The following is a 50,741-nucleotide window of genomic DNA, read 5'->3' on the forward strand; positions in this document are numbered from 1 at the left end:
TATACATAGGCATCTGCAGTCGAACTGTCCTTAAGAATAATATTCCCGGAGCCGTCCGTGCTCATGTTGGAAATGGAGTTAAATCCAGCCCCCGGACGCGAGGGGATGATCCGGTACGAACCCGCCAGGGGACTGATAACGAAAGGCGCACCGGACGCATTATTGTGGCCCAGATAGGTAATGGGTGAATTGACACCGTCATTCGTGGTGTTGGTGCCGACCTTGGATGCAATCTCGGTGGCGAAAGTGCTGTTCTGGTTTGCCTGGCTGGTCTGGAACGATGTCAGGTTGGCCTGAACGGTTGTCACGTCCGTATAGGTGGCAAGGTATTCATCCCCGCCCGTATAGAAAAAATGCGGTCGTCCGCTGCCAGTGGACTGATACAGTTTAAGGCCCTGCGCATCCCCGGATGCCGCGATGCCCGACACGCAGTTGCTTATGTCCGTGGACAGCGTGGCAGACAGCGCGGTCACATCAGCGTAATAGGCCAGAGCGTTATAAACGTCGGTGGTGCCGTTGTTGTAGACGAAGGTAGGGCGCGCGCTTCCACCTGCCTGATACAATCCCTTGCCCTGCCTGTCCCCGGCTGACGTGGCCACCCCATAGACGCCCGATACGCATTGGCTGATGTCGGCAGACAGCGTGGCATTGGTATTGGTCTGGGTCGTCTGGAACGCGGAAAGATTTGACTGCAATGTCTGGACATCGCTGTTCATCGCAAGGTCGATGATCTTCGGCAGGCCGGTGGCGTCCTGATATGTAAATGCCGGTCTTTTGGACGCAGCCTGAAACCACAGCCCCATGCCCGGCAGGTCGCCTGTCGTTCCCGTAATGGTGGCCAGATACGTGCCAGACAGAAGCGTGCCGTGATCAGCGCCATCAATCGAAAGGCGCAGAAGGCCCTCATATGTTGAATCCTGCCCCAGATTGATCTTGTCGGTGGTCTGGTTCGGCCCGCCGCCCTGCTGGACCGGCATGAAATCCAGCGTCCCGCCAGTCCCGACCAGCGCAGCCCTGATCATGGCTTCAACCGCTGCCCAGACCTGACTGTCATCATCAGGGTTGGGTACGATCTGGACCGCCTGGATCAGATACATCAGCGCGTTCAGGACAGCATTTCGGTCTTTGGCGACCAGTGACGTGCCCTTGACCCCATTCAGCAGGTCACGGTCCTGATACTGCCTGCGGCCCTGTGCATCAGTGACGTAACCGGGGGCGCTCGTGTAATCCATCAGGCAGCATCCGTGTAATTGAAGACCAGCGCCGTATCCGGCGGACAGAACCGCTGGATGGGGCATTCAAGGCCGGTGTTCTTGTTGGGCAGGTTGATGATCCAGATCAGGCGATCCGTGTCCTGGCTGCACACATCCACGCCGCAGACCGCCTCACCGCAGATCGCGGGTTCGGGGTAGTCGATGGCAATTGTCACATCGGCCGCCTGGGCAAGGTCGATGAAAAACTGCTCGGACTGGCCACCGCCGCCAACCCAGCGTGAATTCAGCAGCGCCTGCATCTCGGCCGTGGTCAGGTCCAGCAGGTCGCGGCCGCACGGGTCTGGTCCCAGCACTTCCGCGTAATCCGCCAGCAGCAGGGTCGATTTCGCCGGGCTGATCTCATTGCGCAGGGCGTCAATATCGGCCTCAAACTGCGACGCCATGATGGAGAACGGGGTCAGCAAGGCCGCCAGATTGCTTTGCGTGCTTTTCGACCATGCCCAGCCGGACGGCATGAGTTGCATCAGCAGTTCATCACGTATTTCGGCAGCCGTGCGGCTCATGATGACGCCTGCCATGTGATGGTGCCCAGTGTGGCGATCTGGTTATCAGCCAACTGCACATCCGCAGTGGGTGCCGACAGGATGTAACTGGTGACCGACGTGACCGACGCGATGGCCGCGTCAATCCGCGCTACCAGCAGCTTGGCCGCGATATCCGTGGTCGCATAATAGGCCGCAATCGCTGTCTGCACCTGATCGCGGTTCTGCTGGGTGTCCGGCGTGATCGAAAGGGTCAGGTTCTGCGGCGCGAGCTGCGCGGGCACGACATAGGCATTTGCGCGCGCGGGCCTTCGGGTCGGATCGTCAATATAGGACTGGATCGCCGCGACCTCGGCCGATGTCGGCACGCTGGGACCGGCCATCGCCACAATGATTCCCACGGTGCCCAGTCCGACCCATCCGCGCACGACATTGACGTACGCAGCCCCTGCATCCTCGGCCCAGCCTTCGTAATCGGTCACGCTGCCGCCTGCGGGCGGATTGCGGATTTTCTCAAGGATGCGCGCGCGCCAGCTTTCCTGCCCCTCAATGGCGGCACCACCGGCCAGCCCGTCACTGTCGGTCACAACGGATGTGACGCCCGCGATGGGCGATACCAGGGTCAGCGTGATGCCACCGCCCACATTGCCCGTGGTGCCGGTGGCCGTCGCCTGCACGGGAATGGACCCGGATGCGCCTGCGGCGATATTGCCTTCGGCCGTGGTCGCCCACTGGATGGACCCGTCCACCGTCAGCAGCGTGCCAATGGGAATGACCTCGGCCTGCGAACAGGTCACCACCACATTGCCGATGGCGGCCGTCGCCGGGTTGCGCGGCACGCCCCATTCCGTTCCATGGTCGGGCAGCAGGCCATCCACCGTGGCCGTGGTGACCATCAGTTCCAGCAGCCAGTCGCGCATGTAGCGATACTGTTCGGCACCTGCCAGCCCGGCCACGATGGACAGAACCTGTTCCAGGCTGCCCGGCGCATTGGCATCCAGAACCACCTGTGTCCCGTCGCTGGCGGTAAAGCTGATCGTGGCCAGACCGGACGCAAAACGCTGGGCAAGCTGTTCCGGTGTCGGGATCGCGGCGGGCATCAGCTACCCACCACGGTGGCGACGGACGTGGCACTTTCCTGCGCCGTGATCTGGATGGTGTCATCCGTCAGCCATGCGGCCCCGGTCGTGATGTCGGTGCCGTGGTAATCGGCAATCGGCTCCACGCTTTCCGCCGTGTATCCGGCCAGCCGCGCACGGGTTTCTTCCGTAACCTTGCCGCGTGCTTCCAGCCATGCCCGCGTGCCCAGCCGCTGGCCTTCAGGCAGGCAGATATCGCCCACCCAGCCACGCATCGCCAGCAGCCCGGCCGACTGCGCGGGCAGCCCCGTCACATCATCGGGCAGCGTGTCGTCAGGCTCCGCGCGCCGGTCGGTGCCCAGCGCGATCAGCAGCGCCGTGGCGGCCGTATCATCAATGGCGATGCGGCCACGCCCGTTTCCGGTGGGCTCGATCACCAGATCGCATGCCATGACACGGGGCGACCAGGCCATGGCCATCTGGAAAAAGGGAACGGATGCCGTCATGCGCGCAGTATCCGCGCGCAGGCGACATCCATTCAGGGGGAGGTTCTTCCCCTGTTATCAGATTTACTGGGGCCTGCCGGTCGTGCCCGGCGCATCCGTCACCGGATGGGTGTGACTGGCCAGGCTGATGCTGCCCGCCTTCACATCGCCCTGGGCTGCGATGTCGCCCGTGGCCGTGATCCCGCCCTTGACCGCCAGCGGCACATTCAGCGTGGCCTGCTTGGCCGTCAGGTCAAGGATCGGGCTGCCGCCTATTGTCACCAGCATTTCCGATGTGCAGTCAAGCCGCACGATCTTCCCGTTCTGGATATAGATGCGCTGGCCGCAGGCGTCATACAGCACGCTGTCGCCTTCACCCAACCTGCCAAACCGCGCCCTGGACGGATTGGCAGGCGGCAGCGCCATCAGGTCGGCATGATCGCCACCCACGGCCACGACGGGAGCCACGGCACCATCCAGTGGCGCATGGGACGCAAACCCGAACGGCTGATGGACCGGCACGCCCGATCGCACGCGCCCGTAATGCGGCTGGACCGTCAGCATCTGTTCGGCCCCGGTATCGTCAATGGAGCGCACCACGGCGCGGACAAACAGGGCGCGCACCGCCATGAACAGCCGGTCCAGCGCCATCAGCCCGCCATCCCGTCACGGGCCACGATGTGCCCGGCACGCCGCGCGCCATTATGGCCATGGTCCATGTCGCCCGTCAGGTCATAGGCATCGCGCTCCACCACGGATATGCGCGTCACCTCGCCATCCGGCGCGTCCACGTAGGTCACGGCCCCGATCAGCATGTCCCGGTCAATGCCCGCATACAGGTCATTCACATAGACCAGGGCGTTGGGCAGCCACATGTCTCCCGTCTCGCCCCGGTATCCCAGAACGGTATAGACCCGCGCCGTGGCCTGCGCCCTGGTCGAACGCATGCGCCAGTCCGCCTGATCCTGAATGGTCCACGGGCTGCCATCCGTGCGTGGCTTCGTGCGCTGCCGCTTTGGCCGCCGGTTGCCCGCATGGTACGCCGTGGGTGCTGGTCCGGGATCTTCGGTCAGACCGCTGGCAGCACTGTCCAGCGGCGGGTTCGTCGTGCCCTGTGCTGCGACCGATCCGCCGCTCTGGGTGGCTGACAGCCATACGCGCGGCCGATACCGGCCCACGCTGGGGTCAACACAATGCCCATACCGCACGATGGCGGCGGCTTCCGTGTCGGTGGCGCTGGGGGCGCTGGGGGCATCTTCCGGCGTTTCGGACAGCGGCTCCGCGTCCATGCTCAGGGTGGTACTGGCGGGCCGTAAGAGGCTTCTGAACTGCCCCTTGACCCACACATCCGAATACCGGCCGCGTGCCGACACCCGTGATTCCATGCGGTACACGTTGCCCGGCAATGTCAGCTTCCCCGGTGCGCGCGTGCTGCCCGCCTGCGTCAGGACAATCCCGCCCACGCCATCAGACGTGACCAGAACCCCGCGCTGGCGCGACAGCTTTTCGATGGTGGACATGGCGGGTTCGGCCGGATCGACCGCGACCAGGGTAAATGGATCACCCGTATCCACGTCGGCCGACACCGCCAGCCCGAACGGGCCGGTAAGGTTTCCGATGACATCCACAAGATGAACGGCACGATATTCTCCCGGTCCTGTCGGGTTGGCGGAACAGTCCACCAGATCGCCGGTCCTGTCCCGGCCGGAAATGGTGGCGCGGATTTCGCCATCCGCCATTTCAAGCTGGATGTCATCCACATGCCCCAGCAGGCGGGTTTCGCCATGGATGCGGATTTCCACCGGGTCGTTTTCCCGGATCATGGCCCATTCCGGCAAGGTTCCACCCAGCGCCTGATTGGCCCGCACTTCGTCCAGGTATTCGACATGGAACGCCCCGCAGATGTCGGCCAGATCACGCCCGCATTCCGCCATGGTGTAAGTCTTCAGCGTGCGGCCATTCACGATCACGGTCATGCCGCGCGCGGTGACCGTGGTGCTGGTGGTGCCGCTCATGACGATGTTTCCAGCACGTCCACGCTGCCGGGGCCTGCCAGCGCTGGATGGGTCAGGCCATTGCGGCTGACCAGATCATCCCATACGCCCGCCACGGCATAGGCGATGAGCCATGCGCTCATCTGACGCGGCACCGGCACCGCGACCACCCTGGGCAGCCGTCCCAGGCGTGATGAAATATCCGCCACGACAGCCGCGCGGGCATCGCGGATCGCGCCCGACATGGCCGCCGTCGGCACTTCCGCCCCGGCAAGGATCACATTGGTCAGGTCGCTGGCCAGCGCATCCAGCGCCGCCGTCATGGTATCGCGGGATGCAATGGCGTCCGACTGGCTGGCGTAGGTCATGGCCGACTGCGCCGCCATGGCCTGCGCCACGGTCCCGGCACGCGCCACCAGCCCGATCACCAGCACATCGGCCGGGGCCAGTGATTTCACGGACAGGGCCTGTGCCTGCGCGCCGATCTGCGCCGCGCCATCCAGCAGCAGCGTCGTCGCCTGCGCCGGGTCTACCGTGGTCTGGCTGCCATCGGCCACCTGTGTTGCCGGGGCAATGGCGGATGTCGTGCCGGTCGATACCGCGCCCGCGATGGCGGCCGGCACATTGACCAGCAGGTCCGTCACCCCGTCGGCATAGGTCGTGTCCGTGTTGCCTGCCGGGGCCACGATGCCGGTCTGCAACGCCGCCAGTGATGTCTGCGTGGCCGACTGGACGGGTTCCGGGGCCGATGCCGTGGCGGCACTCCACACATTGCCTGCCACCGTGACCGTGCTGCTGACGGCACTCGCCAGGGCAAGCGGGATCACGGCAGGCGACAGCAGCCCGCGCATGGCAAGAACGCCCTGATCCACCAGCGCATCACCACATTCCAGCACATTTGTCAGGGTGTCGGTGATGTTCGAGAACAGGCCACTGGACACCGATGCGGGCGGCTTGCGCACAAACGTGGCCTCAAACCGGGCCAGACGGATTTCATTGTCCGAAAACTCGATCTGCCCGGCCTGCAACAGGTAGCACCGCAGCGCGCCCCACCACGGATGCACCAGCGTTGCCGGTCCCCTGGCCAGCAGTGCCTTGCGCATCCGGTCGGCACGCAGGACGTAATCATCGCCCACCAGAATGCCACGCACCTGTATCGGGCCGTCGAACTGCCCGAAATCCTGCATGCTGAAATCGTCGCGGCCGGGGAAATACATCTGCATGACCCGACGCCCCGCAGCCTCGCGGGAATTGGGCATGTAGAAATTGACGCCGCGCCAGCTTGCCACCGACAGGATGGATGACAGCGGCGATGCCGCAAGCCCACCCGTCAGGCCAAGCTGGCTGCCAAGGAATCCCGTTCCGATGCTCATGGCTGCGCCACCATCCTCCCGCGATCAGGCGTGATGCGCACGGCACCGCGCGGTCCCGCCGTCTGGCGCGCCTTCAGGCCGGGGTCATGCGTGATATGGACCACGGCCGCACTGCCACCCGGCGCAGGGCGCGCGGGAGCCGCCGCCGGAATCGCGGGCGCGGGCTGCACGCCACGGCCCATTAGCGATTCAATATGACGCCCCACCCACGAATTGCTGAATGCCTGGTCCAGGGTGGCGAACTGCGCCTTGACGTACTGGAACATGGCCACCAGCGGGGCACTGAATATCCGCGCCAGCCCCGTGACGATGTTGTGCAGCTTGGTACCGATCCCGCCGCCCCAGCCATCCAGCCACGCGGTGAAGTCGTTGAACACCATTTTGGCCACGTTCCACGTGCCCTTGAGTGATCCGGTAATGCCGTGACCACCCGCATCGAATGCGTGGGAAATCCGCGTCATGTTGTGCGAGACATACAGCGCGGCCGCCACGACACCGGCCGTCAGCGCCGCAAGCCCGGCAACCACGCCTAGCGTTGCCAGACTGACACCGCCCAACAGCGCCGTGACCGGGGCCAGCACCGTGCGGAACAGCACGAAGCCTGCCCGCAGCGGTCCCGCCACGGCACCAACGGCCCCCATGCCGGTCGCCAGCGCCAGCATGCCACCCACGGTGCCAACAATGGCCGTGGTCGCCCCCGGCACATGCTGGTCCAGCCAGTCGAATCCCTTGGTCAGGCCATGCAGCCCGACTGTCGCCACCTTCAGGATCGGCACGAACCCGTGCCCGATGCGCCGTTCCAACTGGGAAAGCGATTCCTCGAACGACTGCAACACCGTCAGGGTGGACTGCATGCCGGTGTGGAAATCCTCGTCCACCATGGCCGGATCGGCACTGCCCACCTTCTTCCTGATGGCAAAATAGCCCTGTTCCCCGCCAAGGTGGTGCAGCAGGGCATTCACGAACCCACGGTCCTGTTCGTTGTTAAACAGTTCCCCCACGGCTTTCAGGTTGTCGCCGCCATGCGTGATCTGGTTCACCTTCTGCAGAACGGCCATCATCGGATCAATTCCGCGCTTTCTGGCGTCATTCAGCACATCGAAAAGATGCACCCCATATTTATCGAACCGCTTGGCCGTATGACTGGATGTGATGGTTTGCAGGAAGGCGCGCATGTCGGTTACGGCCTCGCCTTCCGTGCCGGTGTTCTTGCGCATGACCGCCAGTGCGGCCGCCATGTCATTCAGGCCGTCGCGCCCACGCACGCCCAACGCACCTGCCTGGGCGGCAACCTGCGGAAAAAGCGGGGCCAGCTTCTCGAATGGCAGGTCGGCCGACTTCCCGGCCAGCGCCACGGCCGACAGCGCACCGGGCATCTCGGCAGCGGAAATGCCCAGGTTCTCCTGCATGGCGAATGTGGTCTTGGCCACGCCATCCGGTGCCGCGTTATAGGCGGTGGCGATGTGCGCCACGGTCGGCATGACCGCCTTGATCTGGTCAAGCGTGTAGCCTTCGCGCGAGAAATACCCGGCCGCAGCGGCAAGGTCTGTCCCGCGCTGGCCGGTATCACGCGCCAGCCGGTCGATGTCGCGGCCGAACGTCTCGGCAAAGCGGGTATTGTCCGCGCCATGCAGGTTCAGCCCGATCCCGATATGGGTCAGGTCGTTGTCATATTCCGCCGCCGCCCTGACCGGCATTACGATCCCGAACCCGGTAGCGGCCGCTCCGAAGGCGCTACCCACACCTTCCTGAATGGACTGCCCGAACCCGCGCACGGCACCACCGACGTTGCGCGCGTATCCCATGCCGCTACTGCCCAGAACTGACGCCGCAGCCCGGATGCGCCCCAGCGCGGACACGCTGCGTTCGGCGGCTTCCTCGGCTTCGGTGCCGATGCGGTTCATGCCGCCTGCCGCCTCGGCCGCAGCCCCTCCTGTCGCGCCCAGCGCATCATCCAGCCCGGTCACGGCAGCAGTTGCGGCCTCGACCCCGGCTGTGGTCATGCTGATGGTGCCAACGGCCTCTGCTGCCCGCGCACCAGCCGCGCCGGTCTCGGACAGAACTTCATCCAGCCCGGTCACCGCAGCGGTCGCGGCCTCGATCCCTGCGGCGGCTTCGCCAATGGTGCCGACCGCTTCCGCCGCTTCCGCACCGACCGCACCGGTCTCGGACAGGACTTCGTTCAGCCCGGTCACACCCTCGGTCGCGCGGGCGACGGGCTGCTGCATTTCATCGAACGGATTGGCCGCGCGGGCCAGTTCCTTCAGTGATCCGTTGATTTCGCCAAGGATCGAACGAAGGGACTCAAGTGGCTCCATGGAGCCGACCGCAAAGTCCAGACGGAAGGCCGCCGTCATGTTGTTACCGGACAACGGGGCCTCCCTATCTGTCCATCATGGCCATCTGCTGCTGGATTGCCTCATTCCGCCGCTCGGCCAGTTGCCCGAGGGCTGCGGACCAGAACCGGATGCGGTGCAGCGGCATGTCCAGCAGTTCAGCTTCGGAAAAGCTGGTCTCGTGGGCGAGTGCGGCTAGGAGGACCGGCCAGTCTTCGCCCCACTCTTCAAAAAAGTGCTGGCGACCCGCGACAGGGTAAGGAAGTCCTCCCCGTCCATTTCACCCAGCAGGGCATCGGCCTTCGGGCCGGTCATGCCTGCCGATGCCTCCAGCATGGCGCGGATGCGGTCGCCTTCGCCTTCCACATTCAGCATCTCGGTGACACCGCGCCCCTTCAGCCGGTTCAGCATGATGGTGCTCACCAGTTCGGTCTGGGGCGTGCCGTTGACGATGGATTTCTGTTCCACCGGATACTGCAACGTGACCTTGACCGATCCATTGGCCTGATATTCCGCGCCTTCAGGCAGCTTGGGCCGGTCGGGGCGCGCAACCGGCGCGGTGGCGGCCGGGGTGGTTGCAGGGGTAGCGGCACCGTTCACGACGGGAGCATTCATGAGATCAGTTCCTTGTAGGTGTTCATGTTGAAGGTCAGCGGCATGTTGCCGCCGCTGTCGGCCAGATCGGGCGCGTCAAGGATGTAGGCATCGGGGAAAACCCACTGCTGCCCGGTATCGGCCATCACCTGCAACTCGTCTTGATCGTCCGGCGTGAAGGCGGCAAGGCTGCCACCTTTCGGCAGGACGGCCGTGCATTTGAACTGCCCGATCTGATACTGACCGTAACGGAAGCCCGTGCCGCCTGCGGTCTCCGTCTTGTTCTGGTTGCCGGGCAGCCGAAGGGTTGCCCCCGGCTTGATTTCGATCTTCTGGCCCTTCCACCAGGCACTGAAGATACCAACTGTTGAACCTGCCATGTGCCCTTACGCCTGTAGCTGGATGGAATTGGCCATGACGATCAGCGATCCCATCACACGGATGGGCAGGGCTGCGTCACAGCGGTTACGGTCTGACGGGTCGATGGTGAACACCGCCTGCTGCGCCAGCGTGTCGGTGTCCTGCAACCAGCCCTCCACGGTCTCGTACAGTTCCGACTGCGCTGCCCAGCTTCCCTTCAGGGCCTTGGGGGTGACGACATAGGCGGCGATGCCCACCATGGATGATGTATCGTCCGCCAGCTTGGCGCGCGGATAGGTCGCATCAATGTAGGTGTTCCACTCATACCGCACGCGGCTGACGGTCTTGGGCACCATGATGTCGCGCCACGCCTTGGTCGTGTCGCCGGTCGCATCGGTCTGGTTGTTGGTCACCATGCGCTCGATGCGCACGGTGCCGTCCTGGTCAACGGTGAAGGTGGACATGCCCGATTGCAGCAGCACGTTGCGCATCGCATCCGTAAACAGGTCGGCATCATCCGGTGCCATCCCGGTCAGGCCGGTCAGTTCCAGCGTGCGCAACTGCCGCGAAGGGTCATTGTTCAGCGCCTGAGCGGCGATGGAACCGGCCACGCCTGCCATGATCCATGGTGCCCAGCGCGGGTTCTGTGCCGGAATGCAGGTCATGAACCGGCTATTGACTGTTTCCGCCAAGGCCAGCACCTCTCCATAGGTGCCCCGGTATCCGTAATAGACGTGGGCGTCCTTCTTGACCATTGCGCCAAACCGGCGTTCGGCCTCGGTCTCCAACGCGTTCCGGTTGGACGCGTCATTCAGGCAGGACACGATATCGGTGAACCAGACATTGGACACCAGCGCGAGTGCTGCCGACAGGTCGACCGTGCCCGCACCGCCGGTCATGGCCGTGACCGCCACGCTCATACCCGGCACAAGGTCGGCCGTAAGCGAACTCATGCGCACGTCGATATCGTTCACGAAGGTGCCGGTTTCCGCGCTGGTCAGCGTCAGCACGCCCTTGTCGGCTGTGGCGTTCAGGCCGGTCTGCACCGATACGTCACTGGTGAACGCGGCGGCAGCAGCAGCGGCCATGTCGGTCGCGGCCATGCCACTGGTCACCACGAAGGGGACGCGCACGCCATTGGCTTCGATCGCCGCCGTGCCGTTGGCCGTGGCAGGGCCGGTGAATGTCAGGGTAGCGGACCCGGCGGTGCCCCCGGTCGGCGCATCCACCATCACCATGTCCACCGCCACGTATGGGGCGGCGGCAACCATGGCGGCCACGGTGGCCGCCAGCGCAGATGCCGAACCCGCCAGTACAGCAGCCTGTGATGGCGAGATATTCTGGTAGCGCACCAGCGACGCACCCGTACCGCCGCCCTTCTGCCCCAGCACAAGCCGTCGCAGCGGCATGTCGGTCACATCGTTGCCGCTGGGGATGGTGGTGACTTCCCCGTAGCTGCCCGGAACGGCCCAGCCTGCGGGGATTTCATTGAAGGAAATGGTCTCGCTCATTTCGTGGCACTCCCGCTGGCGGCCTGTGTCGTGGCCGGGGTTGCGGCGGTGGACGCCTTTGCCGGGGTGGTGGTTGAGGCGGCAGCCTGCGCGGGCACGTCGCCTGCCGTCAGGTCACCATTGCGCAGCAGCGCGGCCCAGAACGGATCTCGTTCGTTCACGTTAAAGCCCGTATCGGGCAGCCTGCGCGTCCTGTTTCCGGCCGGGATTTTCACCACCCGGCCGGGCGTCACATGCACCAGCGTGGTCATGCGGTTTCTCCTGTCTTGGGTGGGGGTGCGACCAGTGTGTCGCCCTCGGCGTCCTGCCACGTCACGGCCAGCCCCTTGAAATCATCAAGCTGCTGCGCCAGCGCCGGGGCATCGAACGACACGTTGGGCACGACCACTTCCAGCGAGACCAGGGCGGTATCATCCGCCAGCCAGTCCGCCGTGGGCGGCAGTGCGCACTGGCGGACCATGGCGGTGCCCAGTTCGCCCGGCAGCGTCCAGCCATGCAGGAACGCGACGGCGGCGGCCGACACGCCCATGGTGCCCAGCCCGCGCAACTGTTCGTTGCCCAGGTAAAGACGTTCCGGTGCGGTGTGCTGAATGGCAATGAACACCGCGAACACCAGATCGCCCCGGAACGTCGCACCGCAGGCGTGGTCGGGTTTCCACGCGCTCCAGCCCAGTGCGACGGCCGGTTTGGTTTTCAGAATTGTATCCCACGTCGCCCGTTTTGCGTTGGGCGGCACGACGACATGCGTGAATATCTGCGGCGGAAACGCCAGCTTCAGGCGCTTGCGCAGCGCATCGAACGCCTCGCGTACCGGGCCACCGCGCAGCAGCAGGTGCGGATACTGGTTTTCAGGCAGTTCCATCAGTACAGCCTTCCGGGCTGGAAGCCCGCTGGCCGCGTCTGGATACGGGCGAATTCCTCGGTCGTATTGGCCGGGATCGCGCCGTCCAGCGTGGCATGTTCGTTATTGATGTCCTTCAGCCACGCAATGGCGTCCCTGTAATCGGCACGCATCTGCTCGCTGGGATTGCTGTTGCCGCCCGAATGCAGCAGGTAGCGCGCGACAGCACAGCAATACTGCACAAGCACCGGCGGCGGACTGGCCACCGGCACCACGTAACGGCGGCGCAGGTAGCTGTCCATCCGGCTGGACGCCTGATCCAGCGCCGCCTGAACCTTGCCCTGGTCAATCGTGTCCAGTGGCGTGTCCAGGTCGGCAGTCGCTGCGATCAGTTCGGCATTGCCATACTTCACCAGCATGTCTGCAAGGGCGGCGTAAGCCATCAGCCGACCTCGATTACCGCGAAGGTCTCGGTATCGGCCGCAATGCGGTCGATCTGCGCGCGGGTCAGTTCACCATGGCGCCAGACATGCAGCGCCTTGTGTTCGATCCCCGCACGCCGCATGCCGGGATCGCGGCATACGATGATGACATGACCGGACGGCACCATCCGCGCACCGTCCTTGCCACGGATTGCGACACCTTTGGCAAATGCCTTGCGGGCGTCCGCCTGATCCTTCAGGGCACCGGTCATGTCCGCGCCCATTTCGTCATCGGGCGCAATGTCGGTCTTACGGGTCATTTATCAGCCTCCAACGGCGTAGGAGAGACGGGGCGCGATCACCAGTTCGGCGGCCTGTGCCCATTCGTTGGAACCGGGAATCCAGGTCTTGCCATCCGGTGCCAGGGTCGGGATGAAGTCACCCTTCATCAGGGCGCGGCCCGCTGCCTCAAGGTTCTTGGGCACGACAAGCTGGCTGGGCGAAATGCCATAGGGTGATCCGTCCCGGCGGCGCAGCATGCCCATGGCGGATACGGCATCGGCAAAGCTGGTGGCGTTCAGCGGGCGGCAACTGGCGTAGGCAAGCTGGAACAGGCCAAAGCCTGCGGCACAGCGGCCATCAGCACCCCACACGAATTCACGGTCATTGAACACGTTGCCGTCCGTGACCTTGGTCTTGGGGGTGATGGTGAACGGGCGGCGCGGCTGATAGATCATCGCCTTCAGCGGCTGGGTGTTGTCGAACAGATACCACCAGGGGCCTGCCGACTCACTCGACTGCGGCGTGCCAAGATTGGCGTAGCTGATGATCTTGCCGGTTTCGTCATATGTTTCATGGTCGGTATCGAAGAAATACTGGCCATCCATGCACTTCTTCTTGAAGCCGGACTGAAGCTGCTCATAGACCAGCTTGTCCGGCAGGGCGGCTGCATCCGCGCCGATCTGGCCAACGGCAGGCACCAGGAACCCGGTGTTGTTGTCCTCCATGTCCTCGCGGCTGATGGAGATGGTCTGCTCGAACGTCCGGTTCTTGATGGCCATGCCAGCCGCATCAAGGCGGTGAATGACACGCGACCCGTGCCATTCACGAAAGCCCGGCAGTTCCGCCAGCTTGGGGTAGAAGTTGGCCCCGGCGGAAGACGGGACTTCCATCGTGAACGACTTGTACGTGGGGGCTGCCGTGTTCAGGTATTTGTTGAACGCGAGCGACACGGCAGTCTTCAGCGCGTTGATGTAGCCGACAGTAATGGCCATGTGGGCTTATCCGATCTTCACGTAAGGGGTGCCGGAGAGGTCGAAGCCGACCAGCGTTCCGACCTGGAGACGGTTGACGGGAGCCGCTTCGGTCCCGGCGTTTTCCGTCAGCGTCACGGTTTCATCATCCACCGCGTAAACGGGCGCGCCGACATTGGCCCATGTGGGGGCGGCATCGAACGGCAGCGCGAAGGTGCGGCGCATGACCTGCACCGGCTCGTCGCCCACCATGTCCGACACGATGGCGCTGCCGGTATTGTCGCGGAAATCGCGGCAGACCCCGGCAATGGCCACCATGGGCGAAGGCGGGCTGGCGCTGGCTGCGGGCAGGATGGTCCCGTCCTGGCACACCGCGACGATGGAGCCGCGATACACGCGGAAACCAACGGCGGTAACGAAACCGAATTCCGGCCCGATGGCCGCTTTCATTTCATCCAGGGCGCGGTCGCGATTAAGCGCCATGCTTGCCTCCATACTTCTTGGCGTCTTCTGCCGTCAGGCCGAAATCAGCCATGACGCTGGCCGTTTCCGCGTCCTGCTGATCGTCGGACGTGGGCGGCTTCTGAGTGTGCAGGTGCAGCGTGTCCGCCGGAGCATTGGCACCCGGCACATCCGGCAGGCTCTTGATCCACAGATCGGCGGCCTTGGGGTTCTGCATGTGCAGGGTGACCAGTTCCGGCTTCAGTTCAGCGGAGATGACCTTTTTCGCGGCCGCCGCGCTGATGAAGGCATCGGCAGCCTTCTGGCGCAGATCGGCGTTCTCGGTTTCCAGCGTCTTGATGCGCTGGGTGTGGGCATCTTCCGACAGCATCCGCACCCGCAGGCCGGAGACGATCTGTTCCGCCGGGGCGTCACTGTCCGCGCGCGCCAGTTCGGCCAGCGCCGTGTGGGTGGAAATAAAGCCGCGCGCACGTTTAAGCGCGGCCATGACTTCATCCATCGTGGCGGTGGCTGATAGCCCGAGCGCCCTGGCGATGTCTTCGAGCTTCATGCCCGTCTCCTGGTTATGTAGGGATGTCAGTGTGAGATTTGGCAGGTTGGTCAACGATGCCCGCGCAATCCGGGTCACGACGCCATCCGGTGTGGTCCCGATGGCGGGGGACACGCCGGAATAGGCACGGTCCGCCATCAGGGTTTTGCCGGACTGGTTCCAGTCCACGCGCCCCCAGATGCCATCCGGCCGTGCCTGCAACTGGTCGATCCAGCCAATGGCGGGCGCGGAACCGCCAGTGGTGGCCGCGCGGTCGGTGGAATGGTTTTCGTCAAGCGGCAGGTGGATGCGCCCGTCCTGCATGGAATGGGTAATCACATCCTGCGGGTTGGCCAGCCGGTATGGCCCGCGCCCGTCGCGGCATTTGAACGTGCCGCTGGGGACCAGGTGTATCCATTCGGGTGCCTTGCCATCGGTGGCAGGCGGCAGCGCCGTAAAAAGGTGAATGGTCTCGCTCATTGCCCGCAAGGATGCCGGGCATTGAGGGGGGCGTTCAGGGGGAACAAAGTCCCCTGTTGCCACAAAAATGGCGACGCCTGATTTTTCGCCTTACAGGCGCGCGTGGCGATTATGGACGCTCAATCGGACGCGGGACACGCAAAAACGCATCCTGCCCCCTCTTAAACCCTCTTACGGGTCTCTTAAAACCAAAAGGCCGATGCGCACTAGCGCCCGCGCATGGCAATGGACAGGAATTCGTCCAGCCGGTCGATGATCGCGGCCTCGTCGCCAAAGCCCAGGCCGAGGTATGGCCGTGCCGGGATCGTGACGCTGCCACGGTGGAAAATCTCGCCGCCCATCTCGAATGTCAGGGCCGGTGCGTTCTTCGGCCGGATCACGCCGCCAAACTGGTGGATGGCACCGTAAACGGAATCAGTGCCGACCAGAAGGCTGCCGCCGATAACCTCGGAATGGATGCTGTCGCGCAGGTCGCCACGCTCGATCAGGATATGCGTTGTTTCCTTGGACTCCTGATAGAGCGGGTTAAGCGGCGCGTAAGTCTCCCACCGGATGCCGCGCGGATCGACCCCGCGTTCCATGCGCTGCACGGTCCTGTCGTGCAGTTCCAGCCCGATGCTTTCCAGCACGGCCTGCGGGCGTGTGCCGATGGCGGCGATGGCGTCCAGCGCGGACTGGATGGGATCGGTGTTACCGGAGATGGAAATGAACGCCATGGTGGCAATCTTCCTGCACAATGGTTATGTTGATGCTGACGCGCCGAGACACGGTGTTATTCTCCCAGCCGTAGGACCGCCCTTGTGGCGGGATCGCTATGGGGGGTTTCCGGGAGGCCCCCCCGGCGCGTCATTTTCCAGATCATCCATGCTGCCACTGATAAGGGGCAGCTTCGCAATCGCACGTCGCCCTTCCACGGCATTGGTGCGATGGAATGATTGCAGCCAGTTTTCCTTCCCATCTCCCGTTACCTTCACGATGGCCCGGTAAAGCCTGCCTGCGTGGGACAGCAGCATCACATGGCGCGCCCGGCTGGCAGCGACGACAGCGGGATTGGCCAGAACCTGCGGCAGCATGCGGTAGTCGTCATCCGTCAGGTCAGGATGGCGCTCAAGCTGCTTTTCCATTGTCTGGCCGGACAGGTGAACGACCGGGCTGTTACCCCCAAGCGCATTGCGGACATGCGCCGGGATTTCTCCTGCCTCCACGGTGCCGACCAGCTTGTGCCGCAACTGGACAATGGCGTCCTGCCATGCCTGCTCGCGCTTCGGAACATCGGGCACGGGTTCGGGTGCAACAGGCACGGGCGATGGCGCAACGGCAGGCCCTGCAGGACGGGCCGGGACAGGTCGCGCCGGTCCGGCATCCTGCGCGGGAGGCAGCATGGGGCGCAGCTTTGGCGTGGGTTCGGTCACCACCCGCGCGCCTTCGTTCATCAGCCATGCCTTGCCGGGGTTGTAGGCAAAGCCGGGGTCGATGCCGACCGGGACGTGCACGATCTCGCCCGTGTGCGGGTTGCGCCATGGGCGCGTCTCGATCACGGGACTGTCGGATACCTGCCACCCGTTGCGGTCCAGCATGCGCTGGGACACCACCTCCACCGTGCAGTGGCAGCGCCAGCCGTTGGGCGGGTAATGGGTGTTCCAGAACGGATCATCGGCGCGCAGGATCATGCTATCCCACGCCAGATGCTGCGGGCGCGGATGCTGGCAGGTGTGGTGCCGGTATCGCCAGTATGGATACAGCGCCAGTGATTCCGGCGTGGTCATGCGCCGGTAGCGCCCGGCGGAATAGGCCGTGGTGATGTTGGTGTCGTAGATGATGGACGCGCGCCAGCCCGGCGTGCCGGTATGCTCCCAGCCGTACCGCTTCACGATGGCGTCGAATTCCTTCTGGAACTCGCGCCGCGTGCCGCCCGCTTCCTTGGTGCGGATCACCGCATCATGGAAGTCCCGCGCCATGGCCTTTGACGTGGCACCGGCAACGGCGAACGAAACCGAATGGGCCTCATGCCACAGGTCGGTCCATGTCGCGGCAGGCACGGGCACCTTCTGGCGCAGGAAGGCCAGCGCATCACGGGGCGGCAGCTTGGCGGCACTGACGGCCGTGTCAGCCATTGCGCGCCATTTCGTCCAGCACCTCGGCTTCGCCAGCCAGTTCAGACACCATCAGCGCCACCTGCATGGCCTGCTGAAACTGCGCGTTGGGCAGGTCCATGTCCTTCAGCTTCGCTTCCAGGTCATCCATGGAACCGGCCTTTTCCACCTCGGCCCGCACGGCGTCGGTCATCTGTGCAAGGCCAGCCTCGGCATCACGCGCAAGGCTCTGGGTCATCAGATTGATGATGTTCGGCCCGTTGGCACGGACATGGCGGCTCAACAGTCTGCCCACGCGGGTATGCAGGGTGATTTCCTGCTGATCGTCCGCCAGCGGGCTGGACGTTGTGGGCGGCGGTGCCCTGGGCGGCATGTCCTGCGCGGGCTTGTCCTGGGCGGGCAGCACATGCGCGGTCTGGATGGGCTGTGCCTGTGCAACCAGCCCGAACACGTCATCACCTTCCTGCGGGGCTTTCAGCCCGGTGCGGTCATAGAAGTCCTGGCTGCGGAACTTCAGGCCCTGCGGCCCGGCAAACTGGATCAGCTTCACCAGTTCTTCCAGCGGCACTTCATCGGGACGGCCAAAGCGGATGAACGGGTATTTGTCCTGCGGCCCAAAGGTAAAGGCCACCATGGGCACGGCAAGCTGCCGGGAGGCGGTCACGGACAGCAGCCCGGCATCGCGGTGTTCGATATCTTCCTGCACCATGCGATGGATCGCACCCGATGCGTGGGCACCGGCCTTGCTGTCCGTGGTGCCCGTCTGGCCCAGCACGGCCTTGCTCATTTCCGAATTGCAGAAATCGGCCCGACGCTGGTGGATGTCGTTACTGCCAGCGCCGTTCTTGGGTTCCACGAACTCGAAATCCATGCCCTTGGGCACCATGATTCCCAGCGACCCGGCAAAGTCGCACACCGCGCGCCACAGCACGTTGCGGTCCTGCGGGGACGCATCGGTTCCATAGCGGCCCAGCCGGATCGGCAGGCCATAGTTCTGCACGAAGATGCCCCAGTCCCGCACCGTGAACATCTTGAACATCACATACCACACCGCCAGCCGCGACAGCCCGGCATGCATGGTCAGCCCGGACCACAGGGGATGGGTGTGATTGACGAAGCGGTGCGGTTCCAGCGGGCTGAAGCCGATCTGTTGCAACCCGTCCGGCGTGCTGGGTGGTGCGCCAGCAGTGTTCATGTCACGCATCAGGATCGTGTTGCCGTCCTGCGGTGACACCTCAAACCAGCGCGCAGGCCGGAACACAAGCTGCTCCGGCCAGTAATTCCCGGCCTCGGCATGCCAGAAGATTTCATGGGTGGACCGGCCCTTGCCGATGGCGTCCAGCATGTCGAACGCGGCGGCTTCCAGAATGCCCCGGTCCACCCAGTCCTGCACGAAGGCGGCATGCTTCTTGTGGGCAGCCTTGTCCGATGCCGGGATGACGGTAATGGGCAGGTTGGCGACCACGGATTTGCGCGTACTCAGCACGCCCAGGTAATGGCCGTCCCGGCGCTCGATTTCCTCGGCTATCTCCATCCACAGCAGGCTTTCGCCCTGATCGGCCGCACGCAGGGCCTGTCCCAGCGTGGCCGGGTCCAGCCCGCGAATGGTGTTGTTCGCAACGGCGGGCCGGTCCCCCAGCATGGTGGGGCCGGATACGTCCGGGGCGAAACTGGATGGCGGGATCGGGTTGCCGAACTGGTCAAGTATTCGCGCCATGCTGGCATTCCCCATAGATCACGGCAGCACGGCAGGCGGCGATCACGTCGCCAACCGTCTCCCAGTCGTTTTCGCCCTGCACGAAGCCACCCGTGGCGCTTTCCGCCGCGACCACGATTTCCATGCGGTCCAGCATGTCCAGCCCAAGGTCATCCAGCCGTGTATCGGGCTGGATGCACTGGCGCGGGAACATGGCGACCGCCGCCACGATGCGCCGTGCCTTGCGTGATGTGCGGCTCATGACTGCGCTTTCATTTCCGGCGCATCTTGTTCTTCTTGCGCCTGCCGGACTTCTTCTTGAACAGGGCACGCGGATCGGTGTTGTTCGGTGATGGATAATGACCGGACGCGCGGCGGGACAAACCAAAGGGGAATGTCCAGTCCATGCACGGCAGTGACAGGCTGACGTTATGAAGTCTCATAGTGCGCCCCTTTTCAGGCACGCAGCCCGGTCCTCATCACGCATCCGCACCCAATCACGTGCCATGTCATGAAGCGCAGGCATGTCGGGCGTGGCGTCCAGTTCGTCCGCAAGCGTGTTCTCATCGGCCTTTGATACGGCTTTGAGAGGGATGCACTGCGGGAGCACGACCGGTTGCGTGCAGCCGGCCAGTGCCAGGGCAAACAGCAGGCCAATCGTCAGGGCAGCGATGGCCGAGCCAAGGTCGGGGCCGCGTGGCTGCCGTGTGCCGTTCAGGCGGTGCATGTCACGGGCAATGACCTCTGACAGCCTGGGATAATACTGCTCTTTCATGCCGTCCCCCCGCGCAGCCGGGCGTCCAGCGCCGCGTCGGTGGTGGGGGCATCTGCCGCCGCCTGATCCATGGCGGCTTCCGTTGCAGTGGTTTCCTGCGCAGCCTTCACGGTGGCCTTCATGTCCGCCGCCTTCTGCGTGTTCTCCGCATCGCGCCGGATCACCATGAAAATGGCACCCTTGACGGCCGCGACGAACGCGCGGGCAATCCATGTGATGTAACTCAAAAATCAACACTCCCGCGCATGCCAATCCCCATATCGTCATCATCCGGCGCGTCATCTGCCGGGCTGTCGGGGTCATGGTCTGTTGTGGTGGAATTGCGAGGCGCGGCCTGATAGCCGTATTCCTCGGGATCGGCGCGACTGGCGGCATAGGCCAGCGCACCGGCAATGGCGGCATCCCCATGGCGTTTCGCGCCGCCCTTCTGGGTGACACGCTGTTCCGGCACCCGGATCACGCCACGCACGATCTTCAGCGACCGGATATCATCCTGCACGCCGCTATCGGCTGGCACGGTGATGTTTCCGTCCTCGAACGCCGCCTTGAACGGGGGCATGTTGTCCCGATACCAGGCTTCGGACAGCATCACCGCTTCAATCCGGCTGCCGTATTTCTGCACGGTCACTTCAGCCAGCCACTGGCCGTTGCCACGCGCATCCAGCTTGCCCGCGCGGAAGCAGGGCAGCCGGTCGATGATGTACCAGAGGATCTGGCGCTGCTGGTCGAACGGGATGTTGTGCAGTTCGACAATGAACGGCGTGCGCCGCAGCAGGGAGCGTTCAATGGCAAGCGGCCAGATCACGCTAAGGTCGCCGTTACGGGCAAAGTCCTGCCCCAGCGCATGGGCAACCTTCGGGTCCAGTGCTTCCAGCAGCGGCAGCAGTTCGGTTTCACAGAACCGCAGTGCCTCGCTTTTGCGCACATGCTCGTCCAGCAGCGTGAATTCCGTCTTCTGCGCCCAGCGGACAACCGGAGTGCCCCGAACCTCCCGCGCCTCGATCAGCGCCAGCGGGATCGCGCTGCCGGTGCTGGGAGATGGAATGCAGAACAGTTCCTCGTCCGCCGCATCGCCATAGGCGTCGATGATTTCCTGACGCCATGCCGCTTCTTTCTCGGCGGTCCATTCCTCGCCCTTGCGCTCGCATATCTTGCGGTAAAGGCCAGCCTCCAGCGCATCATCGAACGTGACGCGCAGCAGCTTGTAGGGCTTCCGCCCGGCGCGGATGTCCTGCACCAGCTTGTTGAACGGGTTGGTGTCACCGTCATGGGTGCTGATGACCAGGACGCGGCCGCCCCACATCAGCAGGGCCAACGCCGCCTTCAGCAGTTCTTCAAGATCATCATGGAAGGCCGCTTCATCAATGATGACCAGCCCCTGCATGCCACGCAGGGCGCGCGGGACGGACGGCAGCGCCAGTATCTTGAACCCGGATGCCAGATCAATGCGGAAGACCTTGCAGTCCTTGTCCGGGTTGTCAGGATCGCGAAATACGCTTTCCTGAACCGTCGCAACAATACCATCGATCTGTTTCAGGTGTTCGGCGCAGTAATCAATGAACTCCCGCGCCATTTCCAGATTATAGCCGACATAGAACACGTCCATGCCGCCCGCATCCGCACCGGCCGCTGCCGTAAGGGCCGCACGGTATGATGCTGCCCAGGAATAACCGATACGGCGCGATTTCTCGGCAACCGTGACGGCCTCGGTAGCCGTGGTGGCCATCAGTTCCGTCTGGTAGGACAGGAACAGGGCGGAGAATTCCTCCCTGTTCATTTCTTGACCCCGAACATCCCGGCGGACAGTGCTGCGACCTGCTCGGCCGTCAGGCCCTGCTTTTTGCCTTCACGGCGGATGTTGGTTTCGGCTTCGCGGCGCAGGCGCGCTTCCGTGCGTTCCTCGATCTGTGCCACGAAATCCGCATCGGTCTTGCTGGCCTTGGTCAGATGGTCCAGCGCCTTGGACAGCAGCATCAGCCCTTCCGGGTTGCCCTGAAGGGCTGCCAGACCATCGGCATTGGGCTTCCCGTCTTCATCCTCGCCCGCCATGAACAGGTCGAGAATGGCCGTGTGCATCATCTCCACGTTCGCGCGCAGCATGCGCGACACCGATGCATCCCCCATCTGGCGTGCCAGCGCCTCGGCCACCATGCGCGACCGGCGCGCCTTCTGCCCCAGCCTGTCCAGCTTCTGGCAGTGACGGCCCATGGCCGACCGGCTGAAATCCTTGCCGTAGCCTTCACGCAGAAGGGCAAGGATTTCGTCAATCGTCATGCCGTGCGCGCGGGCCTTCGCGATTTCCTCGCGGATTTCCTCGTCTTCGCGCTCGATGGATGAAGGACGCGCCATGGATCAGAACATCAGGTTCCGGGCCACGCCGTGCAGATGCTGCACGCCGTCCGCCACGCGGGTGCCGATGTCTGTCATGTTGACCACCCACAGGTCGCCATGCGTGCGGGGCAGCTTCTCGATGGATACGCATGCCTGATGCTGAAGGAACGTCAGGTCGGCACGCAGGGTGTCAATGTCGATGGACTGGCCGTTTGCGGCGATCATGCGCACCAGCACGTCCTCGTTCAGGCGGCGGTCCTGCATTTCCTCAAGGGATTTCAGGATGCGAAGGCGACGGTCTTCAATCAGGGCACTGGCGGCGCTCATGTTCATTTCCCGCTGGCGGACTCAATGGTTCCGCGAATGATGGTGTGGAGTAATTCCGTGGTGTTCTTGCCGTTCTGGCTGATCTTGGTCAGCCGGTCGGATACCGTGTCCATGGCTGCCTTGATCGTGCCTACGTCGCGCGTCAGGGCTTCATGCCGCACCACAAGGGCGTCGTGGCGCAGGGCCAGATTGCGCTGGCGGCTCATGACCAGGACAAAGCCCAGGGTGATGATGACCCCGACCAGCACCAGGACGATCAGCAACGTGGGCGCCACGCCTGGCGCGGCCGGGTTCATCATCTCTGTCACGGATCAGGAAGCGGCCGGGGCCGTTGCCGCCTGCGCCGTGGCGTCGGTCGCCGCCGTGGTGGTGGTAGCCGCTGTCGTGGTGGTCTGCGGGACAAAGATGCCCACCAGATCGGCCACGGCGGCCTTCACGTGCGTCACCACCGCGTTTTCGTCGGGCACCTGAATGCCCAGCGCGCGCAGCAGGTCGGTCGCGCCCGTGATGGCTTCCTTTACCAGCGGGTTGCTGTCTTCCCACTTGTTGAATGCGGACTGAAGTTCGTCCACGCCGTTATCGACCTTGGTGACGGCAGCCTTTACCGCCGTCTGGGCTGCGGTTTCATAGTTGGCCAGCTTGCTGCTGGCCGAACCGCTGCCCAGGTTGCCGAAGAAAGAGACGATCCCCGGCAGGATGGATTTCCATTTGAAGGACATGGGTTTTCCCAAGAAATTGGCGCTGCGTCCTCGCCGGAGCAAAAACGGCCATGCGCGCCCGCATGACCGTATGGGGTCAAGCGGTGGTGGCAGCCTGTTTTGCCAGGGTATTGGCCAGTGCCTCGCGCCGGATGGTGCGGTCAATCCAGCTTTCGCCGCAGACATTGAACTGACGGCAGTTCCGGTAATAGGCGGCCTGCATATCGGTCAGCGTGCCGATCAGGCGCGACCCTGCGGGCGCTGCCATGGTGTCCAGCACGGCAGAAATCGTGGCAGGACCGATATCGCCATCAAGGGCCGCGCCCTTCATGCCGACCGCAGCCTGCAACTGACGCGCAGCCACGCGGATGCCAGCGTTGAACCCGAAATCGGCCACCATGGCGTCGATACCTGCGGGCAGCAGGTCGCAGTTCAGCGGACGCCAGTAAAAGGCGCGGGCAATGGCGCGGAAGGTCGGCACGTCAATGGACCGCATGACCTTGGCCGTGACGTTGCCGGGTCCACACCCCATCCAGCGCACCATGGTGGGCGCGGAAATGCCGCGCATGGTGCCGACAAGGAACCCGTGCCCCTGCGCGCCACCGGTCCAGTTACCGCCGTCGCTCTTGCAACATTGGTACAGACCCTCTTCGCCAAGGGTAAAATCTGTGATTGTGAGGAAGTTGGTCTGCATGTCGGCAGGTTACGCGCGACATAAACAGGCTTTCAGGGGGATGTTGTTCCCCTGTTGGATCAGAACAGGTTCAACTGACCCGGATCGGTGCGCCAGCCTTCCCGGCGCGCGCGGGGAAGGTATGGGCCGCTTTCCAGAACCTTCTTGACCCATCGCCTGGTGGCTCCGGCGCGCACGGCAATCTGGTCGATGGTCAGGTTCATCTGGCGATACATCTGTATGCGCCAGTGGCGACATATGGGCACTTCTATCTGTTCGCCGCCATAATGGTTTGACAGGCTGCGGGCAATATCTTCGCCATAGGTATTGCACAGGTCGGAACCGGACCACTTGCGCGGCACCCATATCCGGCTGCCGCCCGCGCTTTCGATAAAGCAGAGTGCCGTATCTTCACCGACATCGGCAACAAGCCAGTCAATCTGCACAGGCGGCTGAATGTTCATGTCACCTCTTTACCATCATGCTTTGCCAGAAGGGCGACAATATCCAGCATGATTGTGCTTTCACTTGCCGCGACCATCTGGTCCTGAATACGCGCCGCGTCCTCGCTGCTGGTGGCATGCCGTCCGGCAATGACACTCTGCCGGACGATGGAACGGATTTTCCCGCGCAGGGCGTTCAGATCATCATCAGTAATCATTAAGCGAAATCGTCCCTTTTATAAACAGGCATCCAGTATTGTCTGTAAACGAAAAAACCGCCCCGGATAGGGGCGGTTTCTGAAATTGAGGACGGAACATGTATGCGGATTATACCGTCTTAGCGTCAAAGTGGCATACCTCTTTTAGCAGTCAAAAATCAATCCATCATGCCTTTTAAGATTTGTAGAAGGTCATTCATATTTTGCACGCTCGTCTGCTTAAGATTCGACTGGTTGACCATAATGCTGTTATTGTGAAACTGGATTCGATCATTGATAATCTGCTGTTTGTCCCGCTCATTCAGCTCTTCTCCAGCGGATATTAATGCCGCCTTCGCTTTTTTCGGTATTGAAATCTGATTAGATTCACTGTTGATCAACTGATCTAGAATACTGTTCAACTCAATAAAATGTGGATGGTCTGCACGCAGTACTCGTGAAACTACTCTTTTCAAGGCTTCTCGAGAATTGTTGTTGAAAATTATAATTGTGACATCTGACATTCTCATTTCCTTCCTGTTGGCTCTTTTCATTTATACCCCTGATCGAGCCGCGTTTTCCACCGCTTCAATCCTTCAATCACCTTCCGTCCCTGCACGCCATCAAGGAATTCGGGAGCGGTGATGCCACCGGGATGGTCCGGCGTCATGGTCTGCCGCTGGACGTAGGCACGCAGGGCTTCGCGCGTGCCGCCGCTGTCCAGCATCGGCCCCATGTCCTTCCAGATCGCATAGATCATGCGGACATGCGGTTTGTCGCTGCTGGACAGGCTGCCTTTCTTCGGCTTCCAGCCCAGCGTGCGGAAATGGGCCAGAACCTTTTCCAGCGCGGGTGTCGTGGCATCCTTTGCACTGGATTTGCCGGTGATGCGGTGCAGGATGTCGCGGTAGGCTTCATCCGGCAGGCGCAGTTCCTTGCGGGCGATGTGCAGCTTGGCATAGATCGCGCCGCGCGCAGGATCGGTCTTTCGTGCCGTCATGATACGTCCACCTCGTCCAGCAGCTTGCGCAGGGCCGCAATATCGACCGTGCCGATCAGTTTCGACAATGCTTCACCCGAAGACATTTCCTGCGTCTGGTACATACCGACCGTCCCACCTTCATCCATGCGATGAAACTCGATCCTGGGCAGACCCATCGGCACAGGAAACGCCATACGCGGCATTTCCGCGATAAAATATTTAATGTCCATTACGCCCTCACAGCGCCGAAAATTGCAGAACGACCGCACGCCATTCCTTGTCGCGGCTTTCTCGTTCGTAAAAGCGGAGATAGGACCGTGATCCGGCGATGCGGATACTGTCCGATATGGCTTCGCAGGCATCGGGCCATTTGGGATGGGGGATATCCACCTTCCGCAGGTTCTGCAGGTGGTCCACATTGATTTTTCCGGTCTTTTCATCCCGGTTGAACGCATTGTTCAGCAGGTCACGCACCCATGGTTCAAGCTGGTCTGTCAGGTCGTTCAGCACCTCGCTGACCAATGCCTGCGCCGCGACTACTGCCCCGTCCACGGCACGGTAATCCGTCACGCTGAATTCGACCTTCATCAGATCATCGAACGACGCGATGTTAAAACCGCCCCGCTTTCCGGTCGGGTTGGCGTTATACAGCGCGAGCATGGAGCGGACGTACAGATCCGCATCAGCCATGAACTGCCGCTTCTGTTCGGCAATCAGGTCACGCAGGGCGCGCGCACCATCCACCATCTTCACCGTAATGTCGTGCTGTAACAGGCAGCGCACCTGCACATGCTGACGCAGGCTTTCGCCTCCGCGCTGGTTGCGCACCGTGCCTTCGCGAGGGGGCTGGTACACGTCCTGTCCTGCTTCAAGAGCGGCGGCAATGCGTGTGGTGGCGTTCATGAGCGGATTTCCTTGCGGTTCGTAGTGATGGGCCAGCGGCGCAGGCTGGCATTGCGGGTCAGGATGGTGGCGGCGAAGGTCTGGACGGCGGTGTAGGCTACGTGGTCGCGTTCGCGGCCGGTCACGCCGGGCACGCGAAAGGCGCGGCCCTTGCGGGTACGTTCGCCCAGTTCCTCGATCTGGAAGGACAGGTGCCCGCGCGATCCGGTGGCGATGGGCAGGCAGGCGTCGGGGAAATGAAGGCCATCGGCAATGCCGATGACCCCATCCCTGCTGCAATATGCAGTGCAGGTCATATCAGTGGCGCTCCTGCACGGGCGGGATGTCCTTCGCCATACGCCGCAGGGCGATAGCCACAAGAAGGGCACAGGAGGCGGCCTGTTCTGCACAGGTGGCAGCAAAGGCCAGCCGTCCATCTTCAAAAGACATGACGGCCATTTCCATGTTGCTGTCGGCCTGATCCAGCAGCACGTTCAAATCGCTGGAACCTTCCGCCATGCGGCCATGTGCCAGATCAACAACCGTCTGCGTCACTTCTGCCAGATCGCCGGTCTGCATTCTTACTTCTTCCTTCATACCCCGATCTCCCGGCATTCGGCCTCGACCACCACGCTGCCCAGGTGCGGCAGGTGTCCGGCAAGGGCTGCGGTGCCGATGGCCCCGTCAATCTCGATGCACTGGCGCATGAGCCAGTCGCCCAGGTCGCGCAGTTCGGCTGTGGTCAGGGGGCGGTCGTCCTTAATCTCCCGCATGCGGATTGCGGTCTCACGCATGCTGCGGGTGTTGTGGCGAAGCTGTGCAAGGGGTGTCTGGTGCATCTACTGGCCCTCCAGGCCGGACAGGATCAGGCGCGCGGTCATGCGCGGCGGCAGGGAACGGAAAAACCTCACGATGATCTGCTCACGGGCACGGGTGTGCAGGAATGTCGGCACATCCAGCGCCTCGGCCATCAGCGCCGCGCTTACGGGCGGCGTGACGCGGAGCATGTCGCGCAGGTAAAGGATCAGGTCTTCCAGCAGCGGGTCGAACGCATCCGGGTGGCTGAACCGGGTGTGTTCCGTAACCGTGCGCAGGGCGTCCATGACCATGGCCGGACCGGCAAGCGGGGGCTGTGCCGGAACGATGGTATGCAGGGCGGCGCTCATGCGGCCTCCATTTCATCAATCGGGGTGAAAGTTGGCAGGTAGCCGCGCGCAATGGCGTGTGCGCCGCTACGGTGCCGCATCAGCATGGCGGTCGTGACAACCAGCCGGGACTGGCCATCGCCGTCCTGTTCAAAGAGGTGGCCCAGGGCGTTATCCATCACGCCCGACTGGCACCACTGGGTGAAGCGGCGGCGCAGTGCCAGTTCGCCGCCGTATTCTGCGGGGGCCTGTCCCCACATCAGGTTCTGGCGGAACACAAACACGATGCCGCTCAGTATCTGGCGGTCATCCAGACGGGCTTTCCCGTGGGATTTCGGAAACCAGCCGGAAATCGCCACCATCTGCGCATCCGACAGCCAGAAGGGTGTAAGCGGCAGGTGCGCGCGTTCGACCTGTGCAGGCGGCGTCAGGATGGCGGCAGCGGCCTGTGCCCCTGCGTCGGTCAGCACATACCCATCGCCGGAACACACAATCAGTGCGCGTTCCAGCAACGCCTGCCGGATCAGGCCGGGGCCATCGATCAGGACCGATCCGTCTGCATTGCGGGACCAGTTCATCCTGCGGAAGCCATCCCGGAAGATGGCTGTGCCGTTGTCCCGCATGAGCCACAGCACGGCCGACTGGTTCGGCGTGAATGTCTGCCATTTCCGGGTCATGACCATTCCGCCTCCAGCGCCGCCTTGACGTCCGCCACGCTCAGGTTTTCGTCCAGACCTTCCAGAAAGTCGCGGATCAGACCCCGGCTTTCCGGCCCCATCTGAACCATGACCGCCACCCTGTCGGTGATCTGATTGTAAAGGTCAGAGATTTCATCTTCCTGCCGCGCGGGCGGCAGGGCCGGTGTTTTCGCTGCTTTCCCCATGCCGATTACTCCCGTCCTGCGAAGGACGGCAGTTCCGTGCCCGTCAGTTCTTTCCACGACGCTTTCAGGTCCGCTTCGGCCAGTTCCTGCCGGTCGTCGGCCCGCGTCAGCATGTAGGCGTAGCGCACGGTCTTGTTGAGCGTACGCAGGCCACCCGGCTGCATGGCGATCCAGCGGCCCACCTTGCGCAGGGTGGGTTCATGGATGCCCCACGCATCCAGCATGGGCAGCACGTCCTTGACCTGCGGCTTGGCCCGGTTTTTGCGCATGCCGACGCGGGAGAATATCTGCGCGTGGCTGGACTGCCGCCCCATGCCTTCAATGCGGCTCTTGAGCGGCATGTTGCCCATGAACACCAGACCGATATCGGCCTCGTCATAGATCTTGCGCAGCAGGTCGATGGACTCTGTCTGGAGGTTCTGCGCCTCGTCCACAATAATCAGCCCGCGCGTGTCCCGCACACGTTCCAGAATGCTGTCCATCATGCCAGGGCCGCGCTGCACGTTGGCATCCACAAGGCTTGTGAGCTTGCGCAGGATAGCGGTCGGGCTGCGCATGGAACTGTCGGCCGTCATCATCCAAACATTGGGGTTGCTGTCGCGGTAGTGCTTGGCGGCGATGGTCTTGCCCACGCCCGCATCCCCGGTAATCAGGCCGATATCCGGGCCGCCCTGGCAGTATTCAAAGACGCTCATCCATATCTGTGCGGTGGGGGTCTCGATAAAGCCCGGCTCCTGCGGCAGGGCCTTGCGCACATGCGAGCGTGTGCGGGCGCTTTCCAGCCAGCGTTCCACCTTGGCATCCACGGCGGCATTGTCGCCCGCATACTTGTTGTTCAGCCATGCCGAAAGGGTGGAATAGGCGATGCCGGACGCCGTGGCGGCAGCCTTGATGGACAGGCTTTCGCTTTCCATCTGCATCTGGACCCGCGTGCGCAGCGTGCCAGAGGGTGAGTGATCCTGTTCACTGCCCGCAGGGGCAATGTCGGTTACAACAATATTCATGTATTAAGTGCCTTTTAGAAGGGTATTAAGCCTGCTGCCGCATGAACTGACGCAGCTTTACTACGCTCGACAGTTCTTCTTCTTCGCCGTCTTCAATCGCATCCAGATCAATGGCGACGGCTGCGTTGCCATGGGCGATCGCCGCAGGGCGGAATGGCCGCACGATCTTGGCCTCCACGGGTTCGTCCCCTGCCGTGTTGGGGTCAGGCAGGTAAATGTCCTGCAATTCTCCGACAGACATGCGCTTCTGCGCTTTCGCCATGTCTTTCTGTGCGCGGACCCATGCCTTGCGTGCCCGGTTGTGGGACTGTGCCGCCGTCTTGTCGGCAAAGCCTGCCGCCTCAAGGCACTGCGCTTCGGCCACATAGGTGTTGTCCAGCCGGTAAACATGCACGGACTGATGCATGGCCTGCGGGTCAAAGCGGACGATCAGTTGTTCACCGCCCATTCCTGCCAGGCATTCCGCCCAGTAACGGTTACCCTCCAGCGTGATGGCCCCGGTCCTGCGGTCTGCCCTGATGGCTTCTGCCGCCATCAACCACATGCGCCGCTGTTCGGGCGTAGCCTTGGTGATCGGGGCTGCGGCATACGATGCCTCGAATGCCTGCCGGAAGCTGTGCTTCCCACCGCATACCTTGCTGCGCCGTCCGATCCGTTCGTTATGCTCACGGATGCCTTCGGCCACTATCGCGATGAATTCATCCAGCGGCACGGCATGGGTGCCGTAGTTCTCCGGCTTGTTCACCGGATTATTGCCGGTGTATGCGCCCTCGAAACGCGGATGCTTGGACAGCCCCTGCGCCAGATCACGCCATGCACGTTCGATGGGCTTGGACTGGCCGCTGTATGGGTTGGTCCAGTGAACCTGCACGCCAAGATGGGGCATGATGCCCTGCGGTTCATCATCGCGCAGCTTGAACCGATAGCGGTTTTCCACGCCGCCGGTCAGCCATTTGCTGGCAAAGCTGCGTCCGTTATCCAGCCAGCAATGATGCGGGATGCCATAGCGTTCCACCATGTCGCCAAAGGCCAGACGGACCATTTCCTTGTTCTCGGAAATGTCCAGACGCCATGACAGGATCATGCCGCTGTACAGGTCCTGAAAGCCGATCATGGTGGGCCTTACCGGCTTCGCAACACCGGGCCACTGGACGAACACGTCGAAGGTGTGGCCATCCGCGTTCACGGCTTCCAGCGCATGGAACAGGGAACGGTCACGCTCCTGTGCAGGATACATGCGGGTCAGGGCTTCTTCTCCTTTGCGGCACAGGGTCAGCAGTTCCGTGCCCAGGGCGTCCATGCGCCGTTTCAGGGTCTTGGCGGATGGCAGGGTCCAGCCGTTTTTCTTCGCCTGTCCTTCCAGACGCCGGTAGCAGTCCTGAAAGGTGGGGCCTGACAGGCGCAGGTAGTCCGCTTTCAGGATTTCCCATGCCTCGGCCGGACATTCCGCCCGTGCCTGGCTGGCAGCGTAATGCGGGGCCAGCGCGGGCAGCCAGTCGCAGCGATCAAGACCGCGGATATCGCGATACCAGTTGTAGATCGTGGTCTTGCCGACGCCTTTCAGCCGGGCCACCTGCATGATGGCGTGGTTCTTGCGCACGCCAGCCTGCAACAGGGTTTCGATGGCCTCAATCACTGCCAGCGCCTTGCGGGCCGCTTCCTTGCGGGTCTCCGGCATCGCCTCATAACGGCGCCAGAGGTCTTCACGGCGGCATTCCGTGCGGAAATCCTCGCTTTCCTGCTGCCCGATGGGGGTGTCCTGCAACCGGATGGCCAGTGCCGCCTGTGTCGGCAGCGGCAGGGCATACATGGTGAATTCATATCCACCGCCGCGCCCCGCACGTTTGCGCCATGTCTGGCCTTCGCGCTCCGGGTCCAGCCAGTTTTCGGCCTCGATACGCGCCTGTATACCCTGCTTTGTCCCCGGCAGGCCGGGAAGTGCCATTGCCGCCAGTTCTGCTGGCGACAGCCATGCAGATGCGTGCATTACCAGCGCCCCCCATTCAGGGCCTGACGACGCAGCATGGCTTCGTGACGGGTCAGTTCCTTTTTGCGTTCGGATACTGCCGCCAGTTCGATGGCGGGAAGGTAACGCCGTTCGATCACGGCCCAGCCCATCGGCTCCGCCATGAATTCCAGCAGCCTGCGGTCCCGCGTGGCCGACAGCAGGGCATCGAACCGGGGCACGCTGATCTGGTGGCCTTCGCGCTGCACGCTGGCATAAGCGTTGAGCATATTGACGGATACCGGCTTTTCCAGAAGGCCGGACATTTCTTCCGCAATCCGCTCACGCGAACGCCCGCAGGTTTCCAGCGACACGGAAATGGCGCGGGACAGGCGCGAGGAAAACTGGTTGGCGCGGATCAGGCTGGGGTCAAACCGCACAACCGGGTTCGGTGGCACCCAGTCCAGCAGGGAAAGCTGTTCGGGGGCATTGGTATTGCGGGTCATGCTGCTTCCCTTTCATTCTGGAAGCCCGGCAGGTCGGGGGCAAGATAGGCGATGATCTGGTTACGCTCGGCAGCCGTCGCCTTGCGCCACATGGCTATGAATTTTTCATAGGTTCCGGCAGGCTTCGGCTTGGGGCGATCCTCGATCTGCCGGACGATTTCCGCGATCTTGCGCACCTTGGGCCACTGCTGGATGAAACTGACGATCTGGCGCTGCATTTCCGGCGTCTGCTTGGCCATTTCGTCAAGCTGCGATCCGCTGTCTGCCACCCACGTGCCTGCGATCTGCTGGCGCACATCGGGCATGATGTTCTTGTAGCGGGCGACCGACCGTTCGATGGTCCGGCTGGAAATGTTAAGGCGTTCTGCCGTCTCGTCCGAGAACGACGCGATCAAGTCGCCAACCCTGTCGCTTTGATCCGATTTCCTGTCGCCGCCATGCCTGGTCTCAGGGTGCATGGCCTCATAGACTTCCTTGCGCTTGGCCAGGAAGGTGGAGCGGTCCAGCGGGGATAGTTCGCGGCGGAACAGGTTTTCGTCGATTTCCAGCAGTCTGGCTTCAAGGTCATTCGCCTTGAGGACAATGGCGGGAATATCTACCCATTCGAGGATTTTTGCGCCTGCAAGGCGGTGGCCACCGGCAATCAGTTCATATTTCTTGCCGACCTTCCTGACCTCGATCGGCTGGCGCAGGCCGCGATCCGCCATGGATGCCGCAATGAACTTCGCATACTCGTGGTCGATCTCACGCAGGCGGTCGTCTGCATTGATATCGGCAATGAGGATCATTTCAGTGTTCATGCCGCCGCTCCGTTTTGACGGTGCGCGTCAGGCAGCGGGCAGGTAGGTGTTCTGTCAGCACGAACCCGCACAGGAGAACCATCGTTATGAAACCGGTCTGGAAAAACCTCGTATGGTTCCATGCCGATGGCGTCCGCAATCTGCCGTTCCAGAGGGACGGAATATCCCGGCTGGTAGATCGCATTGCTGATAGTGTTGGGGCTGCGCTTGAGATGCACACCCAGCGCGGAGAGCGTTCCGAATTTCTTTCGGATACGACTTTTGATATCTTCAGGGTGCAAGCCCTGTGGCTTTTGTGCCATTGTGGACTCCTTCAACTGCGCCCGGCTGCAACCGGGCGTTCTTTTTGACCCAACCACGTGAGAAATAACGGGGAAGGAACACCGTGAAAATACGACTTACGGTATTTATCGCAAGAGGTAATTTCCATTTGTCGGAATTATCTTGTGCAAAAGTCGTGGATAAATCCCGTAAGTCGTTGTTTTTCGGTGCGGAATATCGGAAATGAGCCGAAAAATGCGCGATTTGTCGGAATTGGGAAAAAACCGACAAATTGAAATTACCGTTTTGAGATTACGAGAAGCTGTAAGGTCTGCCGGAGGACAGAAGGTTGTCGCCGCTAGAACCGACATTCCTCTTAGTACGTTCTCAGGCTACCTCGCAGGCCGTGAGATGAAGATTAGCGTTGCCAGCAAGATCGCGAAGGTCTGTGGCGTATCTCTAGAATGGCTAGCCGGAGAAAACGTTGAACGGACAGAAAGCGACCAGGCGCGGAATGCATGGCCCAAGCAGCCCGACGTGCTTCATGCGAGCGCGTGCCATGGGCTGACGGCTATCCCTGGATATGATGTTGAACTGTCTGCCGGACATGGAATTTCTCCGTCTTACGCCGATGAAAGCATATCTTTCCAAATAAGCAGTTCACTTTTGCCGGAACATCTCAAGACACGCGCCCACAGACTGGTAGGTTTTACCGTTCGTGGAGATAGCATGGAACCTGTTATATTTTCAGGTGACAATGTTGTCGTTGACTTGATGGACAAAGATATCTTTACAGGTGGCGTTTATGCTTTGCGAGTTGGCGACCAGCTTCTAGTTAAGCGGCTTGCACTACGTGCGAACGGCAATCTGTCTGTCATGAGCGACAATCCCCGCTATCCGACTGATGAGATCAACGCAGAGGAAGCGCGGCAAATGATTCTAGATGGTGGATCGCCCATTGGAATTATTGGCCGTGTAGTATGGCGCGGTGGCGGTTTGTTTACTGAATAAAGGTGAAAAAGTTGTTTTTAAAAAATATAGTATTCTCTTTTTTTATTTTATCATCTTGCGGAATTGCATATGCAGATGACTTATATATAAATTCGGATGCTGTTCAGGAAGCCAAGTTTCGACTTACTGATTGTGAGAAAGACAGTTCAGATATTAAAAGTTGCAGATTTGAACAATCTGAATTTGTTGAAGAATACCAAAATGCCTATGCAGGAGACTATTTAGCCCAGCAAAACGTGGGTTATATGCTGCTCCGTGGAGGCGCTGGCTCAGTCAGAAAAAACCCATTTGAAGCCTGCGCATGGCATACCTTGGCCATTCGTTCCAAATCCCCTTATATCCGCGCTGTAGAACGGGATCAGGCACGCCTCTCATGTACAGAGCCGGTTTCTCAATATGGGCAGGCTCTAGAGGGCCAGATATCGGAAATGAAGCAAGCAATCCGGGCGCATGGCGTACATCGTGTCGCGGTTCCTGAAATAGCCTATGATCCCAAAAGGGATCGTGACGAAACCAATGCAGGCGGTTAAGGGGCTGATAAGAGCCTTCAGAGTGCAGCAATATACGATCCGCCGTCAGGTCCAAACCGTATGTCCATGCTTTCTGTTCTGATTGACAGTCCGAGACACTCCGAAAAATCAAAACGGCGCTGTGGATAACATCCATGCGCCGTTTTGATCCGCAGTTTTCCTAACGTCCCCGTCCCACGCAGTCCCCGGATATCCCGTCATATCCCGGTCAACATCCAGTTCCATTCCCTCTGTCCCCTTTCATTCAGTCTCCTCAAGGAGCCTGAATCACATCCGGCCACTCATATCAATGGGTCCTGAGCCTAAGCTCAGGACTCATTCTTTAAGATAGAAGATGAAGCTTGCTGCGATGTGGATTGCAGACATGAATGTATGAGCGCAGCAGTCGTATCTGGTGGCAATACGCTGCCAGTCTTTCAGCTTTGCGAACATGTTTTCGATCAGATGGCGCTTTTTATACGGATGCCAGTTGTAAGGCGGCTTTGATTTCCAGTTCTTTTTCGGGGGAATACAGGCAGTGATATTGCGTTCTGCAAGCGATAACCTGATCCGGCTGCTGTCATGGCCTCTGTCCCCGATGACTTCTTGTGTCCCGTCGGGGAGATCTGCCAGCAGCACGTCTGCGCCCTTGAAATCACTGACCTGATCTGCGGTCAGATGAAGGCGGACAGGCCGGTCCAGACCATCGCACACGGCATGGAGTTTTGAGTTCAGGCCGCCTTCTGTCCGTCCGATATGGCGGGGAAAAGCCCCTTTTTGAGCAGGGACGCCGATGTCCGGTGCGCTTTGAGATGTGTCGCATCGATCACCAGGCGCTTCGAATGGCCAGCCTGTTCTGTCAGGGCGACGAAGATCCGATCAAAGACACCCAGGCGTCTCCACCGGATGAAGCGATCATACAAAGTCTTGCGCGGAGCATACGCTTTCGGGGTGTCTTTTCACTGAAGGCCGTTGCGGATCACATAAACGATCCCGCTCGGAACACGCCGGTCATCCACGCGTGGCAATCTCCGTGTGCCAGAGGGAAAAATGGCTCAATCCGCTCCATCTGGCTCTCAGGTAGCAAAAATACCTCACTCACAGCCTCACCTCCATCGGTAAGCCTGTGAATCACAACGTCTCGCTCCGTTCAATAAATTAATAGGTTCTGAGCCTAGTGAGGCACATGTTTGATATTGCAATTCACTATCAATTGCTAAATAAGCTACCGGGAACCATCACAGTGTGAGCTTTGATAATGAATCTTCGTGCGCTTTGCCTGAGCACCATCTGCGCCTCCACTCTGCTGGCAGGTGTGGATGTCCCGGCGGCATCTCACGCTGCAACAGGGGGAGAGATTACCGTGCCGCAGAAGGTGAAACCGACCTTTGCCCCCCGTGTGCACTCAGCCCATGCCCCGGAAAAAAAAGCGAAGGCAGAGGACGAAGGCAGCCCGGACGCGAACAGGCATGAGGATATAGTCGTCACCGCCGCGCGCAGGAACCGCATGTATGTCAGCAGCGGTGGGGATCTGGGCGCGCTGGGCAAGAAGAAGGGGCTGGACGTGCCCTTCAACATCCGCAGCTACAATTCCAGCCTGATCCTGAACCAGCAGTCACAGACACTGGGCGATGTGCTGCTGAACGATCCCACCGTGCGCACGACAATGGGGTATGGCAATTACGCGCAGCTGTTCCAGATCCGTGGGTTCACGCTGTATGGCGATGACGTGGCGATTGACGGCCTGTATGGCGTCACCCCACGGCAGCTTGTCTCGCCCCAGCTTTATGATTCGGTGCAGGTGCTCAATGGCGCCAGCGCGTTCCTTAATGGCGCGGCCCCCGGTGGCTCGGCCATTGGGGGTAACGTCAACCTGATCCCCAAGCGCGCGGCGGCGACGGATATCACGCGCATCACCGGCGATTATACCAGCGGCGGGCAGGGCGGTGGCGCATTTGATATCAGCCGTCGCTTTGGTCGCGACCATGCCTTCGGCTTCCGCTTCAACGCCGCCGGCATGGATGGACAGACGGCGATCAAGGGCGAACGGCGTGATGACGTGGCCCTTGGCGCGGCCTTTGACTGGCACAATGATGACACGCGCATCGACATGAACATGAATTACCAGAAACAGCAGGTTTATGGCGGGCGCAGCGCGATCATCGTCTCCAGCCTGGCCGATGGCATGCCCGCGCCAAAGGCGACCGCGCCATCGGAAAACTGGGGGCAGCGCTGGGCCTATACCGACCTGAGCTACCTGTTCGGCACGCTGAACATCGAACATGATTTTGGCAGCCACATTACGGCGTATGGCAAATTCGGCGCGCAGGGCGGCAATGAAATGGGCAATTACGCCACCACCACGCTGACCAATTCCCGCACCGGGGCGGGCACCGTGGGCGCCATGGCGGATGCGTACAACGTCATGAACGAGGCGACGCAGGCCGGTATCCATGCGCATGTCACCACCGGCCCGATCAAACATGAAATCAACGCGGGCGGGTCGGCGATATGGGAGGAATCAGACGCCGCCTATTCCATGAGCCTGACATCACAGGCGGGCAACATCTATCACCCCACGCAGTTCACCCCGCAGGAAACCTATAGCGGCGGCAGCCTGAACAATCCCGGCCGGGTGGCGTGGAACAAGCTGTACAGCCTGTTCCTGTCTGATACCATGACCTTCTGGCACGACCGTATCGCGCTGACGGGGGGCTTCCGGTACCAGGACATCCTGTCGGATTCCTTTGCCTATGGCACCGGCACATTGAGCACCCATTACGATGCGGCGGCGTTCTCCCCTGTCATCGGGCTTGTCATCCATCCGGTCAAACATGCCGCCCTGTATTTCAACCGTATTCAGGGCCTGTCGGCGGGGCAGACGGTGGGCGCAACCTACGTCAATGCCGGGCAGGTCTTTGCCCCGTACCAGAGCACCCAGTACGAAGTTGGCGCGAAATATGACGTGGGCCGCTTTGCCGCAGGTGTCGCGTTTTTCCAGACTGCCATGCCGCAGGGCATGACCGAAGCCTACGGTAATACCGGGCAGATGCTGTACACACAGAATGGCCGACAGCGTAACCGGGGCATGGAACTGACCTTCAATGGCGAGATCCTGCGCGGCCTGCGCTTCAACGGTGGCCTGACGTTGATTGATGCAAAGCAGATGAATACGGCGGGCGGCGAATATAACGGCAAGACCGTTATTGGCGTGCCGAACTACACCATTAACGGCAACCTTGAATACGACGTGCCGTTCGTGAAGGGACTGACGCTGGTGGGCCGTGTCATCAGCACCGGCAAGCAGCAGTTCAATAACATGAACACGACGCACCTGCCAGCATGGTCACGTTTCGACCTGGGGGCACGCTATACCTTCCTTGCAGCAAAGAAACCACTGACCGCGCGCTTCGAGGTCGATAACATCGGCAACCAGCGGTACTGGGCATCGGTTTACCAGAGTGACCTGGTTATGGGAGACCCGGAGACCTTCAAGTTCTCGATCAGTGCCGATCTGTAAAAAAACGGACAGAAGTAATAAAAGCTTCGCCCGAAACTGCTTTGTCCTGAATTGTGGTTTCCGGCCGCAACCATGATCGTGACCGGAAACCGTATGTGGTATTAGGGCGTGTCGTCATTTAGCATATGGCGCTATGAGGCTTGTACTTCCGTTTGATCTGTGATGTTTTCTCTCTGTTTTCAGGGAGAGAATGAATGCGACGATATGGCCTGAGTGACAGCCAGTGGAAACGGATAAAAGATCTTCTCCCGGGTCGTGAAGGTCATGTCGGCGGAACGGCTGCCGATAACCGTCTGTTTGTGGAAGTGGTTCTGTATCGTTACCGTGCCGGCATTCCGTGGCGTGACCTGCCTACCCGGTTCGGAGACCGGAAGAACGTTCACCGGCGACTGCGTCGCTGGTGCGAAGGCGGCGTGATCGAACGGATTTTCCGGCATCTGGCCGCCGATCGTGACAACGACTACATGATGATCGACAGCACGATTGTCCGGGCGCACCAGCACAGTGCGGGGCGCGTAAAAAAAGGGCGCGGATCAGGCCATCGGGCGGTCCCGTGGCGGACTGACTTCGAAAATCCACGCCATTGTCGATGCCGCAGTAAAGGCGGTCGCCCTGTCCCTGACACCCGGGCAGAGAGCGGACATCACGGAAACAGAGCCCCTGCTGGATGAGGTCGATCCCAAAGCCTCTATCGCCGACAGGGCTTATGATGCTGATCTGCTTATCAAAAAGCAGATCACACCGGTTATCCCTTCAAGGAAGAACCGACGCGATCCACGGAAAATCAGCTTCCATCTCTACAAAAACAGAAACATCATTGAACGCTTCTTCGCCAGGCTGAAGTCAACATTCCTCGCAGCAGTGCAACTCGTTTCCGCCATCATCGGAATTAACTGACGACACGCCCTAGCACTACTTTGGCAGAATGTGTTGCGAGGTCTGGAGTAGAAGGTTTCCACAGTGGGAGCATTGCCCGATGGGTGGTCGCAGCATGCGATCAAGAATGGCCTGTCGTATTGCTGGCAGACTGGGCTGTGGCGGTGGGCCGGTGACTCTTTTTTTTCCGCCCGACCGCCGTAAGGCGCCGGGACTGGAGAAAGGCGTAGGCCATCATGGACATCAGGGCGTGTCGGTGCAGGCCCGTCCATGATCGCCCCTCAAAGTGATCGAGGCCCAGTTCCTCCTTGAGTTGCTGATACGCCTGTTCGCAGACCCATCGGGCCTTGATCGCGGCGGCCAGTAGCCTGAGGGAGGTGTCGGCAGACAGGTTGGACAGGTAGTATTTCCGTTCTCCGGTGGAACGGTGCTCGCCAATCAGCCAGGCTTCCTCCCCGGGCATATGCTGGGCCGTCCGGCCACCGATACGCTGGGCTGGACCATCTGCAACGCGTATCCGTATGGCTGCAAAGCGTGCCGCCAAGCCACCTTTGGTCCCGCGACGCCAACTGACCCTGCGCCATGTTGCAGTTTCCAGTATCTTATGGGCAGGAACAGAGTGCTGGTCCGGTACTGGATGCATCCGGGATGGGCCGCGCTTTCTGGCCGGAAACACCAGCTCCACATCGGTGGAATAGACTTTCTGATGACGTGGTATCCCGACTGCCCAGCGCAGGCCCCGCGCGCTCAGAGCCTGACGGAACGGGGCAGACAGGCCATAACCGGCATCTGCAAGAACACAGCCAAAACGGACACCTGCGGCACAGAGGCGATCAATCTCTTCGATCGCCATCTCCGGTTTGGTCCTGGGGCCCTGATGTTCCAGTGGAACACCAGCCCGCTTCAGGCGTGCCGGATCTGCTGTCCAGATATCGGGCAGGAACAGACGGAGTGACAGCATTAGTGGCACTTCACGCAAAGCCAGTGTCACGGACACCAGTGTCTGACAATTCGCTTTCCTGCCCAGGGTCGAAGCATATTGGGGCGCCACGCCAACAGAATGTTCTCCCTTTTTGGGAAGGGAGGTATCATCGATGATCAGCCATGAACGCTCGCCGCCCACCAGATGGTCAGCATGACGCCATAGAGCAGCCTCAAGTGGCGCACTGTCCCACACACCGGTACTGACGAAATGATGCAGTCGGTCATAAGGGATATCGCCATTGCGTGCAGCCATAGGCTGCACGCTCTTGCGGTCACCAGGTCCGATCAGGCCTGCAATATAAGCCGGACACATCGCCCGCTGCGCTTTGTGACCCAGGGCGGCCAGAAATGGCGCAAGCCATACTTCCAGATCCGATCGCCAGTCGGTGTTCATCGCCAGCTCCCACTACAGCTGGTCTTCCATGAATCACCGATCGCACCCGTTGGGAATTCTTATTCCAAATTTTCTGCCAAAGTAGTGCTAGGGGCCATTCAAAGTTCTTTGACGTAGCAACCGTCCAGAACCGCTACAATCTTGTCGATCGCACCAGCGAGGACGTGCTCGACTACTGCCCGCCCAGAATATCGGGTTCATCCCCTGGTTTCCGCTTGCCGCCGGCGACCTCGCGAAGCCCGGCTCAATTCTGGACACCATGGCGGGGAAATACGGCGCGCACCCGAGCCAGATCGCACTGGCCTGGATCCTAAAACGCAGTCCGGTGATGCTGCCAATCCCCGGCACATCGAAGGTCGCGCATCTGGAGCAGAATGTCGCCGCTGCTGACATCAGCCTCTCCGATGAGGACTTCGCGACACTGGATTCAGAAGGCCGCAAGGCGTTTCAGTCAACGCCATAGGGGAGCGCTCTCGGACAGTCACAGTCCCAGCGCCGAAAGGCCGGGGTGACTGTCCGGGCGTCGCTTTTCAGGCCAGTGGAACAGGCGGCTGGCGGCTGAAATGGGTTGATCGTTGATTGATGCTGCGCGGTAACGCATCAGACCATTTTCATCGAATTCCCAGTTCTCGTTCCCATGAGACCTGAACCATTGCCCGGTCTGATTCCGCCACTCATAAGCGAAGCGGACTGCGATCCGGTTATTCTGAAAAGCCCAGAGTTCCTTGATGAGCCGATATTCTTGTTCGCGGGCCCATTTCCGCGTCAGGAACGTCACAATTTCTTCTCGACCGCAGATGAATTCCGAGCGATTGCGCCATTGACTATCGGGAGTGTAGGCCTGCGCTACCTTTTCAGGATCCTGACCATTCCAGGCATCTTCCGCAAGACGAACCTTCTGAACAGCAGTTTCGGCATTAAAGGGAGGAAAGGGGGGGCGGGACATTGGAAATTCCGTCTGTGGTTCGGGGACGGATCGCTGGCTGATCCGGTGTCTGTCAGTATTTTCCGGAATAGCATTTGACGAAAGGACAATGATCCCTCATTTCAGGACATGCCCATTCGGATCGGTCTCCTGCTTTATCCTGACTTCCAGTTACTCGACGCCGCTGGAGTAACGGCGGCCTTTGAGATTGCCAGCACGTTTGGACGCGCCGGGTATGAGACGACACCTCTGTCCCGGCATGGAGGTCTGGTCCGGTCGTCTTCCGGCATGGCGATCGAGACCGTCCCGCTCGCCGCAGTCGGGGCCTTTGACACGCTTGTCGTTGTCGGGGGCGAAGGGCATAGGCAGGCCATGGCCTGTCCGGAACTGCAGGCCTTCATTCGACATCAGGCTGGCACGGCACGGCGGATATGCAGCGTGTGTACGGGCGCTTTCCTGCTGGCGGCGGCCAGACTGCTTGATGGACGCCGCGTAACGACGCATTGGCAACAGGCCAGGGCGCTGAAAGCACGGTTTCCGGAAGTCAGGGTCTCGGCCGATGCCATTCATATCCATGATGGTCCGATCTGGACGTCAGCCGGCATCAGTGCAGGAATAGACATGGCCCTGGCGCTGGTGACCGAAGACCTCGGTACAGACATCGGGCGGCGCACGGCGCAGCAGATGGTGGTTTTCTATCACCGCCCTGGAGGGCAGTCCCAGTTTTCGGTGCTTCTTGAGATGGGAAGCACGCAGGAACGCTTTGCCGATCTTCTGGGGTGGATCCGGTCCAACCTGCAACAGCGCCTGACTGTGGACATTCTCGCCAGCCATGTCGGCATGAGCCCCCGGAACTTTTCACGCAGTTTCCGGACCGCCGTGGGGATGAGCCCCGCCAGAGCGGTCGAGAAACTACGTCTGGAAGCCGCACGGGAACGGGTCGAACGGTCCACGCTCCCCATCGAGGCCATTGCCGCCATGACCGGCTTCCACGATCCCGAGCGGATGCGGCGCGCCTTCCTGCGTGAGTTTCATCAGCCACCTCAGGCTGTCCGGCGAAATGCAAATGGCAATCCGAACTGACAAAATGCCCGGTCTGCGCCCAGCCGGCGAGTGCCTGCTTCGGCCTGAACTGTCAGGTGAGTATTTCGAGAGGCTTTGGCGACTTGTCCCGTTCTTTTTACATCTCACCGGGCTCCCTGATGTGCCCTGTAGGTTCGGCGTTAGATGCGCTGGCGCTTGAGCGATCAGACAAAACGCTCCGCCACAGCATCTTCATGGAAATTACCATGCGGGCTTATCGTGCATTCCATCTTGCAAATCTTTATGAAGACACTCTGTCCAATTCATATGGTAAACATTTCTTACTTGTTATTTGTAACCGCCCGATAGATGGTGGCTTTATGCACGCCAAAACGGGCTGCAACTTCTGAAATGGAGAGATTTTCGTCCCGGACAAGCTTCTGGATCGTCGCAATCTGCTCTGCGTTGAGCTTGGCCGGCCGACCAAGATGGACCCCTCGTTCCTTGGCCCGTTTTCGGCCTGTTTCTGTAAGATTGCGGCTTAATGCGCGCTCAAATTCAGCAATACCGGCAAAAACACCAAGAATCATCTGTCCATAGGGAACGGTGGTATCGGCCCAGGGTTCACAAAGGGAACGCAGGCCCGCTCCTTTTTCACGAAGTCGATCGGCCACTTCCAGCAGGTGGGGCGTTGACCAGGCAAGACGGTCCAGAGAATAGACAATCAAAGTATCGTCAGAAGAAAGTTCCGTCAGGACATCACCCAGAATGGGCCAGTCCCGGCTCATTGTAGGAACTTTTTCCTCATATATTTTTTTACAACCCGCCTTTCGGAGCGCTTCTACCTGTTGGAGAAGCGTCGCTTCTTCCGCATTTTCGCGCGCGTACCCGATCAGCATCATATTATTCGTTTATATTGGCACATCAGTCTTATTTTATAGACGATTGCGCGAACGCATGGCCAGCATTTTTTTGTTTTCAAATGACGGGTCTTATGCAACAATAAATTCCGTTACGTCCTCATCACTTCCACCATCATGCGGTTTCACATCAAGCAGAACGGCCACGCCACAAATATTTCATATTTTGGCCCAATAGCCAGCGGTCAGAAAACCCGAAACTTCCTTGCTGGTGCGAGTATTTTTGAGACAGGCGATACATATGAAGATGGCAACGGACAATGGCTGCTCTCTTGTGGTCCGTACGAATGAGACCTCGGTCAGGAACGGCTTTTTCAACTGGACCAACGTGATTGAGGTTGTAAACAGATCACTTCCCCTTTCACGCAGGTCAAATCTGTCTTCCTATCGCTTCGTCATAGGAACACGGGCCTGGGTCCGCACGAACCTGATCGATCTGGCCCGGTGGAGCAGTTGGGAATACGTTCTGCAGGGAGGCACACTGGAAATCGACAGCTTTGGCCCCTTTCAGGTTCTGTGGCTGCACCTGATTATTGATCCGGCGGGTGGAGAAATCATTTTCGGACCCAAGCATTCCGAAGCCGGCCTTATCCTGATCGACATTACATTTGGCAGCCCGGACCGCGCCGCGCCATTCAGCCTGATATTCCGCGGTAACGAGACCCTGACGGCATCCTATGATTCCGATACCCGCATCACGCTGGTCGGGCTGCTTGCGGGATCCGGGGTGGAACGGGACTGCGCGGCATGGGCGATCGTGCGCTGTGATGGGGATCCCTATGGGCTGTCCCGTCCTGAAAACTGGCAGCAGGGGGGAGAAGGGACAGACACGCCCCCGCTTTTCCTCAAACGCTATCGGACACAGACCCCCCAGAACGGCATCGTCATCCATTTACCTCCCAAAACACAACAGACAGGCAGACCAGACTAATGGGCGAACGACAGACCTATCCCATTCCGGACAAACTGCTGGAAAGCATTGATACGGGTATCCTGCTTGTCAGCAATGATAACACAATCATCTTTGCCAATGATAACGCGGCCCATATCTGGGGTGGTCCCACGCCCGGGCTGATCGGCCGGAAACTTGATATTCTCTTTCCCACCGGGACAGACATCCTGCCCTGTACCTTTGGTGAGAACCTGACGAATGTCGCACTGTGCCCATCTGGCGTATCCGGGGGTAACGTCTGTCGTTCCACTACGCAAAACCACCACCATCTGACCTTGCTGCGGCATGACGGCACGACGTTTTCTGCCGAGATGTCCGTGGCACGGGTCGAGGGGGCGGGACAGCAGGTGTTTGTCATTTCCCTACGCGACGTGACACGGGATCTGTCCCGACGTGAGCAGGATCTGCAGTACGCCAGCGTCGTGCAACGCAATGCATGTGGTATCCTGATACTGGATAGCCAGTGCCGCATTACCTATGCCAATGCATCGGCAGCCCGGTTTTCGGGCATCGGTACCGAGGGTATGGAAGGGGCTGATTTCTCGGCCTTTCTGTCCGGGCAGCAGGGCGATCTTGCGACATTACAGGCTTTTCGCCGTCGTCTGCAGCGCTGTCGGCCCTTTGAACTGGAAATCCATTCCCGCACCGACACAGGCCAGGACATCTGGCTTCTGGCAACCGTAACGCCCTTATGCAGCCCCTATGAGGAACTGCACGAAGTGATCGTGGTGCTGAATGACATTACGGGCAGCGAGCAGATAAAGGCGCTGCAGAAGGATATGATGGGGGCACTGACCAGCAACCTGTCCTTCAACGAAATCCTCGCCTTGATGTGCCGGCAGATTGAACGTATCGCCCCGGATGTCGTAACACAGATTGTGGTCGTGGATGATGAACAGCGCATGCACCCCGTGGCGCGTGCACGGCTGCCCGCACAGATTGCCGAAGTCTGCACTGACCTGCGGATAGGCCCCGAGGTCGGGTCATGCGGCACGGCACTGTTCACCGGCAGGGAAGTGGTTACGCCAGACATTGAAACCGATCCGAAATGGAAGGGGTTCTGGCAGTTTGTCGTCCCGCATGGCCTTATGGCCTGCTGGTCGGTGCCGATCCTGCTGCATGACGGCCGGGTAGGTGGCAGTCTGGCTTTCTATTTCCGTGCCAAGCGCGCACCAGGCAGATGGCACCGGCGGATTGCCGATGCCTGCCTGCACCTGTGTGCGCTTGCCATCGAACAGCAGCGTTCGCGTGAGGATATCGCGCGGCTTACGCAGTATGACACGCTGACGGGCCTGCCCAACCGAACCGGGTTGCGGCACGGTATCAGGCAGCGGGCGGCACGCGCGCGGCGCGAAAACCTGCTGGCACTGATCATCAACCTTGATCAGTTCCGGGCCATCAATAACGGGTTGGGGCGCCCGGCGGGTGACAGGCTGCTGGCGGCGCTGGCCAGGCGGCTATCCGGTCTCATTTCCAGTGATGACCTGCTGGCCCGCAGCGGAGGAGACGAATTCACCCTGATCACGACCGGTGGGGTGGAACGGGCCACGGCACTGGCCGATACCGTCGTGAAAACCGTAGCGGAGCCGGTCGTGATTGACATGGTCCCTGTTACCATTACGGCCAGTATCGGCATTGCGGATAATGACGGTGGCCGGCGGGAGATGGAAATCCTCATGCAGCAGGCGGAAACGGCCCTGTCGCAGGCGAAGAATGCCGACCGTAACTGCTACCGTTTCTTCAGCGAGGAAATGAACCGGCAGGCGGCGGACCAGATCCTGCTGGCCAACGCGCTGAAGCAGGCGATCAGGACGGACCAGCTCTATCTGGTATACCAGCCACAGGTCCATGCCGCGACCGGCCGGCTGGAAGGGGTGGAAGCCCTGGCCCGATGGACCGATCCTGCCCTGGGCATGATATCACCGGGCCGTTTTATCCCCCTGGCGGAAGAAACCGGACAGATCGAGGCAATCGGGCTGTGGTCACTGCGGGCGGCCTGTCGGCAGATGGCCCTATGGATGCAGGCAGGGGTGGACGTTCCGGTCGTCTCGGTCAACATATCCGCGCTGCATTTCAGAAATCCCGACCTGCCAGGCCTGATTGGCGAGATCCTGCACGAAAGCGGTATTCCCCCGCAGCGCCTGACCATCGAACTTACGGAAAGTGCGATGATAGAGAATTACGATCAGACCCTCATTGCCGCGCAGGCGATCCGGGCCATGGGCATCGGGCTTTCCATGGATGACTTCGGAACCGGTTTTTCCAGCCTGTCGAACCTTGCAAACCTGCCGCTTAACGAGCTCAAGATTGATCGGAGTTTCATGGATGGCTTTGAACCGACGGGCAAGGTTCACTCTGTAGTCACGGCCATCATCCGTATCGGGCGGAGCCTGGGCATGACCGTGGTGGCGGAAGGGGTGGAAACGCAGGCGCAGCTTGACCTGCTCCGGCAGATCAACTGCGACGTGATACAGGGATATTTCTTTTCCAGACCCCTGGATGTGCAGGATCTTGAAGCATGGCTGAAGGCCCGCCCCAATACCGGGTGCTCACAGCCCGGCAGCCAGCATGACGCTGCATGAGACGGATATGAATAGCGGCATGACGAAGGGGAGACGCCCCCCGGTTACCAATTCTTTACAATAAAAGCCTTCTTATCGGATTTGGAGCTTTATCTGTTGCAGGACCGGACATGACACGTGCGCACCGCAATCCAGATTTCCCTGCAGGCGGAGATGCCGCCCTGTGGCAGCAACTATGCGGACAGCCTGCCGCGGATGATCCCGTTACGCAGATGCTTGTGGCAAGTGGTCTACCCGTACTGCATGGCATTATCTTGCCATTTGGTACTGACGAACGTGTGGAGATTGACCACATATTTGCCAGCGCAGACGGGTTGCATACCTTACATGCGAAACATTACATCGCGTGGATCAATGCGCCTTCTTCCGAAAAAGAAATCCGGTCGCAGGGCGGGGCTGGAAATTTTGCCTGTAATAGTGATTTCCTGCAAAGTTTCCTGAAACTGGCCGAGGCCGTCAGCACCACCATAAATGATCCATTACCGACACAGGACAGACCCCCCGTTCCCGTGACGGGCCATTTCCTGCTCCCGTACAAGGTGCCATTGATGGCCCCCCTGCAGGATCATGCCCTTCTCCTCCCGGAACTGGAAAACATGCTGAATACCTTGGCCGGCAGGGGCACCATTCCGGCCGAATATGGCGAGGCATGGTGCCATATTGGAACATTACATCACAAAAACATCGTCGAATCGTCACAGATACAGAATCCAAGCCCCTTCTGAACTTTCCTTTTCTGTGCAGAATATTGTATTTTCCAAAAAAACACCCAAATACTCTCCCGCACCCGGAAAGACTATTATTAGGATAGAAGATGTCGTACGTACCCCTGTTAAAAATAATGGACCGGTCCGACACTTCCCTGCTGAACAGTCTTGCGCAAGAGTTCAGGACGGCCAGACCATTTCCACATCTGGTCATGGACGGAATGTTCTGTGATTCCCTGCTGAACGAAGCGTTGCAGGCTTTTAACCTTGATCACGTAAACAATATAAATGTGTTCCAGAACCAGCTTCAGTCAAAGCGTTCGACCAGCACACAATCCGTCATGCCTGCAGCAATACAACGGTATTTTGATATAGTGAACGGTGCACCGTTCCTCCGGCTACTGACCAGATTGACAGGAATCACGAATCTGCTTCCCGACCCTTATCTTTATGGGGGCGGCATGCATGAAGTCGCGGGGCAGGGACATTTTCAGGTCCATACCGATTTTCGTTATCACCCCCATACGTGTCTGGAAAATCGCCTGGCTTTGCTGACTTACCTCAATCATGACTGGAAACCGGAATATGGCGGCCTGCTGGAACTGTGGCAGAAAAACCCAACCCGGCCTGTCAGAAAAATTGTTCCCCGGTTCGGGCGCAGCGTTCTCATGCTCCAGTCGCCTGAGTCATGGCATGGACACCCCCAGGCCGCGCGGGCAGGGCATCTGCGGCGGACACTCATTACATATTTTTACACGGCACCAAAAATAAAATCCGACAGGACGGCACAAAGCACGATCTATCTATCCAACAGCAGACAATCGACCACGCAGATAGCAGAAATATTCATACGGAACATACTTCCGCATTTTGTCATTGATACAGCAAGATGGATACGACACAGAAAACGTAAGCAAAAATTTAGATAAAATTCCAAATCTTACAAATTGTCGTTAAGCTTATGGTCATAGGATGACTCATTCGAACTGTCAGGTCGTTCAGAATGTACGCAGCACATTCGCGATGCCATCGGCAATTGGAGTTACGACGATTTTGTGCCGGTCAGGCACAACAGCAGTTCAAGGAGGAACTGTGCCTCAATCACTTTGGGAGGCAATCATAGACTGACCTGCACCGACACGTACTGATGCCCATGATGGCCTACGCCTTTCTCCCGGCCCGGCGCCTCACGGCGGTCAGACGGAAAAAAAGTTATCAGCCCACCTCCACAGCCCGGTCTGCCAGCAATACGACAGGCCATTCCTGATCTTATCCTGCACTGACCGGGCAATGTCCGCACTATGGAAACCTTTTAATCCAGACCCTGAAACGCATTCTGCCAAAATAATGCCAGTCCAATCAATCGCTGCAGCCCATGCCATCCAGCAACACGTCCAGTGCGGCCGGGACCGGTGCTGATCCAACCTTTTCTTCAAGCAACTGGTTACTGATCGCCAGCATGGCCAGACCGTGCACCTGCGCCCAGCTTGCCGCAGCCAAAGCACTGACGGCAGCCGGCCGGAAGCTTCCGTCGCGTTGTCCTTTTTCCAGAAGCCCAAGAAGAATCCCGAAGGTACTCATGGCGGCATCATGTAGCTGTGGGTCTATCGTCTTGTCAGCATCGGAACTGAACATCAGGCGATAAAGACCGGGATTCTGGCAGGCGAACCTGATACAGGCCTGTGCCGCCGCTACGAATTGCGCGCGCGTGGACGACAGGTCTGGCGATATTGCTTCAGTCAAACTCTTCCCAAGTCTGATGAAGCCGATCCGGGCCAGTTCCCGTAACAGCATCTCGCGGTCACGGAAATGCTTATACGGCGCTGCATGACTGACACCTGTGCGCCGCGCCACTTCCCGCAAGGTGAACGTCCAGTTCTGGTCTGTGGCCAGCATGTCCAGCGCCGTGTCGATCAGGGCACGACGCAGGTCGCCGTGATGATAGGGGCGGTCCTTGGTTTCACTCATTCGTGAGGCCTATGTTTACACAAGAAACTTTCATTGACACCAGATCGTCATGCTCCATACCCTGCCTGCATAAGTTTCTCCTGTAAACATGGAGGACGTGATGTCCGATGCTACGCCCGCTGACCTGAACCGTATTCTCGACCGGCAGCGTGCCGCGTTCCTGCAGGCCGGACCACCAGACCTGAAACAGCGGCGGACCGATCTGCGCCGCCTGAAAGCCGAAATCCTGCAGCGGCGTACCGAGATCGTGCACGCCCTGAAAACGGATTTCGGCCAGCGGTCAGAGCGCGAAAGCGCCATCGTGGAACTGATCCCGCTGGTGCAGTCGATCAATTACATGATCGCGCATCTGGGACACTGGATGAAACCCGAACGCCGTCACGTATCGGCCTATTTCCAGTGCGGTCGCGCCTGGGTGGTTCGGCAGCCGGTGGGTGTCGTGGGGATTATCGCGCCGTGGAATTATCCGGTCTCCCTGGCCCTCGTGCCGCTGGCGACAGCAATTGCGGCTGGTAACCGCGCCATGCTCAAACCGTCTGAATTCACGCCGGCCACATCGGCGGTGATCGACGAGATCGTTCGGGCCACTTTTCCGGCGGATCAGATTTCTGTCGTGACTGGCAATGGCGATGTAGGGGCCGCGTTCTCGGCACTGCCGTTTGATCATATTCTGTTCACCGGCAGCACCGCAGTTGGAAAGAAGGTCGCTGAAGCGGCGGCGCGCAATCTGACCCCGGTCACGCTTGAACTGGGGGGCAAGTCTCCCGTAGTGATCGCGCCCGGTTTTTCCATGCAGCAGGTGGCGGAGCGCGTGGCGTTCGGCAAGCTGACCAATGCCGGGCAGACCTGCATCGCGCCGGATTATGTGCTGGTGCATGAAGACGACAGGGACGCTTTTGCCGCAGCCTATCAGGACGCCGTGAAAAAGCTGCATCCGGGTGGTTATGTAGGATCACCTGATTATACGGCCATCCTCAACCAACATCATTACGAGCGCCTGAGCGGTCTGATCGACAATGCCGAAGCACAGGGCGTGCAGGTTATTCGGTTGGGGAGTGATTCAGCTACGGATCACGTTCTAGCCCCCGTGCTGCTGCTGAACGTCACGACCCAGATGGCCGTCATGCAGGAGGAGATTTTCGGGCCTGTCCTGCCCGTGCTGACTTACCGCACACTGGACGAAGCGATTGCCTTCATCAATGCGCGGCCCCGACCCCTAGCCCTGTATTATTTTGGTGACAATCGCGTTGAACG

General features: G+C 60.5%; 61 protein-coding genes and 3 pseudogenes. 11 read left to right on the plus strand and 53 right to left on the minus strand.

From position 1 onward, the window contains the following. The 48 genes from HNO79_RS14420 to HNO79_RS14655 form a co-directional block, all read right to left on the minus strand. Window positions 1-1,232: hypothetical protein (locus tag HNO79_RS14420; protein ID WP_214176812.1), on the minus strand; the 1,232-nt coding region annotated here is incomplete at its 3' end. After that, entirely contained in the window at window positions 1,232-1,777 is a 546-nt protein-coding gene (locus HNO79_RS14425; protein WP_214165764.1) for a putative phage tail protein, read from the minus strand. The genes HNO79_RS14420 and HNO79_RS14425, both read right to left, overlap by 1 nt. Next, entirely contained in the window at window positions 1,774-2,856 is a 1,083-nt protein-coding gene (locus tag HNO79_RS14430) for a baseplate J/gp47 family protein (protein ID WP_214165763.1), read from the minus strand. The genes HNO79_RS14425 and HNO79_RS14430 overlap by 4 nt, the downstream gene beginning before the upstream one ends. Next, complete coding sequence (locus HNO79_RS14435) at window positions 2,856-3,341, minus strand: phage GP46 family protein (RefSeq protein WP_214165762.1); 486 nt, start codon at window positions 3,339-3,341, stop codon at window positions 2,856-2,858. Before HNO79_RS14435 ends, HNO79_RS14430 begins: the two co-directional genes overlap by 1 nt. Before the next feature lie 63 nt (window positions 3,342-3,404). Beyond that, window positions 3,405-3,971, minus strand: a complete 567-nt coding sequence (locus HNO79_RS14440) for a phage baseplate assembly protein domain-containing protein (protein WP_214165761.1) — start codon at window positions 3,969-3,971, stop codon at window positions 3,405-3,407. Beyond that, window positions 3,971-5,335, minus strand: a complete 1,365-nt coding sequence (locus HNO79_RS14445) for a phage baseplate assembly protein (protein WP_214165760.1) — start codon at window positions 5,333-5,335, stop codon at window positions 3,971-3,973. Before HNO79_RS14445 ends, HNO79_RS14440 begins: the two co-directional genes overlap by 1 nt. After that, window positions 5,332-6,687: a DNA circularization N-terminal domain-containing protein gene (locus HNO79_RS14450; RefSeq protein WP_214165759.1), complete on the minus strand. Its 1,356-nt coding sequence runs from the start codon at window positions 6,685-6,687 to the stop codon at window positions 5,332-5,334. Before HNO79_RS14450 ends, HNO79_RS14445 begins: the two co-directional genes overlap by 4 nt. Beyond that, a complete protein-coding gene (locus HNO79_RS14455; protein ID WP_214165758.1) occupies window positions 6,684-9,059 on the minus strand; it encodes a phage tail tape measure protein in 2,376 nt (791 codons plus the stop codon). Before HNO79_RS14455 ends, HNO79_RS14450 begins: the two co-directional genes overlap by 4 nt. A gap of 159 nt (window positions 9,060-9,218) precedes the next feature. Further along, complete coding sequence (locus HNO79_RS14460; RefSeq protein ID WP_214165757.1) at window positions 9,219-9,638, minus strand: hypothetical protein; 420 nt, start codon at window positions 9,636-9,638, stop codon at window positions 9,219-9,221. Next, window positions 9,635-9,997: a phage tail tube protein gene (locus HNO79_RS14465; protein WP_214165756.1), complete on the minus strand. Its 363-nt coding sequence runs from the start codon at window positions 9,995-9,997 to the stop codon at window positions 9,635-9,637. Before HNO79_RS14465 ends, HNO79_RS14460 begins: the two co-directional genes overlap by 4 nt. 6 nt (window positions 9,998-10,003) lie before the next feature. After that, window positions 10,004-11,488 carry a phage tail sheath subtilisin-like domain-containing protein gene (locus tag HNO79_RS14470; RefSeq protein WP_214165755.1) on the minus strand — a complete coding sequence of 495 codons (1,485 nt, stop codon included), beginning with the start codon at window positions 11,486-11,488 and terminating at the stop codon, window positions 10,004-10,006. Further along, the gene (locus HNO79_RS14475; protein ID WP_214165754.1) at window positions 11,485-11,739 is read right to left on the minus strand and encodes a hypothetical protein; all 255 of its coding nucleotides are present in this window, start codon (window positions 11,737-11,739) and stop codon (window positions 11,485-11,487) included. The genes HNO79_RS14470 and HNO79_RS14475 overlap by 4 nt, the downstream gene beginning before the upstream one ends. After that, entirely contained in the window at window positions 11,736-12,350 is a 615-nt protein-coding gene (locus tag HNO79_RS14480; RefSeq protein WP_214165753.1) for a hypothetical protein, read from the minus strand. The genes HNO79_RS14475 and HNO79_RS14480 overlap by 4 nt, the downstream gene beginning before the upstream one ends. Then, the gene (locus HNO79_RS14485) at window positions 12,350-12,772 is read right to left on the minus strand and encodes a DUF1320 domain-containing protein (RefSeq protein ID WP_214165752.1); all 423 of its coding nucleotides are present in this window, start codon (window positions 12,770-12,772) and stop codon (window positions 12,350-12,352) included. Before HNO79_RS14485 ends, HNO79_RS14480 begins: the two co-directional genes overlap by 1 nt. Continuing rightward, window positions 12,772-13,071 (minus strand): hypothetical protein, encoded by a 300-nt coding sequence (locus HNO79_RS14490; RefSeq protein WP_214165751.1) that lies wholly within the window; start codon window positions 13,069-13,071, stop codon window positions 12,772-12,774. The genes HNO79_RS14485 and HNO79_RS14490 overlap by 1 nt, the downstream gene beginning before the upstream one ends. Before the next feature lie 3 nt (window positions 13,072-13,074). Then, a complete protein-coding gene (locus HNO79_RS14495) occupies window positions 13,075-14,025 on the minus strand; it encodes a Mu-like prophage major head subunit gpT family protein (protein WP_214165750.1) in 951 nt (316 codons plus the stop codon). A gap of 6 nt (window positions 14,026-14,031) precedes the next feature. Next, window positions 14,032-14,487, minus strand: a complete 456-nt coding sequence (locus HNO79_RS14500) for a hypothetical protein (protein ID WP_048851714.1) — start codon at window positions 14,485-14,487, stop codon at window positions 14,032-14,034. Further along, complete coding sequence (locus HNO79_RS14505; RefSeq protein ID WP_214165749.1) at window positions 14,477-15,475, minus strand: phage protease; 999 nt, start codon at window positions 15,473-15,475, stop codon at window positions 14,477-14,479. Before HNO79_RS14505 ends, HNO79_RS14500 begins: the two co-directional genes overlap by 11 nt. Window positions 15,476-15,681: 206 nt before the next feature. Then, window positions 15,682-16,191 carry a phage virion morphogenesis protein gene (locus HNO79_RS14510; RefSeq protein ID WP_214165748.1) on the minus strand — a complete coding sequence of 170 codons (510 nt, stop codon included), beginning with the start codon at window positions 16,189-16,191 and terminating at the stop codon, window positions 15,682-15,684. 96 nt (window positions 16,192-16,287) lie between these two features. Then, the gene (locus HNO79_RS14515; protein ID WP_214165747.1) at window positions 16,288-17,589 is read right to left on the minus strand and encodes a phage head morphogenesis protein; all 1,302 of its coding nucleotides are present in this window, start codon (window positions 17,587-17,589) and stop codon (window positions 16,288-16,290) included. After that, complete coding sequence (locus HNO79_RS14520) at window positions 17,582-19,285, minus strand: DUF935 domain-containing protein (RefSeq protein WP_244987559.1); 1,704 nt, start codon at window positions 19,283-19,285, stop codon at window positions 17,582-17,584. Before HNO79_RS14520 ends, HNO79_RS14515 begins: the two co-directional genes overlap by 8 nt. Continuing rightward, on the minus strand, window positions 19,269-19,526 hold the full coding sequence (locus HNO79_RS14525) for a phosphopantetheine-binding protein (RefSeq protein WP_048851718.1): 258 nt from the start codon (window positions 19,524-19,526) through the stop codon (window positions 19,269-19,271). The genes HNO79_RS14520 and HNO79_RS14525 overlap by 17 nt, the downstream gene beginning before the upstream one ends. Window positions 19,527-19,536: 10 nt before the next feature. Continuing rightward, window positions 19,537-19,707, minus strand: a complete 171-nt coding sequence (locus HNO79_RS14530) for a hypothetical protein (protein WP_214165745.1) — start codon at window positions 19,705-19,707, stop codon at window positions 19,537-19,539. Beyond that, window positions 19,704-20,039 (minus strand): hypothetical protein, encoded by a 336-nt coding sequence (locus HNO79_RS14535; protein WP_214165744.1) that lies wholly within the window; start codon window positions 20,037-20,039, stop codon window positions 19,704-19,706. Before HNO79_RS14535 ends, HNO79_RS14530 begins: the two co-directional genes overlap by 4 nt. Then, window positions 20,036-20,266 carry a hypothetical protein gene (locus HNO79_RS14540; RefSeq protein ID WP_048851721.1) on the minus strand — a complete coding sequence of 77 codons (231 nt, stop codon included), beginning with the start codon at window positions 20,264-20,266 and terminating at the stop codon, window positions 20,036-20,038. Before HNO79_RS14540 ends, HNO79_RS14535 begins: the two co-directional genes overlap by 4 nt. After that, the gene (locus HNO79_RS14545; RefSeq protein ID WP_214165743.1) at window positions 20,263-21,816 is read right to left on the minus strand and encodes a hypothetical protein; all 1,554 of its coding nucleotides are present in this window, start codon (window positions 21,814-21,816) and stop codon (window positions 20,263-20,265) included. Before HNO79_RS14545 ends, HNO79_RS14540 begins: the two co-directional genes overlap by 4 nt. After that, the gene (locus tag HNO79_RS14550) at window positions 21,813-22,388 is read right to left on the minus strand and encodes a phage protein Gp27 family protein (RefSeq protein ID WP_048851723.1); all 576 of its coding nucleotides are present in this window, start codon (window positions 22,386-22,388) and stop codon (window positions 21,813-21,815) included. Before HNO79_RS14550 ends, HNO79_RS14545 begins: the two co-directional genes overlap by 4 nt. A 3-nt stretch (window positions 22,389-22,391) precedes the next feature. Next, the gene (locus HNO79_RS14555) at window positions 22,392-22,697 is read right to left on the minus strand and encodes a VpaChn25_0724 family phage protein (protein WP_214165742.1); all 306 of its coding nucleotides are present in this window, start codon (window positions 22,695-22,697) and stop codon (window positions 22,392-22,394) included. 2 nt (window positions 22,698-22,699) lie between these two features. Next, the gene (locus HNO79_RS14560; protein WP_214165741.1) at window positions 22,700-22,996 is read right to left on the minus strand and encodes a hypothetical protein; all 297 of its coding nucleotides are present in this window, start codon (window positions 22,994-22,996) and stop codon (window positions 22,700-22,702) included. 12 nt (window positions 22,997-23,008) lie between these two features. After that, on the minus strand, window positions 23,009-23,416 hold the full coding sequence (locus tag HNO79_RS14565) for a hypothetical protein (RefSeq protein ID WP_214165740.1): 408 nt from the start codon (window positions 23,414-23,416) through the stop codon (window positions 23,009-23,011). 76 nt (window positions 23,417-23,492) lie between these two features. Beyond that, window positions 23,493-24,089 carry a glycosyl hydrolase 108 family protein gene (locus tag HNO79_RS14570; protein WP_214165739.1) on the minus strand — a complete coding sequence of 199 codons (597 nt, stop codon included), beginning with the start codon at window positions 24,087-24,089 and terminating at the stop codon, window positions 23,493-23,495. 59 nt (window positions 24,090-24,148) lie between these two features. Further along, the gene (locus HNO79_RS14575) at window positions 24,149-24,532 is read right to left on the minus strand and encodes a hypothetical protein (RefSeq protein ID WP_214165738.1); all 384 of its coding nucleotides are present in this window, start codon (window positions 24,530-24,532) and stop codon (window positions 24,149-24,151) included. Next, the gene (locus HNO79_RS14580; RefSeq protein ID WP_025812001.1) at window positions 24,529-24,729 is read right to left on the minus strand and encodes a hypothetical protein; all 201 of its coding nucleotides are present in this window, start codon (window positions 24,727-24,729) and stop codon (window positions 24,529-24,531) included. The genes HNO79_RS14575 and HNO79_RS14580 overlap by 4 nt, the downstream gene beginning before the upstream one ends. Before the next feature lie 158 nt (window positions 24,730-24,887). Continuing rightward, complete coding sequence (locus HNO79_RS14585; RefSeq protein WP_214165737.1) at window positions 24,888-25,232, minus strand: hypothetical protein; 345 nt, start codon at window positions 25,230-25,232, stop codon at window positions 24,888-24,890. A 26-nt stretch (window positions 25,233-25,258) separates the two neighbouring features. Beyond that, entirely contained in the window at window positions 25,259-25,708 is a 450-nt protein-coding gene (locus HNO79_RS14590) for a regulatory protein GemA (protein WP_214165736.1), read from the minus strand. Next, window positions 25,705-25,884: a hypothetical protein gene (locus HNO79_RS14595; protein ID WP_214165735.1), complete on the minus strand. Its 180-nt coding sequence runs from the start codon at window positions 25,882-25,884 to the stop codon at window positions 25,705-25,707. The genes HNO79_RS14590 and HNO79_RS14595 overlap by 4 nt, the downstream gene beginning before the upstream one ends. 43 nt (window positions 25,885-25,927) lie before the next feature. Continuing rightward, complete coding sequence (locus HNO79_RS14600; protein WP_214165734.1) at window positions 25,928-26,593, minus strand: DUF3164 family protein; 666 nt, start codon at window positions 26,591-26,593, stop codon at window positions 25,928-25,930. Continuing rightward, window positions 26,590-26,889 carry a hypothetical protein gene (locus HNO79_RS14605; RefSeq protein ID WP_214165733.1) on the minus strand — a complete coding sequence of 100 codons (300 nt, stop codon included), beginning with the start codon at window positions 26,887-26,889 and terminating at the stop codon, window positions 26,590-26,592. Before HNO79_RS14605 ends, HNO79_RS14600 begins: the two co-directional genes overlap by 4 nt. 1 nt (window position 26,890) lies before the next feature. Further along, complete coding sequence (locus HNO79_RS14610) at window positions 26,891-27,151, minus strand: hypothetical protein (protein WP_025811993.1); 261 nt, start codon at window positions 27,149-27,151, stop codon at window positions 26,891-26,893. A gap of 14 nt (window positions 27,152-27,165) precedes the next feature. Further along, window positions 27,166-27,411, minus strand: a complete 246-nt coding sequence (locus HNO79_RS14615; protein WP_214165732.1) for a hypothetical protein — start codon at window positions 27,409-27,411, stop codon at window positions 27,166-27,168. Beyond that, on the minus strand, window positions 27,412-27,738 hold the full coding sequence (locus HNO79_RS14620; protein WP_214165731.1) for a hypothetical protein: 327 nt from the start codon (window positions 27,736-27,738) through the stop codon (window positions 27,412-27,414). After that, on the minus strand, window positions 27,735-28,394 hold the full coding sequence (locus HNO79_RS17530; protein ID WP_214165730.1) for a transposase: 660 nt from the start codon (window positions 28,392-28,394) through the stop codon (window positions 27,735-27,737). Before HNO79_RS17530 ends, HNO79_RS14620 begins: the two co-directional genes overlap by 4 nt. Continuing rightward, window positions 28,391-28,600, minus strand: a complete 210-nt coding sequence (locus tag HNO79_RS14630; protein ID WP_214165729.1) for a hypothetical protein — start codon at window positions 28,598-28,600, stop codon at window positions 28,391-28,393. Before HNO79_RS14630 ends, HNO79_RS17530 begins: the two co-directional genes overlap by 4 nt. Before the next feature lie 5 nt (window positions 28,601-28,605). After that, the gene (locus HNO79_RS14635; protein ID WP_214165728.1) at window positions 28,606-29,604 is read right to left on the minus strand and encodes an AAA family ATPase; all 999 of its coding nucleotides are present in this window, start codon (window positions 29,602-29,604) and stop codon (window positions 28,606-28,608) included. Window positions 29,605-29,629: 25 nt separating this feature from the next. Next, window positions 29,630-31,591 (minus strand): transposase domain-containing protein, encoded by a 1,962-nt coding sequence (locus tag HNO79_RS14640; protein WP_214165727.1) that lies wholly within the window; start codon window positions 31,589-31,591, stop codon window positions 29,630-29,632. After that, complete coding sequence (locus HNO79_RS14645; RefSeq protein ID WP_214165726.1) at window positions 31,591-32,055, minus strand: hypothetical protein; 465 nt, start codon at window positions 32,053-32,055, stop codon at window positions 31,591-31,593. The genes HNO79_RS14640 and HNO79_RS14645 overlap by 1 nt, the downstream gene beginning before the upstream one ends. Beyond that, window positions 32,052-32,855, minus strand: coding sequence for a ParB N-terminal domain-containing protein (locus HNO79_RS14650; RefSeq protein ID WP_214165725.1), 804 nt, complete (start codon window positions 32,853-32,855; stop codon window positions 32,052-32,054). The genes HNO79_RS14645 and HNO79_RS14650 overlap by 4 nt, the downstream gene beginning before the upstream one ends. Beyond that, complete coding sequence (locus HNO79_RS14655) at window positions 32,852-33,157, minus strand: helix-turn-helix domain-containing protein (protein ID WP_214165724.1); 306 nt, start codon at window positions 33,155-33,157, stop codon at window positions 32,852-32,854. Before HNO79_RS14655 ends, HNO79_RS14650 begins: the two co-directional genes overlap by 4 nt. Window positions 33,158-33,359: 202 nt before the next feature. Between HNO79_RS14655 and HNO79_RS14660 the strand changes: the two genes are divergently transcribed. Beyond that, complete coding sequence (locus tag HNO79_RS14660; protein WP_214165723.1) at window positions 33,360-34,127, plus strand: LexA family transcriptional regulator; 768 nt, start codon at window positions 33,360-33,362, stop codon at window positions 34,125-34,127. A gap of 2 nt (window positions 34,128-34,129) precedes the next feature. Further along, window positions 34,130-34,657 (plus strand): hypothetical protein, encoded by a 528-nt coding sequence (locus HNO79_RS14665; RefSeq protein WP_214165722.1) that lies wholly within the window; start codon window positions 34,130-34,132, stop codon window positions 34,655-34,657. A 315-nt stretch (window positions 34,658-34,972) separates the two neighbouring features. Here the strand turns inward: HNO79_RS14665 and HNO79_RS14670 are convergent. Continuing rightward, window positions 34,973-35,738: pseudogene (locus HNO79_RS14670) on the minus strand (IS5 family transposase). 156 nt (window positions 35,739-35,894) lie between these two features. On the opposite strand from HNO79_RS14670, the gene HNO79_RS14675 reads away from it, so the two are divergent. Together HNO79_RS14675 and HNO79_RS14680 are read left to right on the plus strand one after the other, a co-directional pair. Next, window positions 35,895-38,156, plus strand: a complete 2,262-nt coding sequence (locus tag HNO79_RS14675; RefSeq protein ID WP_214165721.1) for a TonB-dependent receptor — start codon at window positions 35,895-35,897, stop codon at window positions 38,154-38,156. Window positions 38,157-38,350: 194 nt separating this feature from the next. Beyond that, a protein-coding gene (locus HNO79_RS14680; protein WP_214165720.1) for an IS5 family transposase occupies window positions 38,351-39,053 on the plus strand; the annotation gives its coding sequence in 2 pieces (ribosomal slippage) (window positions 38,351-38,682 and window positions 38,681-39,053; 705 coding nt in all). Window positions 39,054-39,156: 103 nt separating this feature from the next. Here the strand turns inward: HNO79_RS14680 and HNO79_RS14685 are convergent. Next, window positions 39,157-40,410, minus strand: a pseudogene (locus HNO79_RS14685) (IS701 family transposase); the annotation flags it as partial. Window positions 40,411-40,508: 98 nt separating this feature from the next. Here HNO79_RS14685 and HNO79_RS14690 point away from each other — a divergent pair. Then, a pseudogene (locus HNO79_RS14690) lies at window positions 40,509-40,873 on the plus strand (aldo/keto reductase); the annotation flags it as partial. 18 nt (window positions 40,874-40,891) lie between these two features. On the opposite strand, the gene HNO79_RS14695 reads toward HNO79_RS14690, so the two are convergent. Then, window positions 40,892-41,356 (minus strand): nuclear transport factor 2 family protein, encoded by a 465-nt coding sequence (locus HNO79_RS14695; RefSeq protein WP_082071263.1) that lies wholly within the window; start codon window positions 41,354-41,356, stop codon window positions 40,892-40,894. Between the two features lie 108 nt (window positions 41,357-41,464). On the opposite strand from HNO79_RS14695, the gene HNO79_RS14700 reads away from it, so the two are divergent. After that, window positions 41,465-42,418: a GlxA family transcriptional regulator gene (locus HNO79_RS14700; RefSeq protein ID WP_214165718.1), complete on the plus strand. Its 954-nt coding sequence runs from the start codon at window positions 41,465-41,467 to the stop codon at window positions 42,416-42,418. Window positions 42,419-42,699: 281 nt separating this feature from the next. Here the strand turns inward: HNO79_RS14700 and HNO79_RS14705 are convergent, their stop codons facing one another. Next, on the minus strand, window positions 42,700-43,260 hold the full coding sequence (locus HNO79_RS14705; protein WP_214165717.1) for a recombinase family protein: 561 nt from the start codon (window positions 43,258-43,260) through the stop codon (window positions 42,700-42,702). Window positions 43,261-43,519: 259 nt separating this feature from the next. On the opposite strand from HNO79_RS14705, the gene HNO79_RS14710 reads away from it, so the two are divergent. The 4 genes from HNO79_RS14710 to HNO79_RS14725 all read left to right on the plus strand — a co-directional run bounded on the left by HNO79_RS14710 (window position 43,520) and on the right by HNO79_RS14725 (window position 48,448). After that, on the plus strand, window positions 43,520-44,209 hold the full coding sequence (locus tag HNO79_RS14710) for a hypothetical protein (protein WP_214165716.1): 690 nt from the start codon (window positions 43,520-43,522) through the stop codon (window positions 44,207-44,209). After that, entirely contained in the window at window positions 44,209-46,812 is a 2,604-nt protein-coding gene (locus HNO79_RS14715) for an EAL domain-containing protein (protein WP_214165715.1), read from the plus strand. The genes HNO79_RS14710 and HNO79_RS14715 overlap by 1 nt, the downstream gene beginning before the upstream one ends. 110 nt (window positions 46,813-46,922) lie before the next feature. Then, window positions 46,923-47,537, plus strand: a complete 615-nt coding sequence (locus HNO79_RS14720) for a hypothetical protein (RefSeq protein WP_214165714.1) — start codon at window positions 46,923-46,925, stop codon at window positions 47,535-47,537. An 89-nt stretch (window positions 47,538-47,626) separates the two neighbouring features. Continuing rightward, on the plus strand, window positions 47,627-48,448 hold the full coding sequence (locus HNO79_RS14725; RefSeq protein WP_082071228.1) for a 2OG-Fe(II) oxygenase: 822 nt from the start codon (window positions 47,627-47,629) through the stop codon (window positions 48,446-48,448). Between the two features lie 430 nt (window positions 48,449-48,878). Here HNO79_RS14725 and HNO79_RS14730 read toward each other — a convergent pair whose 3' ends face one another. Continuing rightward, the gene (locus tag HNO79_RS14730) at window positions 48,879-49,487 is read right to left on the minus strand and encodes a TetR/AcrR family transcriptional regulator (RefSeq protein WP_214165713.1); all 609 of its coding nucleotides are present in this window, start codon (window positions 49,485-49,487) and stop codon (window positions 48,879-48,881) included. A gap of 100 nt (window positions 49,488-49,587) precedes the next feature. On the opposite strand from HNO79_RS14730, the gene HNO79_RS14735 reads away from it, so the two are divergent. Beyond that, a partial coding sequence (locus HNO79_RS14735; RefSeq protein ID WP_408887045.1) for an aldehyde dehydrogenase family protein occupies window positions 49,588-50,741 on the plus strand: 1,154 nt, incomplete at its 3' end.

The sequence above is a fragment of the Komagataeibacter oboediens genome (assembly GCF_018491655.1).
GTDB classification, from domain to species: domain Bacteria; phylum Pseudomonadota; class Alphaproteobacteria; order Acetobacterales; family Acetobacteraceae; genus Komagataeibacter; species Komagataeibacter oboediens.

Excerpts from the sequence above, each read along its gene's own strand:
- HNO79_RS14425 (WP_214165764.1), bottom strand. The coding sequence starts at position 1,777 with ATGAGCCGCACGGCTGCCGAAATACGTGATGAACTGCTGATGCAACTC.
- HNO79_RS14430 (WP_214165763.1), bottom strand. The coding sequence starts at position 2,856 with ATGCCCGCCGCGATCCCGACACCGGAACAGCTTGCCCAGCGTTTTGCG.
- HNO79_RS14435 (WP_214165762.1), bottom strand. The coding sequence starts at position 3,341 with ATGACGGCATCCGTTCCCTTTTTCCAGATGGCCATGGCCTGGTCGCCC.
- HNO79_RS14440 (WP_214165761.1), bottom strand. The coding sequence starts at position 3,971 with ATGGCGCTGGACCGGCTGTTCATGGCGGTGCGCGCCCTGTTTGTCCGC.
- HNO79_RS14445 (WP_214165760.1), bottom strand. The coding sequence starts at position 5,335 with ATGAGCGGCACCACCAGCACCACGGTCACCGCGCGCGGCATGACCGTG.
- HNO79_RS14450 (WP_214165759.1), bottom strand. The coding sequence starts at position 6,687 with ATGAGCATCGGAACGGGATTCCTTGGCAGCCAGCTTGGCCTGACGGGT.
- HNO79_RS14460 (WP_214165757.1), bottom strand. The coding sequence starts at position 9,638 with ATGAATGCTCCCGTCGTGAACGGTGCCGCTACCCCTGCAACCACCCCG.
- HNO79_RS14465 (WP_214165756.1), bottom strand. The coding sequence starts at position 9,997 with ATGGCAGGTTCAACAGTTGGTATCTTCAGTGCCTGGTGGAAGGGCCAG.
- HNO79_RS14470 (WP_214165755.1), bottom strand. The coding sequence starts at position 11,488 with ATGAGCGAGACCATTTCCTTCAATGAAATCCCCGCAGGCTGGGCCGTT.
- HNO79_RS14475 (WP_214165754.1), bottom strand. The coding sequence starts at position 11,739 with ATGACCACGCTGGTGCATGTGACGCCCGGCCGGGTGGTGAAAATCCCG.
- HNO79_RS14480 (WP_214165753.1), bottom strand. The coding sequence starts at position 12,350 with ATGGAACTGCCTGAAAACCAGTATCCGCACCTGCTGCTGCGCGGTGGC.
- HNO79_RS14485 (WP_214165752.1), bottom strand. The coding sequence starts at position 12,772 with ATGGCTTACGCCGCCCTTGCAGACATGCTGGTGAAGTATGGCAATGCC.
- HNO79_RS14490 (WP_214165751.1), bottom strand. The coding sequence starts at position 13,071 with ATGACCCGTAAGACCGACATTGCGCCCGATGACGAAATGGGCGCGGAC.
- HNO79_RS14495 (WP_214165750.1), bottom strand. The coding sequence starts at position 14,025 with ATGGCCATTACTGTCGGCTACATCAACGCGCTGAAGACTGCCGTGTCG.
- HNO79_RS14500 (WP_048851714.1), bottom strand. The coding sequence starts at position 14,487 with ATGGCGCTTAATCGCGACCGCGCCCTGGATGAAATGAAAGCGGCCATC.
- HNO79_RS14505 (WP_214165749.1), bottom strand. The coding sequence starts at position 15,475 with ATGAGCGAGACCATTCACCTTTTTACGGCGCTGCCGCCTGCCACCGAT.
- HNO79_RS14510 (WP_214165748.1), bottom strand. The coding sequence starts at position 16,191 with ATGGCGTTCATTTCCATCTCCGGTAACACCGATCCCATCCAGTCCGCG.
- HNO79_RS14515 (WP_214165747.1), bottom strand. The coding sequence starts at position 17,589 with ATGGCTGACACGGCCGTCAGTGCCGCCAAGCTGCCGCCCCGTGATGCG.
- HNO79_RS14520 (WP_244987559.1), bottom strand. The coding sequence starts at position 19,285 with ATGGCGCGAATACTTGACCAGTTCGGCAACCCGATCCCGCCATCCAGT.
- HNO79_RS14525 (WP_048851718.1), bottom strand. The coding sequence starts at position 19,526 with ATGAGCCGCACATCACGCAAGGCACGGCGCATCGTGGCGGCGGTCGCC.
- HNO79_RS14530 (WP_214165745.1), bottom strand. The coding sequence starts at position 19,707 with ATGAGACTTCATAACGTCAGCCTGTCACTGCCGTGCATGGACTGGACA.
- HNO79_RS14535 (WP_214165744.1), bottom strand. The coding sequence starts at position 20,039 with ATGAAAGAGCAGTATTATCCCAGGCTGTCAGAGGTCATTGCCCGTGAC.
- HNO79_RS14545 (WP_214165743.1), bottom strand. The coding sequence starts at position 21,816 with ATGAACAGGGAGGAATTCTCCGCCCTGTTCCTGTCCTACCAGACGGAA.
- HNO79_RS14550 (WP_048851723.1), bottom strand. The coding sequence starts at position 22,388 with ATGGCGCGTCCTTCATCCATCGAGCGCGAAGACGAGGAAATCCGCGAG.
- HNO79_RS14555 (WP_214165742.1), bottom strand. The coding sequence starts at position 22,697 with ATGAGCGCCGCCAGTGCCCTGATTGAAGACCGTCGCCTTCGCATCCTG.
- HNO79_RS14560 (WP_214165741.1), bottom strand. The coding sequence starts at position 22,996 with ATGATGAACCCGGCCGCGCCAGGCGTGGCGCCCACGTTGCTGATCGTC.
- HNO79_RS14565 (WP_214165740.1), bottom strand. The coding sequence starts at position 23,416 with ATGTCCTTCAAATGGAAATCCATCCTGCCGGGGATCGTCTCTTTCTTC.
- HNO79_RS14570 (WP_214165739.1), bottom strand. The coding sequence starts at position 24,089 with ATGCAGACCAACTTCCTCACAATCACAGATTTTACCCTTGGCGAAGAG.
- HNO79_RS14575 (WP_214165738.1), bottom strand. The coding sequence starts at position 24,532 with ATGAACATTCAGCCGCCTGTGCAGATTGACTGGCTTGTTGCCGATGTC.
- HNO79_RS14580 (WP_025812001.1), bottom strand. The coding sequence starts at position 24,729 with ATGATTACTGATGATGATCTGAACGCCCTGCGCGGGAAAATCCGTTCC.
- HNO79_RS14585 (WP_214165737.1), bottom strand. The coding sequence starts at position 25,232 with ATGTCAGATGTCACAATTATAATTTTCAACAACAATTCTCGAGAAGCC.
- HNO79_RS14590 (WP_214165736.1), bottom strand. The coding sequence starts at position 25,708 with ATGACGGCACGAAAGACCGATCCTGCGCGCGGCGCGATCTATGCCAAG.
- HNO79_RS14595 (WP_214165735.1), bottom strand. The coding sequence starts at position 25,884 with ATGGCGTTTCCTGTGCCGATGGGTCTGCCCAGGATCGAGTTTCATCGC.
- HNO79_RS14600 (WP_214165734.1), bottom strand. The coding sequence starts at position 26,593 with ATGAACGCCACCACACGCATTGCCGCCGCTCTTGAAGCAGGACAGGAC.
- HNO79_RS14605 (WP_214165733.1), bottom strand. The coding sequence starts at position 26,889 with ATGACCTGCACTGCATATTGCAGCAGGGATGGGGTCATCGGCATTGCC.
- HNO79_RS14610 (WP_025811993.1), bottom strand. The coding sequence starts at position 27,151 with ATGCAGACCGGCGATCTGGCAGAAGTGACGCAGACGGTTGTTGATCTG.
- HNO79_RS14615 (WP_214165732.1), bottom strand. The coding sequence starts at position 27,411 with ATGCACCAGACACCCCTTGCACAGCTTCGCCACAACACCCGCAGCATG.
- HNO79_RS14620 (WP_214165731.1), bottom strand. The coding sequence starts at position 27,738 with ATGAGCGCCGCCCTGCATACCATCGTTCCGGCACAGCCCCCGCTTGCC.
- HNO79_RS17530 (WP_214165730.1), bottom strand. The coding sequence starts at position 28,394 with ATGACCCGGAAATGGCAGACATTCACGCCGAACCAGTCGGCCGTGCTG.
- HNO79_RS14630 (WP_214165729.1), bottom strand. The coding sequence starts at position 28,600 with ATGGGGAAAGCAGCGAAAACACCGGCCCTGCCGCCCGCGCGGCAGGAA.
- HNO79_RS14635 (WP_214165728.1), bottom strand. The coding sequence starts at position 29,604 with ATGAATATTGTTGTAACCGACATTGCCCCTGCGGGCAGTGAACAGGAT.
- HNO79_RS14640 (WP_214165727.1), bottom strand. The coding sequence starts at position 31,591 with ATGCACGCATCTGCATGGCTGTCGCCAGCAGAACTGGCGGCAATGGCA.
- HNO79_RS14645 (WP_214165726.1), bottom strand. The coding sequence starts at position 32,055 with ATGACCCGCAATACCAATGCCCCCGAACAGCTTTCCCTGCTGGACTGG.
- HNO79_RS14650 (WP_214165725.1), bottom strand. The coding sequence starts at position 32,855 with ATGAACACTGAAATGATCCTCATTGCCGATATCAATGCAGACGACCGC.
- HNO79_RS14655 (WP_214165724.1), bottom strand. The coding sequence starts at position 33,157 with ATGGCACAAAAGCCACAGGGCTTGCACCCTGAAGATATCAAAAGTCGT.
- HNO79_RS14660 (WP_214165723.1), top strand. The coding sequence starts at position 33,360 with ATGAGCCGAAAAATGCGCGATTTGTCGGAATTGGGAAAAAACCGACAA.
- HNO79_RS14675 (WP_214165721.1), top strand. The coding sequence starts at position 35,895 with ATGAATCTTCGTGCGCTTTGCCTGAGCACCATCTGCGCCTCCACTCTG.
- HNO79_RS14695 (WP_082071263.1), bottom strand. The coding sequence starts at position 41,356 with ATGTCCCGCCCCCCCTTTCCTCCCTTTAATGCCGAAACTGCTGTTCAG.
- HNO79_RS14700 (WP_214165718.1), top strand. The coding sequence starts at position 41,465 with ATGCCCATTCGGATCGGTCTCCTGCTTTATCCTGACTTCCAGTTACTC.
- HNO79_RS14705 (WP_214165717.1), bottom strand. The coding sequence starts at position 43,260 with ATGATGCTGATCGGGTACGCGCGCGAAAATGCGGAAGAAGCGACGCTT.
- HNO79_RS14710 (WP_214165716.1), top strand. The coding sequence starts at position 43,520 with ATGAAGATGGCAACGGACAATGGCTGCTCTCTTGTGGTCCGTACGAAT.
- HNO79_RS14715 (WP_214165715.1), top strand. The coding sequence starts at position 44,209 with ATGGGCGAACGACAGACCTATCCCATTCCGGACAAACTGCTGGAAAGC.
- HNO79_RS14720 (WP_214165714.1), top strand. The coding sequence starts at position 46,923 with ATGACACGTGCGCACCGCAATCCAGATTTCCCTGCAGGCGGAGATGCC.
- HNO79_RS14725 (WP_082071228.1), top strand. The coding sequence starts at position 47,627 with ATGTCGTACGTACCCCTGTTAAAAATAATGGACCGGTCCGACACTTCC.
- HNO79_RS14730 (WP_214165713.1), bottom strand. The coding sequence starts at position 49,487 with ATGAGTGAAACCAAGGACCGCCCCTATCATCACGGCGACCTGCGTCGT.